The sequence below is a fragment of the Phenylobacterium sp. genome (genome assembly GCF_041691455.1).
Lineage (GTDB): Bacteria > Pseudomonadota > Alphaproteobacteria > Caulobacterales > Caulobacteraceae > Phenylobacterium.
Map to the genome: position 1 here is coordinate 326503 of NZ_JBEPUO010000001.1, position 53806 is coordinate 380308.

Genomic DNA, 53806 nt, shown 5'->3' on the forward strand with positions numbered 1-53806 from the left:
CGTCGGCGTCCACCAGCTGCGGCTTCACGCCCGGCAGGGGCTTGGCGCAGGAGCCGGGCTTCAGGGCCGTCGCGCCCGGCAGCGGGCTCATCAGGCAGGCGCCCGTCTCGGTCTGCCACCAGGTGTCGACGATCGGGCAGCGGCCCTCGCCAACCACGCGATGGTACCAGAGCCAGGCCTCGGGATTGATCGGCTCGCCGACAGTGCCCAGCAGGCGGATCGTGCTGCGCGAGGTGCGCGTCACCGGGGCGTCGCCCTCGCGCATCAGGGCGCGGATGGCGGTCGGCGCGGTGTAGAAGATCTCGACCTTGTGCTTGTCGCAGACCTCCCAGAACCGGGAAGAGGTCGGGTAGTTGGGCACGCCCTCGAACATCAGCGAGGTCGCGCCATTGGCCAGCGGGCCATAGACCACATAGCTGTGGCCGGTCACCCAGCCCACGTCGGCGGTGCACCAGAAGACTTCGCCCGGCCGGTAGTCGAAGACCAGCTCGTGGGTGTGGGCCGCCCAGGTCAGATAGCCGCCGGTGGTGTGCAGCACGCCCTTGGGCTTTCCGGTCGAGCCGGAGGTGTAGAGGATGAACAGCGGATCCTCGGCGTTCATCGGCTCGGGGTCGCACTGGTCCGACACCGTGGCCTTCACGTCGGAATAGAAGACGTCCCGGCCCTCGGTCATCGGCACGTCGGCCCGCGTGCGGCGGACCACGATGACGTCGGTCACGCCCGGGCAGGAGGCCAGCGCCTCGTCGACGTTGTTCTTCAGCGGCACCGGCTTGCCACCGCGCAGGCCCTCGTCGGCGGTGATCACGATCCGGCTGTCGCAGTCCTGGATGCGCCCGGCGATGCTGTCCGGCGAGAAGCCGCCGAAGATCACCGAATGGATCGCCCCGATCCTCGCGCAGGCCAGCATGGCGTAGGCCGCCTGCGGGATCATCGGCAGGTAGATGGTGACCCGGTCGCCCTTCTTGACGCCCTTGGCCTTCAGCACATTGGCCATGCGGCAGACCTCAGCGTGCAGCATGCCGTAGGTGATCAGGTCGCTGGTCTGGCCGTCGTCGCTCTCCCAGATGAAGGCGGTCTGGTCGGCGCGCCCGGGCAGGTGGCGGTCGATGCAGTTGACCGAGACGTTCAGGACGCCGTCGGCGTACCAGCGCACCCGGAAATCCTTGGCGTCGAAGGAAACGTCCTTCACCGCGGTGAACGGCTTGATCCAGTCGAGACGCTTGGCCACGTCGGTCCAGTAGCCGTCGGGGTCGCTCTCGACGCGGGCGACGGCGGCCTCGTAGCCGGCGGCGTTCATCAGGGCGTTCTTCGCCCAGGCCTCGGGAACCGGAAAGACTTCGCTGTCGGACACCTTGCGCACTCCCGAAATAAGCCGTCCCGAAGGGAGTATGCGGAGAGGGCGCCCCCGCGCAACAACCTCCCGCGCCCAAGCTTGCCCGAACGGGCGGGCGCCGCCATGGTCGGGCGCATGTCTCATAAGGGTCCGCTGGTCGCGCTTTTGGCGCTCGCCCTGTCGTTGGGGGCCTGCAGCCTCGATGCGCGCAAGGGCGCCGCGGCCGACATCGCCAAGTTCCTGGCCGCCGTCCAGAAGGACGATCCGGCGGGGCTCGAGCCGGCCCTCGACCGGCCGGCCCTGCGCGCCAACCTGCGCGACCAGCTGGCCGACCTCGGCCGCGCCAACGGCATCGACGTGGGGGCGGGCCCCTCCGAATTCGCCATGGACCGGATGATCACCGCCGAAGCGATCCGCAAGGCCGAGGCCAGCGCCGGCCTGTCGGCCGCGCCCACCGCCGCCCAGCTCGCGCCCGCGCTGAAGATGCCGGACAAGGCCCACGCCTGCCTGCAGGACGCCGCCAGGGATCACTGTGCGCTGACCTTCGCCCGCCGGGGCGGCGCCTGGCGCCTGGTCGGGATGCTGGCCACCGAGCAGCACCGGCCCTAGCCCCCCGCCGCCGCAGGGCTTATGCGGAGGGCCACGCATTCACGAGGCCTCTCATGCTGCTCCACCTCTCGACCTGGCAAGAGATCGAGGATTACCTCAAGCGCTCGAAGACGGTGGTGATCCCCATCGGCTCCAACGAGCAGCACGGCCCGACCGGCCTCCTGGGCACCGACTGGCTCTGCCCCGAGATCATCGCCCACGAGGCGCAGAAGACCTCCGACCTGCTGGTCGCGCCCACCTTCAACATCGGCATGGCGCAGCACCATCTGGGTTTCCCCGGCACCATCGCGCTTCGGCCCTCGACCTTCATGGCGGCGATCGGCGACTGGTGCCGGAGCCTCGGTCTCGCCGGCTTCGAGAAGCTCTATTTCCTGAACGGCCACGGCGGCAATGTCGCCACCATCGACGCGGCCTTCTCCGAGCTCTACGCCGAGGCCACCTACAGCCAGCGCAACCGCGGCTTCGCCTGCAAGCAGAAGAACTGGTGGGAGCTGAAGGGGGTGCTGGGCATCGCCAACCGCCAGTTCCCCACCGGCCACGGCAGCCACGCCACCCCGTCGGAGATCGCGGTCACCCAGTGGGCCTATCCCGACGCCATCAAGTCGGCGAACTACGCGCCGCAGATCGCCCCGACCGGACCGATCCGCGAGGCGCTGGATTTTCGCGCCCGCTATCCCGACGGCCGCATGGGCTCCGACCCCGGCCAGGCCACGCCGGAAAAGGGCGGCGAGCTGGTGGCCGCCGCGGTGGCCGGCCTGATCGAGGACGTCGCCGCCTTCAGCGCCGAGGTCGCCCCGGCCTAGCTAGGCCGTGAACACCGCGCCGTCGCGCACGGCCACCGGCCAGGGCGTCAGGCTGAGGCCGATGCAGGGCGTGGTCGCGCCCGCGCCCTCAAGGGTGAAGAGGCCGCCGTGCCCGGCGCAGAGGATGTGGTCGCCGGCCTTGGTCAGGTAGCGGTCGTCGAACACGCCCAACGGCCAGCCGGCGTGCGGGCAGCTGTCGACATAGCCGGTCACCAGGCCGCCCTTGCGCACCAGGAAGCCCGCGAAGAGGCGGCTGTCGAGGCGGAAGCGGAAGCCCTTCGAGCCGGGGTCCGACAGCTCGTCGAGCCCGCAGAGCCTCTGGCCCGCCGCCGGGCGGGCGGGGTTGTCGCTAGAGCTGGCCAAGGGTCGCTCGGAACCCGCGGATCTCGACCTGCCCGAAGAGACCGGCCTGCTGGTAGGGATCGGCGGCGTTGAAGGCCTCGACCGCGTCCCGGGTCTCGGCCTCGATCACGAACAGCGAGCCGGCCATTCCGTCGCCCGCGTCGAGCATCGGCCCGGCCACCTTCACCATGGCCAGGTTCTCGCGGACATAGGCCAGGTGCGCCTCGCGCGTCGCCATCCGCAGGTCGAGCGCGTTGGGCTTGTCGAAGCAGATCAGGGCGAAAAGCGGCATGGGGCTATTCCTCGCGAAGCGGTCTTGAGAGCAGGCCGCGGATGGCCTCGTCGACGCCGACCTCGCCGGCCAATATGGCGGCGGTGGCCTCGCAGATCGGCACGTCGACGCCGAGCTTGCGGGCGAGCTGGCGCACCGCCGGCGCGGAGGCCACGCCCTCGGCCACCGAGAGCTTGCCGGCCAGCGCCTCGTCGAGCGTCTGGCCGCGGCCGAGCGCCAGGCCGACGCTCATGTTGCGCGACTGCGGGCTGGAGCAGGTGAGCACCAGGTCGCCCAGGCCGCAGAGGCCGGCCACGGTCTCGGCCTCGCCGCCGAGCGCCACGGCCAGCCGGGTGAGCTCGGAGAAGCCGCGGGTGATCAGGGCGGCGTGGGCGCTGCGGCCCAGGCCCCGGCCCTCGACGATGCCGCAGGCGATGGCCAGCACGTTCTTCACCGCCCCGCCGGCCTCCGCCCCGATCATGTCGGTGGCGAAGTAGGGCCGGAAGGTGGGCGTGGCGATCAGTTCGGCGAGATCGCGCGCGCAGTTCTCGTCCGGGCAGGCCAGCGTCACGGCGGTCGGCAGGCCGCGGGCCACCTCGCCGGCGAAGCTGGGCCCCGAGAGGACGGCCGGCGCGGCCTGTGGAATGGTCTCGGCCAGCACCTCGGTCATCAGCTTCAGCGAGCCTTGCTCGACGCCCTTGGCGCAGAGCAGGATCTGCAGGCCCTCGCGCACATGCGGGGCGAAGGCGGCGAGCGTGGCGCGCAGGTGCTGGGCAGGCGCGACCGCCAGGACGAGGTCGCTGGCCGCGAGGTCGGCGAAGTCTCCGGTGGCGCGGATCGAGGGGTCGAGGTCGATCCCCGGCAGGAAGCTGGTGTTCTCGTGGCTGGTGTTGACCGAAGCCACCACGTCGGCTTCGCGCGCCCAGAGCGTCGTCTCCAGTCCCGCCCGCGCGCAGACCTGGGCCAGCGCCGTTCCCCAGGCCCCGCCGCCGATAACCCCGGCTTTCGTCATGCCTTCGCGCCTTTTCGGCCGGGCGCATGCGTCGGGTTGGCGCTGGCCGCGGCCTCATCCAACGGCCAACGGGGCCGGGCGGCTGCATCGAGTCCGTCCGAAATCCCGAGCGCCAGCCGCTCCGCGCCGGCGAGTGCGATCATCGCGGCGTTGTCGGTGCAATAGGCCAGCGGCGGGGCGGTGAAAGAAAAGCCGCGCGCTTCCGCCGTCGCCTGCAGCCGCGCGCGCACGGCTCGGTTGGCCGCGACGCCGCCGGCCACCACGAACCTCAGGCCCCGGCCTTCATGGGCGACGGCGTAGGCGGCCATCGCCCGGTCGCTGCGCTCGGCAAGCTGGCCGGCGATGGCGGCCTGGACGGCGGCGGCCAGGTCGGCGCGTTCGGCGCCCGTGGTCAGGCCCTCGGCGATCCGCGCGGCGGCGGTCTTCAGGCCTGAGAACGAGAAGTCGCAGTCCTTGCGGCCGAGCAGCATGCGCGGCAGCACGAACCGCGCCGCATCGCCAGCCTCGGCCAGGGCCTCCAGCGCCGGGCCGCCGGGGTAGGGGAGGCCCAGCGTCTTGGCGATCTTGTCGAAGGCCTCGCCCGCCGCGTCGTCGATGGTCGAACCCAGGCGGCGGCAGGCGCCCACGCCGTCGACCGCCAGGAGCTGGCAATGGCCGCCGGAGACCAGCAGCAGCAGGAAGGGATAGGCGACCTCGGCCGCCAGCCGGGCGGAGACCGCGTGGCCCTCCAGGTGGTTCACCGCCACCAGCGGCAGGCCACGGGCCAGCGCGATGGCCTTGCCGAACGACAGGCCGACCATCACGCCGCCGACCAGGCCCGGCCCGGCCGTGGCCGCCACGCCGGTCAGGTCCGCGAAGCCCACGCCCGCCTCGGCCAATGCGCTCGCCGCGATGGCGTCGATGCTCTCGACATGGGCGCGCGCGGCGATCTCCGGCACCACGCCGCCGAACGGCGCATGCGCGGCGATCTGGCTGGCGATCACCGAGGACAGCACCTCGACCGCGCCGCCCGGCTTGAGCCGCACGACCGCCGCCGCGGTCTCGTCGCAGCTGGTCTCCAGGCCGAGGACAGTCTGAGTGCTTGGGGTCATCCGGTTGCCGGGGGGCGCCCGCTCCTGTAGCAGGCGCATCTTACGTCCGCTCCGAGGTAGCCCTCCGCCCGTGCCCACGCAACCGCCGGTCCCTAAAGCGCCAGAGCCTTGGACGCGCGTGCGGATCGGCGCCCGCGGCTCCAAGCTGTCGCTCGCCCAGGCCGGCCACATGCAGCGCCGCATCGCCGCCGCGCTCGGGGCCGATCCGGAAAAGCCCGACGAGGTCGAAGCCGTCGCCCCGCTGATCGTCATCACCACCACCGGCGACCGGGTGCAGGATCGCCGGCTGCTGGAGATCGGCGGCAAGGGCATGTTCACGAAGGAGATCGAGGAGGCCCTGCTCGACGGCCGCATCGACTGCGCGGTCCATTCGCTGAAGGACATGCCGGCGCTCCTGCCCGAAGGGCTTTGCATCGCCGCGATCCCCGAGCGCGAGGACCCGCGCGACGCGTTCCTCAGCCTGAAGGCCGACCGGCTGGAGGACCTGGCCCACGGCGCGGTGCTCGGCACCGCCAGCCTGCGGCGCCAGGCCCAGGCCCTGCACCGCCGCCCCGACCTCGATGTCCAGATGCTGCGCGGCAATGTCGACACCCGGCTCGCCAAGCTGCAGGCCGGCGACGCCGACGCGATCCTGCTGGCCTTCGCGGGCCTGAAGCGCCTGGGGCTCCAACACTTGCCGAGCAGCCTGATCGATCCCGTCGAATGCCCGCCGGCCCCTGGCCAGGGCGCGCTCGCCATCGAGACCCGCGTCGGCGACTGCGACGCGCCCTGGGTGCAGGCGATCCGGCACGCGCCCACCACCGTCGCCGTGGCGGCCGAACGCGGGGCGCTCACCGCCCTCGAAGGCTCCTGCAAGACCGCCATCGGCGCCCACGCCTGGTTCGAGGGCGCGCACCTGAAGCTGATCGTCGAGGCGCTGTCGACCGACGGCCGCGCCCGCTTCCGCCACGCCGGCGAGGCCGACCTCACCGAACTCGCCGATCCGGAAGCCTCGGCCCGCGACCTCGGCCTGTCGCTGGGGATCGCGGTGCGCGACGAAGCCGGCGACGCGATCTCGATCTAACGCGACATCCAGGGTTTCGACTTCGACGATGAGCGGGCCGCAGCGGCCTGTTCGCGCTGGAACTTGCCGCCACGCGGCGGCTTCGGCCGCGCGGCGATCGCCTCCTTCTTCAGGCGCAGAGCCCGCTGGATCGGGGTCTCCGGCTTTTCATCGGGCATGGTGGTTCCCCGGGTTGTTGAGGCTCTCTCGTAGATAGGCGACGTAGCTCGGCGTGCCCGCCGAATGGACGTCGTCGACGCGCCAGTGGCCCTTCACGGCGACCAAGTCCAGCCGAACGGTCTGCGGTTCGCCGAAATTGCGGAAATGCGCGGTGGCCCGGGCCCGCCCGCCGGTCCCGCCGGCGATCTGCACGTCCACGCGCGAAATCTCGAAGTCCTGGCAGTCGCAGATCGGGTCGCCGTCGAGCGGGCCGACCTCGTCGGTGGGGACGTCGGCGGCGGCGCGCCGCATGAGCCGCAGGAACGCCGGTGAGAAGGTCGTCTTGGCCTGGCGCCCGGCATAGTCGGGCCCGTCGCCGTGATAGGCCGCGTAGAGCTTCCGGACGAAGGCATTGGCGCTCGCCGCATCCTGGGCCGAGGCGGCGGGTGGGGCCAAGGCGAGGACGGCGGCAAGGACAATGGATCTGGCGCGCAAATCGGCCTCCACCTGAGGGGCGATCCCCATCGCGATACCGATTACGGTTTGCGGAAGGTTAACGCTATCTGCGCTAGAAGGTCTTCATGGCCCGTCGCCGACAACGAATCTGGATCACCCGCGCCCAGCCCGGCGCCGACTCCACCGCCGAGCGCGTGCGCGCGCTGGGGCACGAGGCGATCATCGCCCCGCTCCTGGCCGTCCGCGCCCTGCAGGACGTGCAGGTCGATCTGCTGGGGGTCGCGGCGTTGGCTTTCACCAGCGCCAATGGCGTGCGGGCCTTCTCCGACCTCAGCGCGGAGCGTTCGCTGCGGGTGTTCGCGGTGGGCGCGGCGACCGCGCAGGCCGCAAGGGCCGCTGGCTTCCGGCTGGTGCTCTCCGCCGACGGCGACGTCGACGCGCTCGCCGAAGGCATTGCGTTGCGCCGCGCCGAACTCCGCGGCGCCGTTCTGCACCCCGGCGCGGCCGAACCGGCCGGCGACCTGGCCGGCGCGCTCGAAAAGCACGGGGTCGAGGCGCGACGGCTGATCCTATACGAGACCGCCCCGGTGAAGCTGGAGGCCGAGGCCGCTAAGCTGCTCATCCAGGCCGACGCGGCCCTGCTGCATTCGCCACGCGCCGCTCAGGCCCTGGCCGCCCTGCTGAAGCTCTATCCGGCGCCGAAGCTTCGGGCGCTCGGCCTGTCGAAGGCGGTCGTCAAGCCGCTGGCGCGGGTGCCGCTGGCCGCCAAGGTCTTCCCCTCGATGCCCCTCGAAGGGGCCCTGCTCAACCTGATAGACCGGAACCCATGACGCCGACGTCGGACGCCCCGGATATCACCGCGCCGAAGGACCCCGCCGCCTATCGGCCGCGCCCGCTGCTGGGGGCGACGTTCTGGGCGATGATCGCCTTCGCGGTGCTTTGCGTCCTGGCCGGCGTCGGCATCGCCACCTTCGGTCCCCGGCTGTTCGAGCGGCCGGCCGCCAGGCCCGCGGCCGAGGCGGCCCCGGTCGCCGAAGCGCCAGTCCCGGCGCCGATCCCTGCCGCATCGCCGGCGCTCGCGCCGGCCCCGGCGCCGACCGGTCCGGACGTCGAACGGCTGAGCGCCCGGGTGGCGACGCTGGAATCGCACCAGGCCCATGCCTCCCAGGCCGCCGCCGCCGCCCTCGCCGTCTCCGCCGTGGTTGAGGCCGCCCAGGGCACCGGCCCCTTCGCCGACGAGCTGGCGAGCCTCAGGGCCGTCTCCCCGCCCTCGCCGGAGCTCGAATCGCTGGCCCGCCTCGCCCAGGCCGGCGCCCCCAGCCGCACCGCGCTCGCCGCCAGCTTCCCCGACTACGCCGCCCGCGCGGCCAGCGCCGCCCGCGATCCGGGCGACAAGGCCGGCCTCGGCGACCGCATCGTCTATGAGCTCTCCCGCATCGTCAGCCTGCGCCGGGTGGGCGATGTGCCGGGAGAGGGGGTCGACGCCCTGCTCGCCCGCGCTGAGCGGCAGGTGGAGGATGGCGACCTCGACCGGGCGCTGCGCACCCTCGACCGGCTGCCGGCCGGGGCCCGCGACGCGCTCGCGCCCTGGCGAGGCCGGGCCGAGCGGCGCGCCGAGATCGACCGCAACGCCCAGGCGCTGCGCGCCCGCACCCTGCAAGCCCTGGCCCTCGAGGCGCGAGGCGGCGCATGATCCGAGCCGGCCTCGTCGTCCTGATCGTCGCGGCGGTGGCCGTGGCCATCCTCGCCCTGACCGGCGACGCGGGCCACGCCAGCATCGTCTGGCTGGGCTGGCGGGCCGACATGACCGCCTCGGCGGCCGCGCTGATCGTGATGTTCGCGGCGCTGTTCGCGACGCTCGCCTGGCGGACGCTGCTCTGGATCCTGGCCGCGCCCAAGCGGACTGAACGCATCCGCGCCGAGAACCGCCGCCGCCAGGCCAACGAAACCCTGACCCGTGGCTTCCTCGCCGCCGCGGCCGGCGACGGCTCCGAGGCGCGGCGCCTGGCCCAGAAGGCCGCCGAACTCGCCGACGAGACCCCGGGCCTGGTCCGGGTGCTGGCCGCCCAGGCCGCCGAAGCCGCCGGCGACGTGCCCGCCGCCCAGGCCGCCTACGTCGCCATGCTGGGCTTCCCGGACATGCGGCTGGCCGGCCACAAGGGCCTGATGCAGCTGGCGCTGGCCCAGGGCGAGCGGGAGACGGCGCTGCGCCACGCCCAGGAGGCGTTCGGCGAGACCCGCAGCGCCCGCTGGGCCTGGCGCGCGCTCCTGGAGGCCCGCCTCGACAACGCCGAGTGGGCCCAGGGGCTGGAGCTGGTGAAGAACGCGCTGGACCGCAAGATCGTCCCGCCGGTCACCGCCGAGCGCGCCCGCGCCGCCCTGCTGGCCGCGCTCGCCGCCCAGCTCGAACACGCCACCGCGCCCCGCTCGCAGGGCCAGGCGCTCGACGCGGCGGTGGAAGCCGCCAAGCTGCAGCCGGGCTTCGCGCCGGGGGTGGTGATGGCCGCGCGCCTGCTGGCCGCCGACGGCAAGGTCGGCCGCGCCTCGGCGACCCTGGAGAACGCCTGGAAGGCCGCGCCGCACCCGGCGCTGTGGCTCGCCTACCGCGACCTGAAGACCGCCGAGACCCCGCGCGAGCGCGCCCAGCGGCTGATGGTGCTGGCCGCCCAGAACCCCGCCCACCGCGAGAGCCGCATCCTCGGCGTCGAGGGTGCGCTGACCGCCGGCGACGCCGGCCAGGCCGGCCAGGCGATGGCCTCCCTCGACGGCGAGCCGGTCACCGCCCGCATCGCCGGCCTGCGCGCCCGCGTGGCCTTCGCCTCCGGCCAGCCGGACGAAGCCCGCCTGTGGCTGGCCCAGGGCATGAACGCGCCGCAGGAGCCGGACTGGTCCGATCTCGATCCCGAAGGCCGCGCCTTCGCCTATCAGGTCTCCGACTGGGCCCGGCTGGTGATCACCTTCGCCGAGACCGGCGATCTCATCCACCCGCGCCACGAACGCCGCGAGCGGGGCCTGAGCGAGCTGCCGGAACTGCCGATCGCCTACGCCGACTCCGCGCCGTTCATCATCGCCGATGGCCTCGGGCCCGCGCCCTATCCGGTCGATGAGGAGGGCTATGGCGAGGACGATCTGGCGACCGTGGAGGACGAGCCGCCGCCGCCACGCCGCCGCGCCGGCCGTGGCCGCTTGGCGAGCGCGCCTAGAGCCGCTAAATAGGCCCTCCTTCGCGGCCGGGGTTTCCCGATCCGCAGCCAACAGGCCTTTGGGCCGCCTTAGCTCAGCTGGTAGAGCGGCGCATTCGTAATGCGTAGGTCAGGTGTTCGAGTCACCTAGGCGGCACCACACTTTTCAATAGGAAACTCCCGGGCGAGAGGCGCGATAGCTCGGTCGCCGCACCGGCCCAAGCTGGGTATGCCTTCCAGAAGGGACGGATTACCGGATGCAAACACTCTACTAGGGGTGGATAGCGGAAGCTCGGTAGGGCCAGCTCGCTTGATCTCGGGCGTCGCTTCCGGAAGTTAGGCGTCTCGTCTGCGATTTCGAGAGCGGGGAGCCGGCGGCCAGATCGGCTGCTGAGACGTACGTCGTCCCCGCCTCAGCCAGGAGTCAGTATCCAAAGCGACAATGCGCCCTTTTGGCCCAGCCATTCCCGCCCCACCATGCTGAATCCCGATCTCGACAGGTTGTTCTTCATGATTTCGCTGTCAGTTGTGGCGAAAGTAGGTTCGCGAATCTCCCCGGTGATCAGGTCGACAAGGCGGCCGGAGAGGTGCTTACCGCGCATGTCTTTGGCGACAACAACATACCCCAGTTCGGGCGCGTCTTCGTAGCCGGTGATCTCGATCCCAGCGCCGGCGAATTTGTTCAGCCGATACCCACGATCTGGGTTCTTCAGCGCCGCGACGCCAACTATGCGGCCGGTCCCTTCTTCATGCAGCAATACGAGTATCCGCGCGTTCTTCAGCCGAGCAGCGATTTGATCCGCCGTGCCCAGGATCGCGCCACCATCGAACACAAGCTGAGTGACCGAAAGTCGATCGTGAGGGTTGAGATCGTCGAGGGTGCCGGCCCACGGGTAGGCATCGACTTCAACCATTGATGTTGCTCGACGAAAAGGGGGCAACCCGGCGCGGGTTCGTGAGACCTCTCACTTTGACAGAGGTTTGTAATAGATCGCATCAAGCATGGCCAAGCGTCGTGCGACCGACCTAGCGTCCAACAACTATATTTGCATGCCCCGCCCTGCCCCTTCTTTGTCTATTGGCTCAGCCCCAAATCGCCATCGGCCACCGGTTAGCCTTCAACGATGATCTTGATCGCGCCCGGGTCCACTCCGAAAGCTAGTGCCAAGCGGCGCTTAGCCTCGGGGATGGTCAAGGGGCCGTCATCCGGCGCGCTGGGCGCTAGGGCGGGCGGGGGCACCGGCGGTTCGTCCTCGCCGTCACCTTCGGTCGCTACGGAATCCATCTGGTGGTCCAGAAGGACGGGGATGTTCTTCGCGAATGCCGGGTATTTGAGGCCGGCACCGGCCCCAACCATCGATACCGGCTCGTCGGCCTCCTGATTGTATAGCGAAATCCAGATGCCACGTTCGGCGGGCATGACGTGGTTGGCCCTCAAGCGGGCGGCGCGCGCCCTATCAAAGCGAGCGCGAATGTCATCCGCATCCATTAGGTGGAAATTAGCGTAGCGCCCTCCCTTTTCGTCGAGCGACGCGGCCAGGACCAGATCGGCATCTTCCAGGGTGGACCAACCGGTGTCGTTGGCGTTGCGGGGGAACGCGATCCACGTGTCCTGAGACGTGCGGATCGTGACCGTCTGGGAAACACCGTCCTTCGTAATCTTCCGAAGGCTTCCCTTACCGGCGCGCGGGATACGCTCGACCTGATGACCCTGCTTCTCCAATTCCTTGATGGCGGTTCGCCGAAGAAAGTTTCTGATTTTGACTTTTAGAGGGGCGCTCACATTCGTCATTTGATTCTCTTTGGATTTATCGCTGGAGATAGCGTGTATAATGCATGGAAACCTCGGCAAATGTCAATTGCCATGAAATGGGAAATCAAATCCTGGGTGGGAGGCTTTGCGAACCGATTCTCCAATAAGTTGCCATGATGACAGGCTTCAGCGCTCAGACAGATGCCCAGGCTGGGCTCGGCCTCTACGTGGCCGGCCGATGGGAAGGCCAAAGAGAAGGCCAAAGAGAAGGTGGCCTGACCAGGCTGAACCCCCACCTTGTGGCAGCCTAGGCCTGTCATGCAGTCAGCGGCCCGGCGACCCCATTAATCGACATTCCACTGTTCGGCGAACATAGATTTTCCGATCATCATCGTCTCAGGCCTGAATTTGAATTGGTGCGCGTGCGGAATTGACATTCTCCCAGGCCCTGGGAAGCTGAGCCTTAAGGCCCCGGGGAAAGGGCCGAACATGGGGGGGGGGGTTCTGGTGCGCGCATCCATTGTGCTTTCGCTTTGCTTTGGCTTGGCCGCCTGCGCGACGGTTGAGCCCGTGCCGGCCGCCAGGCCCTTGTCCCAGGCCAATATCGAGGCCCTTGGGCCGACCCGGGCCAGCATCACCGGCGATCAGGGCGGCGTGGGCAAGAGCTGGTACTACACCGACGTCAACGGCGCCGGCGCGGGCCTGGCGGGTGTGCTCGCCGGGGTGATCGTCAGCGCGATCGTCAACGCCGCGCCCTCCCATCGCGCCAGCCGGCAGGCCACCGAGATCGCCGAAGTGGTCACGCCGGAGCGGTTGAACGAGTCGCTCGCCGCCAAGTTCAAGGCGCTCTCCGAAGCGCCGCATGATCGGGCGGTCACCTTCAGCGACGTCGTCGTCACCCAGAAGTTGCTGACGCCGGGCGACCTCGACGACACGCTGGAGATCGCGACCACCTACACTCTGTCGGAGGATTCCAGCGTCCTGCGGGTGGTCTCGACGGTGACCTACAAGAACGCCGCGATCCCTTACAAGACGCCCTACACCTTCAAGAAGCAGGCCCCGGCCAGCGAAAGCACGGGGCCCCTCTACCGCAACGTCTTCACCTACTATTCCACGCCCCTGCCGGTGCCGGTCCTCACGCCGGAACTGAAGGAGCGGCTCGCCGCCTCGGTCCGGGACAGCATGCGCAACGAAAGCGGCGCCCTGCCGGCTGAGGGCACGGGCGAATACAAGGCCATGATGCACGACGTCGAGCTGGCCCAGGATGACAAGCTGACCGGCGGCGAGACCTCCGTCTTCCTGACCCGCGAATGGCTCAAGAACCACGGCGAGCCCCTGAAGCAGGAGATCGAGAAGGCTCACATCTTCATCGCCAAGTACGTGATCCTGGACGTCAACCGCACCGCGATCCCGTCCCTGGAGGGAACCGACGAGTTGCTCGAAACCACCTCGGACGATCGCACCGTTCGCCGCGTGGGCGTCGGGCCTCAGGCCGGTTCATACGTCTCATCGGCCGCCAATGTCGTCACCCCTGCCACCTATGGAAACGCGGTGGCGGTCGGCAAGGCCACGGAAACCTACGTCAACGGCCTGAAGCATCAGGCCAAGGGCAAATAGGCTTGCGCCTCAAGCCGGTCGCCGTCGCGTTGCTCGTCTCGGGAACGCTCCTCGGCCTTCAAGCCTGCGCCACGCCTGAGCCGATCGCCTACGGTCCCATCGGGGAGACCGTGCGCTATGGCTACAAGGACCGCGCCAATCCGGACGGAGGTCACACGGTCCTGGTGGCCCTGCCGCCCCGGTCTCCCCTGGCCGACGCGCGCGGCTTTTGGGACCGCCGGGCCGAGGAACTGTGTCCTGGCGGCGTGGCCAAGCGCATCGTCTTCCGGTCCGAGCGCAAGGAAATCATGAGCCCCGCCTCTTATATTCAGGGCCAGGCGGGCATTTCGAGCCGCGTGTCGACCGGGTACGAGCTCGAAGGCTACGTCTACTGCAAGGCCGCGGCGCCGGCCGGCTGAGGGACTGCGCCAACACGTCCCGATCGGAGCTGATCGGGCGCGGGATCCTACAGCTTCACCTTCGCCGTCTGGCCGTTCTTCAGCACCACGCGGCGCATGATCGCCACGTCGCGGCCGGGCGCGCCCGGGGTCACCGGCTTGGCCACCGTGATCACGAACCAGGCGCCGTCCGGAAGCCCCGCGAAGGTGAAGTGGCTCTGCGGATCGCAGGTCGCGCGCCGCACGAAGGCCGAATAGTCCTGGCTGCGCTCCGGCGGGGTGCGGCCGCGCACCTCGGCCGCCGGCAGAGCCGCGGCCTGGTCGGAGTTGTAGAGGATCGTCATCCGGCGCTTGACCCACGGGGTCTCGGGCGTGAGCACGACCGGGGATCCGGCGCAGGTAAAGGCTTGGCCGGCCGCGCCATAGGTGAGCTGGCCGTCGATGCCGCCCTTGCCGGGCGCCTGGGACCAGGCGAAATCGGCCGGGCGGAAGGCGGCCGACGCGGCGGCCGCCGCTGTCGAGGCCGGGGCCGGCGACGTCGGGCCGCCCGGGCTCGCACAGGCGCCGAGCAGCAGGAGAGCGCCTGTTGCGTAGGCTAAGCGTGCGTTCATCCGAAACCTCCCAATAAAGCGTGACTAGAATTGCATGCCGGCCGCGGCGGTGAAAGCGCCTGAGCGCCTCGCCGCCCGGTCAGTTACCCCTGATAAGACGCCGCCGCTCGGCGCCTTCCGTCCAATGGTTCTCCTGCGCCCGCTGCAGGCGGATCGCGGCTTTCGCGGCGGCCTGGTGGGCCTCCAGGTTGGTGGCCGGGCCGAGATCGGCGACGATCGCCTCCAGGCGCTGGGCGAGGACCCGGCCGCGCTCGGCCTGTTCGCCCAGCGACAGCGAGGCCTCCAGCGCCAGCGAGGTCGCGCCGATCGCCGGCACGATTGCGCCCGCCACCCCGACCAGGCCGGCCAGCCAGTGCGGCCCTTCATGCCCGAGCACCGCCATGCCGATGGTGGTCGCGACATAGGACACCAGGATCACCATCAGGACGACGAAGCTGACGGTTTCGACCTGATGGATGCGGTGGGAGACCCGGCCGTTGATCAGCGACTGGCCCCGGTGATAGGCCGCCTGGCCCGCGATCAGCTCGTCGACGGCCCAGCCGCCCCAGGCCCGCACGCGCTCGGGCCCGAAGGCCCCCCGGGGCAGGCCGGCCTCGAGCCGGATGCGCCTGGCCTGTGAGCTGCTGGCCAGCAGGCCCGCCCCGTGCTGGGCGGTGTTGACGCCCAGCGTCCAGGCCACCCGCTCCAGCCGCAGGTCCTCGGCCAGCCGCCGGCTCTCGCCCCACAGATGATGCCGCCGGCCGCGCTCGGCCCCCCGCCAGACGAGGAAGGCGCCGAGCGCCAGCGCCAGTTCGATCAGCACCATCACCAGCTCCGTCTGCGGCCAGAGCCCGGAGATGGTGCCGGCTATGGTCGCCAGGATGGCCACGGCGAGCAGGATGACCTGATGCGAGCGGTGCACGGCGCCCAGGTGGCTCGCATCGCCGTCGGCCGCCGCGTGCGCCTCGCTCAGGCGCGCGAAGCCGGGCTCGGCGCGCAGGTCCGCCGGCGTCGCCACCGCATCGAACGCGGCCGCTGTGCCGCCCAACGCCCGACGGAACACGGCATAGGCGCGCCAATGGCGGAAAATCCCCGGCTTGGCCGGCGGCCGGGCGCTGGAGTCCCGCGGCGGCTCGGGCTTCAGGACCAGGTCCCGCAGCGCCTCGTGGATCGCCGCGGGCGTCGCGCTGCGCACCAGCGGCCCATGGCCGACGCCCAGCTGCTCCAGGAATTCCAGGAATCCGAAATCCTCATCCAGGTGCTCGGGCCGGATCACCCGCAGCGCTTCGGGCTCGCCGGGCTTGATCCACAGGACCGGGACCGCGTGCTCCAGCGCCAGCCGCACCGCGTCCGCCGTTCCGCCGGCGCCGCGCGCATGTTCGCCCGTCCAGACCACCACCAGCAGATCCGCGGCCACGATCAGCCATCGCGTCTGGGCGAGGTAGGCGCTGCGCCCGAGCGCCTCCGTCGCCTGTCCGTCGAGCCAGGTCCCGGCCTCCATCAGCCGCGCCGTCTGGGCCTCGACCGTGTCGTCGAGGAACGGGAAGACGCCGTGTACGGGTCCCAGCCCCGCGGCGGTCCAGGCCTCGGCGGCCAGCAGGTCCGCGCCGGGGGCCAGTCCGGTGATCAGCCGCGCCTCGGCGACCCCGGCCTGGGCGAGCATGGCGAAGGCTGTCTCCAGCTCCGCGGAGACGCAGGCCGGATCGCCGAGATCCTCGGGCCGGTTGTGCCCGGCGAAGGCGACCTGGATGAATCTCAGGCGGGCCGGCGCGGGGCCGGGCGCCGCCTTCTGGCTGGTTTTGGCGCGCGGGGTTCGCGACGGCGAAGCTTCGCCGGTCATCGAGGTCTGGTCCTCAAGCGGGCGCGCGTTCATGCGGAACTGGAGCCGGACCGGCTCAGTACGGGACGTCGTCAGCCGCTTCGACGGCCTTGGGCTTCTTCTTCCTGGCGACCTTCACCGGCGCCGGATCGGCGGCGGCCGCCGCTGCGGGGTCCACGGCCGGGGCGGGCGCCGCCGCCGCATCGGTGGAGACCTTCTGCAGCGCCGACGGGGGAGCGCTGGGCAGCAGCGCGGTCATCGCGCGCGGCTGGGCCGCGGCGCTCTTCGACCGCATCAGGCTGGGCGTCGCCAGGCCGATGGCCACGACGGCGAGGGCGGCGATCGACAGGCCGACATAGAGCGCGGTCCGGCGCGGCCGCGCGCCGGCGATGACGGCCGCCTCGGGCGTCTCGATGGCGTCGTCGGCATCGGCAGCGGCGAGAGTCTCGGCCGCCTCGAAGGTGCGGGATTCCTCGGCCGGAGCTGTCTCGGCCTCCGACGCGCCTACCCGGGGCGGACGGCGCGGGAGCTTGAAGCGGCGCGCCAGCGCCAGCGCGGGGCCTTCGCCGTCGGCGGCTTCAACCGCCGGCGCCGGGGCGGGCAACGGCTGCGGCGGGCTGGCCTCGACGAGCGGCGGCTCGGGCGCCATGTCGCGCGTGGCGCTGCCGATCCGCTGGGCGAGCTGCTCGATCGCGAACTCCCAGTCGGCGAAGAAGTCGATCCACTGGCGGGTCGCGAACTCATAGGCGAAGGCGTCGTTGGGCGTGACGTCCTCGATGCGCAGCGGCACCACGATGAGCTTGCTCTGGCTGGCCAGCGCCAGCTCCTTGTTCATCTCTTCGGAGTTGTTGGAGTTGGCGGTGAACACCAGCAGCATGATCTTCGCCTGGCGGATGGCCCGCACGATGGCCACCTGGAAGTTCTCGCCGGGCTGGATGTCGCGCCCGGAGATCCAGCACTTGAAGCCGCGGCTCTCCAGCGCCTGGCACAGCGTCATCGCGACCCGGTGGTCCTGCGACGCGAAGCTGATGAAGATACTGGCGCTCATTGCCCCTGTGCCCTGAAACCCGAAAAACCGCGTTTGTTCAGTATCTGTTAAGGTCAGTGGCAAGCAAGCCGATTCTCCATTTGAGTGTGTTGAAATGGTTAACGACCTAAAGCAAAGCTTTGCGACCGGCCGCCGATGATTTTCGCGGCGGCCGGTTACTCGCGCGGCGCACGAGGCCGGACGACATCGGCGTCAAAGCGTGTCATTCCCCCGAAATGTCATGCCGCCCGAAAGGCGCGGCCAAGCGTTTAAGCCAGGCCCGGCGAGACCGGGCCAGTCGAGGTGTCACATGAAAACGTTGTCGAAGGTCTTGGCCGCCGTCGTGCTGCTCGCCGCCGCGTCCCCCGCCATCGCCCAGAAAGCCCCTGCCCGTGCGCCCGCCGCCGGCGGCGGCCTGACCACCGGCGTGACCGGCGACGTCAGGTGCCTGCTCACCATGGGCGCGCTCGCCTCGAACAAGGCGAACCAGCAGGCCGCCACGCTCGGCGTCTACTTCTTCGAAGGCCGGATCAGCGCCCGCGCGCCGGGCATGGACCTGACGTCAGCCCTGAAGACCGAGGTCGCCCGCATGGGCCCCGCGGACCTGCAGGCCGAAGCCAAGCGCTGCGCCGCCCTCGTGCAACAGGCCGCCTCGTCGCTGCAGTCGGCCCAGGCGAGCTTCTCCGGGCCCGTCAACACGCCGCCGCCCACCCCGACCTCCGCCCTGCCCGCACCGCCTCCTAAATAAGCGGAGCTCCGGACGGCTAGTTGGCCGGCGCCGCGGCGGTCAGCGCCGGGCCGATCTCGTCATGCAGCACGAGGTCGGCGAAGCCGTCGAGGTCGGTGGGCTCGCGGTTGACGATCGCCAGCCGCGCCCCGTTCCGCTTGGCGAGCAGCGGGAATCCGGCCGCCGGATGCACCACCAGCGATGAGCCCAGCACCAGGAAGACGTCGCAGTCCAAGGTCGCGGCCTCGGCGCGCGCCATGGGCTCGGCGGGCATGGCCTGGCCGAAGGAGATGGTGGCGGTTTTGACGAGCCCCCCGCAGCGCCGGCAGTAGGGGATCTCGCCCGCCTTCAGGAAGCTGTCCTTCAGCTCTTCCAGCTCGTGGCGCTCGCCGCAGTCCAGGCATTTGGCGTAGCTGGCGTTGCCGTGCAGCTCGATCACCTGGTCGGCCGGGACGCCGCTGTCCTGATGCAGGTTGTCGACGTTCTGGGTGATCACCGCGCTGACCGTGCCCCGCGCCACCAGCCGCGCCACCGCGTGGTGGCCGGCGTTGGGCTCGCGGCCGACCCAGCCGGCGCGGCCCGAGAACGCCCGCTCCCAGGCCTCGCGGCGCTTGGCCGGGTCGGAGACGAAGTCCTGGAAGTAGATCGGCTTCATCCGGCTCCACACCCCGCCCGGGCTGCGGAAGTCGGGAATGCCGGACTCGGTCGAGATGCCGGCGCCGGTGAACACCACCATGCGGCGGGCGTCGGCGATCAGCCGGCCGAGGTCGGTCCTGGTGGGTCCGGGGGACATGACCTCATCCTGGCGCAAGGCTGGCGGTTGAAGCCAGAGGGTGTCAGCCGCCGACCAGTCCGAGCAGCGCGCCTTCGATCCTCGGCAGCACCTGCAGCAGGGCGCCGATGATCAGGATCACGATGATCGGGCTGATGTCGATGCCGCCCAGGGTCGGGATGATCCGCTGCACGGGCCTGAGGAATGGCCGGGTGATCGCGTCGAGGAACCGCGAGACGTTGTAGACCAGCGGATTGCGCAGGTTGATCACCTCGAACGCCACCAGCCACGACATCACCGCGCTGGCGATGATCGCGAACCACAGCAGGTTCAGCAGCGGCCCGATAATCGCGAAAATGAAGATGATGATTGTCGCCATCGCCCGTCCCAGTGTGCTGCACGCCTGTCTAACCTCGTTTGCCGCCCTGACAAGTCGATCCGCAAACAAGGGTTTGCGTGGGCGTGGCTTGACAGAGCCCGGCTCAAAAGGGTTATTCCGCGCCTTCCTGGGGCCGTAGCTCAGATGGTAGAGCGCCTCGTTCGCAATGAGGAGGTCAGGGGTTCGATTCCCCTCGGCTCCACCAGGAACCCCTGAACACCGCACCGTTGCGCCGTCTCGCCGAACGGGGGCAATCATAGGCCATGCCGTCCCGCCCGACGAAAACCGGCCGTCTCGCGCTCAGCGTCGTCGTGCCCTGCTTCAACGAAGCCCAGGGCCTGCCGCTGTTCGTCGAGCGGATGATGGCCGCCGCGCAAGCTGTGGCCAGGGGCTCCTATGAGCTGGTGCTGGTCAACGACGGCTCCCGCGATGCGACCTGGGAGGTCATCCGCGGCCTGACCGCACGCCACCCGGCAGTGGTCGGGATCAACCTCACGCGCAACCACGGCCATCAGCTGGCGGTGACCGCGGGCCTCAGCCTTTCGCGCGGCGCGCGCGTGCTGATCATCGACGCCGACCTGCAGGACCCGCCCGAGCTCCTCCCCGACATGATGGCGCGGATGGATGAGGGCTATGACGTGGTCTACGGCCGCCGCCGCACGCGCACCGACGAGAGCCGCTTCAAGGTGGCGACCGCAGCGATGTTCTACCGGCTGCTCGGCCGGCTGTCGGAGGTGGATATCCCCGTCGACACCGGCGATTTCCGGCTGATGTCGCGGCGGATCGTCGATCGCCTCAACGCCATGCCGGAGCACGACCGCTATCTGCGCGGCATGGTCGCCTGGCTGGGCGGCGCCCAGGCCGAGCTGCTCTACGACCGCGATCCGCGCCATGCCGGCGAGACCGGCTATACGCTGCGCAAGATGTTGCGGCTGGCGGTCAACGGGGTGACCAGCTTCTCGACCGCACCGCTGAAGGCCGCCCTGGTGCTGGCGACGGTCGGCATCTTCATCGCCGCCGGCATCCTGATCTACGCCCTGATCGGCTTCTTCACCGGCAGCGTCCAACCGGGCTGGACCAGCCTGGCGCTGATCATGGTGTTCTTCGGCATCTCCCAGTTGGGCTGCCTGGCGATCATCGGGGCCTATGTCGGGCGCACCTATATGCAGCTGAAGGGCCGCCCCCTCTTCCTGATCGACGAGATCGCCACCCAGGCCCCGGCCTCTCCGGCGGGGCGCGCGCCCGCGAAACACCCCCCGGCGGCGCGCGCGAAGACGCCGCGCAGGTGGGCCGGCTGATGGACCCCGCCGAGTTCGACAAGTTCGCCGACGAATATCTGGCGACCCACGCCCAGAACCTGAAGATCAGCGGCGAGGACCCCGACTACTTCGCCCGCGCCAAGGCCGAGGTGCTGCGCAGGCGCTGGACGCAGCTTGGCCTCGCCGAGCCGGCCGCGATCCTCGATTTCGGCGCTGGGATCGGCAACGCCTGGCCGCATCTGGCCGAGGTCTTTCCGGGCGCGGCGATCACCGGCCTCGACGTCTCCGAAAAGAGCCTGGGCATCGCCGAGCGGCGGTTCCCCGGCGTGGCGACCGCGCTGCGCTACGACGGAGACCGCATTCCTCTTCCGGAGAAGAGCTTCGACCTGATCTTCTCGGCCTGCGTCTTCCACCACATCCCGGCCGACCGGCACGTCGACCTGTTCGGCCAGCTCAAGGCCCTGTTGACGCCTAACGGCCGGATGGCGATCTTTGAGCACAACCCGGTCAACCCGGTGACCCGCCACATCGTCGACACCTGCGAGTTCGACGAGAACGCTGTCCTGATCCCCGCCGCCGAGATGCGCCGCCGCCAGGCCCGCGCCGGCTTCCGGGGCGTCGAGACGGCCTACACCGGCTTCTTCCCGGGCGCGCTCGCCGCGCTCCGACCCCTGGAGCGGTGGATGACCGCGGTGCCGATCGGCGCGCAGTACTACACCTTGGCCCATGGCTGACCTGAAAGCCGCCGCCGGCCAGGCCGCGCGCTTCGGCCTGGCGGGCCTGGTCAGCACGGGGTTGGGCTTCGCGGTGATCGCCGCCCTCGACGCCGGCCTGCATGTCGCCCCGCCGCTCGCCAACGCGGCGGGCTACCTGGTGGGCGTGCCGGTGGGGTTCGCGCTGAACCGCGGCTTCGTCTTCCGCCACGGCGGGGCGCTTGGCCCCACGGGACTGAAATACCTGGCGGCGGTCGCCGCGGCGTTCGGGCTCAACCAGCTGGTCCTGCGCGCGGCGGGGGCGGTGCTGGGTCCGGGCGCCGCGCCGCATCTCGCCGCCCAGCTCGCCGGCATGGCGACCTACACGCTCGCGACGTTCCTGCTCGGCCGCTACTGGGTGTTCCGGGCCGCCTAGTCGCCGTGCAGCCGCGCCGCGGCGCGGATCGGCCGGAAGACCGCCTCCAGGAAGGCGAAGACGCCGAAGGCCATCAGGCCGAGCGCGACAAGGCTCATCAGCAGGCCGCCCATCGGCTGGCGGTGCAGGGCCTCCAGCGCGCCCCCGACCCCGTGCGCCTCCACGGCGCGGGCGTGCAGCCCGGCCCGGGCCATGAACAGTCCCACCGGCGCGAGCGCGACCCCGCGCGCGAAATAGCCGATCCGCGCGATGGTCCCGGCCCAGCGGGCGACCTCGACGTCGCAATCCAGCGTCCGGCCGAAGTGGCTCAGGACCGCGCGCACGATGTTGCCGATCCCCGCCGCCAGGATGAACAGGCCGGCGGCGATCACCAGCAGGTTGCCGAGCGGGAAGGTGAGCACCTTGTCCACCGTGCGGATCATCTCGGCGTGCTCGCTGTCCCGGGCCAGGTGGTGGACCGCGTGTAGCAGGCCGAACACCGAGACGGCGAGACCGCCATAGACCAGGCCGCTCACCGCCTGGCCGGCGCGGGCCGCCACCCCCTTGGCGGTCGCGCCCTGTCGGTCGACGTCGAAGACCGACTGCAGGGCCCGCCAGCCGGCGAAGCCATAGAGGCCCAGCCCGATCAGCCAGAGGATGACGACGCCAAGCGGCCACTCGCCCCAGGCCTCCAGCGCGCCGAGCGCCCCGGTGGCGTGCGGTGTCAGGCCGAGCGCCGCCAGCAAGGCCACGGCGCCGACGGCCAGGTAGACGCTGCCCCGCGCCACATAGCCGAGGCGCGCGACCAGCTCGGCGAGGCTGGCCCACGGCGCGGCCGGGAACCGCGCCAGCAGACGGCCGATGGGATTCGAATGGGCGGCGTTCAGCGGAGCGGTCATCTAGCAACCTTCACCGTGGCAACGCGGCCTGGCGCGCCCTGTTCCGCGCAGTCAGTGCGCGTCGTCCCAGTTGCTCGCCGCCCGGGCGTCGACCACCAGCGGCACCGAGAGCGAGACCGCCGGCTCCGGGGCCTTCTCCATGATCCGCCTGGCGACGGCGATCACCGCCTCGGACTCGGCCTCCGGCGCCTCGAAGATCAGCTCGTCGTGCACCTGCAGCAGCATCCGGGCCTTCAGCCCCGCCTCGCGCAGCGCCGCCGGCATCCGCACCATGGCGCGGCGGATCACGTCGGCCGCGGCGCCTTGGATCGGGGCGTTGATCGCCGCGCGGTCGCCGAAGGCCCGCTCGGCCGGCGACTTGCCCTGCGCGGCGGGGATGAAGACCTTGCGGCCGAAGATGGTGGTGACGAACCCTTCGGACCGCACCTGGCGCTGCATGCGGTCCATGTAGGTCCGGATGCCGGGGAACCGCTCGAAGTAGGTCTTGATGTAGGCGCCGGCCTCCTCGCGCGGGATCGACAGCTGATTGGCGAGCCCGAAGGCCGAGATGCCGTAGACGATGCCGAAGTTGATCGCCTTGGCCCGCCTGCGCGTCTCGGGGGGCATGCCCTCGACCGGCACCCCGAACATCTCCGAGGCCGTCAGCGCGTGGATGTCGATCCCCTCGGCGAAGGCCTTCTTCAGCTGCGGGATGTCGCCGATGTGGGCCAGCAGCCGCAGCTCGATCTGCGAATAGTCGGCGCTGATCAGCACATGGCCAGGCTCGGCGATGAAGGCCTTGCGGATCTTGCGGCCTTCCTCGGTGCGGACCGGGATGTTCTGCAGGTTGGGGTCCGACGAGGCGAGGCGCCCGGTGGTCGCCGCCGCCAGCGAGTAGGAAGTGTGCACCCGGCCGGTCTTCGGGTCGATCGCCGCCACCAGGTTGTCGGTGTAGGTGCCCTTCAGCTTGGAGAGCTGGCGCCAGTCCAGGAGGATGCGCGGCAGCTCGTGGCCCTGGGCCGCCAGGTCCTCCAGCATCGAGGCGTCGGTGGACGCCGCGCCCGTGGCGGTGGTCCGGCCCGAGGCCAGGCCCATCTCGTTGAACAGCAGGTCGCCGATCTGCTTGGGCGAGCCCAGGTTGAACGGCCGGCCGGCGACGCGGTGGGCCTCAAGCTCCAGCTCGCCCATCCGCACCGAGAAGTCGTTGGAGAGCTGGCGCAGCCGGTCCGGGTCGACCTTGACGCCGGCCAGCTCCATCTCGACCAGCACCTTCGGCATCGGCCGCTCGAGGGTCTCGTAGACCGTCAGCAGATGCTCACGCGACAGGCGCGGCCGCAGGTGCTCGTAGATCCGCAAGGTGACGTCGGCGTCCTCGGCCGCGTAGCAGGTCGCGGCGGTGAGCTCGACGTGCTTGAAGCTCTTCTGCGCCTTGCCGGCCCCGGCCACCGTCTTGAAGCTGATCGGCTCATGGTCAAGCAGGCGCTTGGAAAGCTCGTCCATGCCGTAGCTCTTGTGCAGCCCTCCCTCGAGCGCGAAGGCGATCAGCATGGTGTCGTCCATCGGCCCGACGCCGATCCCATGGCGCTGCAGGACGGCGAGGTCGTACTTGCCGTTCTGGGCGACCTTCAACACCGCCGGCGATTCCAGGAGCGGCTTCAGCCGCGCGATGACGTCGTCCAGGGGGATCTGGTTGAGCTCGGCCGGGGCCTCGAGCTCCAGCCCGCCCTCGTGCTCGTGGGCGTGGCCGACCGGGATGTAGCAGGCCTCGCCCGGCGCGGTCGCCAGCGAGACGCCGCAGAGGTTGGCGCTGGAGGCCGACAGCGCGTCGGTCTCGGTGTCGAAGGCTACCAGGCCCTTGGCGAAGGCCCGCGCGATCCAGCCGTCCAACGTGGCGAGGTCGCGGACGCATTCGTAGGCGTTGATGTCGATGGCGCCGTGCCTGGGCGCTTCGAGCGTCTTGCCGGCCGCGGGCGTCGGCGTCGCGGCCGGCGGGCCACCCTGCGCTTCCGCCACCCGCCGCGCGAGCGTGCGGAACTCCATCATCTCGAGGAAGGCCGCCAGGGTCTCGGCCTTGGGCTCCTCGACGCCCAGCTCGTCGATCGGCGAGGGGAGCGGGGTGTCGCAGTCGAGCTGCACCAGCTGGCGCGACAGGCGGATCTGGTCGGCGAAGTCGATCAGGGTCTGGCGGCGCTTGTCCTGCTTGATCTCCGAGGCGCGGGCCAACAGCGTGTCGAGGTCGCCGTATTCGTTGATCAGGGCCGAGGCGGTCTTGACCCCGATGCCCGGCGCGCCCGGCACATTGTCGACACTGTCGCCGCAGAGGGCCTGGACATCGACCACCTTGTCCGGCGTCACCCCGAACTTGTCGAACACCTGCTCGGCGCGGATCACCAGGTTCGGGGTCTTCATGGTGTCGAGCATCGAGACCTTGGGCCCGACCAGCTGCATCAGGTCCTTGTCGGAGGAGACGATCACCACCTCGCCCCCGGCGTCGCGCACCTTGCAGGCGTAGGCCGCGATCAGGTCGTCGGCCTCGTAGCCGGGCAGTTCGATGCAGGGCACGCCGAACGCCTTGGTCGCGTCGCGCACCAGCGGGAACTGCGGGACCAGGTCCTCGGGCGGCGGCGGCCGGTGGGCCTTGTACTGGTCGTAGAGCTTGTTGCGGAACGTGCTCTCGGAATGGTCGAAGATGACCGCCAGGTGGGTCGGCGCCTCCTCGGAGGCCTTCATGTCCACGAGCAGCTTCCACAGCATGTTGCAGAAGCCCGCCACCGCGCCCACCGGCAGGCCGTCGGACTTGCGGGTCAGCGGCGGCAGGGCATGGAAGGCCCGGAAGATGAAGCCCGAGCCGTCGATCAGATAGAGCCTGACATTGGGCCCGTCCTGCGTCGGCGCGCGGGGGATCTCGTCCAGGGTCTGCGGGGCGGCGTCGAGCGTATCGGTCATGCCGCGAAGATAGGCTCGGGAAGCGCCGAGGTCATCTCCCCCAAAGGGCCGTCATCCCCCGAACCGCTTGTTCAGGTTGCCCAGCCCGTCGGGATCGTTGGCGAAGGCCTCGGGCTTGCCGTCCTGCAGGTAGGCGGCGATCGCCTTGGCCAGCCGCGAATAGGCCGCCCGGAACGGCGCCCCGCCCGAGCTGACCCGACGCACGCCCAGCGCCTGCAGGCTGGCCGCGCCCGAAAGGCCCGGCCACAGCATGATGTTGACCGGCAGGGCGATGGCTTTCGTCAGCCGCCCGATCAGCGCGTCCTCCGCCGCCCCGGGGACGAAGATGCCGCTGGCGCCGGCGTCGGCGTAGAGGCCGGCGCGGCGCACGGTGTCGGCCTCCGCGGCGTCGCCCTCGGCCAGCCGCTTCAGATAGACGTCGATGCGCGCATTGATGAACAGCGCCACCCCGGCGCTTTCGGCCGCCTGGCGCGCGGCGGCGATCTTGCGCGCATGCAGTTCGGGATCGCGGGCCCCATCCTCAAGGTTGACGCCCACCGCGCCGGCCCCGATCACCGCCTTGACGTTGTCGGCCAGCACCCCGAGGTCGTCGGTATAGCCGCCTTCGATATCGGCGGTAACCGGCACGTTCACGACGCGAGCCACCGTCTCGACGGTGAACAGCAATTTCTCCAGCGGCAGGGTGTCGCCGTCGGGATAGCCGTGGGCCCAGGCGACCGCGGCCGAGGAGGTGGCGACCGCCTTGGCCCCGGCGTCCTCCATCACCGCGGCGCTGGCCGCGTCCCAGGCGTTGGGCAGGATCAGGATGTCGCCGCCCTTGTGCAGCGCGCCGAACGTCTCGGCCTTGGTCTTCTGGTCCATGGGTCCCTCCGGTTGGCTTCGGCTGTAGACGTAGGTAGCCCGCGCGCTGTGACAACCGCTGGCGGAAACCGGACGTCGACGGCGGAGCGGACCGGTGGCAAGCTCCCCGTCTCGGGAGGCTTGGCCGTGAGCAGTCCTTCGCGCAGAGACTGGGTCTTCGACGGCGAGATTGTCGCCGTCCTGGCCGATTGCCACATCCATCCGGGCGGCGGTCCGGCGTTTCCAGAAGCCCTGTTCGACGCCCTGGCGGACAGCGACCTGATCGTCGCGCTCGGCGACATGGGCGAAGCCGCCGGCCTCAACCAGCTCGCCGAGATCGCCCCGGTGATCGGAGTCCGCGGGGCCGACGATTCCGACGACCTGCGGACCGCCGCCCAGAGCCTGGTCATCGATATGGGCGGCGGCCTTTTCGCCGGTTGCGTCTTCGATGCAAAAGCGGCGGGCCTGGCGACCTCGTCGGACCCGTTCGTCGCCGCGCCGGATTTCGACGCGGCCGCCCGCCGCTTGTTCGGCCGGGAGGTGGGCCTGCTGCTCCACGCCAGCACCCACAAGGGGGAAATCGCGAACTGGGCGGCGGGGATCGCCTTGAACCCCGGCAGCGCGGTCCTGCCGGCGGAAGGATTTCCCGCGACCTTCCTGAGGCTCTCGGCGGTCGACGGCGTGGCGGAATACCAGCTCGTCACCGTTTCCTAGCCGCGCTTCGCGCGCGCCCGCGAAACCCTGTAGAACCCCGCCGTGACCGCCACGGCCCCCTCTCGCCAGACATTGGCCCGCCTGACCCTGACCGACTTCCGCTCCTATGCGCGGGCCGACCTCGTGCTGGATGGGCGGCCGGTCTACCTGGTCGGGCCGAACGGGGCGGGCAAGACCAACCTCCTGGAAGCCGTCAGCCTGTTCACGCCGGGCCGCGGCTTGCGCGGGTCGAGCCTGGCCGAGGTCGGCCGCCGCCTGCCGGGCGAGGCGCAGGGGCGCGCCTGGGCGGTCTCCGCGGTGGTTTCGTCCGACGGTGAGGAGACCCAGCTCGGCACCGGGGTGGAGCTGGCCGGCGCGGCGCGGCGCACGGTGCGGATTTCGGGCGAGACCCTGCCGCCCGGCCGGCTCGCCGAGCACCTGCGCCAGGTCTGGCTGACCCCGGCCCAGGATCGCCTCTTCTTGGAGGGCGCTGCCGACCGGCGGCGGTTCTTCGACCGGCTGGTGTTCGCCGCCATCCCGCGCCACGCGGCCCACGCCCAGGCCTATGAGCGGGCCCAGCGCGAGCGGATGCGCCTCCTGACCGATGAGGGCGTCCCGGACGCCGCCTGGCTCGATGCGCTGGAAGCCCGGCTGGCCGAGGCGGGCGCCCTGATGGCCGAGGCGCGGGCCACGACGCTCGCCGCCCTGCAGGCCGAGATCGACGGCCGGGGCGAGCGGCCCTTCCCCCAGGCTCGGCTGTCGCTCACCGGCGAGTGGGAGCAGATGGCCGCCGCGGGCGCCGAGATCGCCGACATCGAGGCCAGGCTGGCCCGCGCGCTTGCCGAGGCGCGGCCCCGCGACGCCGCCGCCGGTCGGGCGCTGACCGGCCCGCACCGCGGGGACCTGGCCGTGATCCACGTCGAAAAGGACCGCCCGGCGGCCGAGTGCTCGACCGGCGAACAGAAGGCGCTGATCCTGAATCTGGTGCTGGCCCAGGCGGCCCGGTTGGCCCGCGCCGAGGGTTCGCCCCGCCCGATCCTGCTGCTCGACGAGGTCGCCGCCCACCTCGACAGCCGTAGGCGGGGCGCCCTGTTCGACGAGATCGAGGCGCTCGGCCTGCAGGCCTTCCTCACCGGCACCGACGAGCAGCTGTTCGAGACCCTGAAGGGCCGCGCTCAGGGCGTCCGGGTCGAAGGCGCCGCGCTGGCGCCGCTCGCCGGCTGAAGGCCGGGCGCCCCGGGACAATCGCGGCCCTCGCAGAACACGCGCCCCGCGTCGGCCCAGGTGCGGATGATCGCCTCCGCGCCGATCCGCTGGGCGCCATAGGCCAGGATCGCGGCGTTGGTCCGCAAGGCCGCGCCGAGCGGGCTGCGCCAGGACCGGGTGGCTTCCGTCAGCTCGGCGTCGGTGAGGCGCACGGTCAGGAGCGCGGCTTGCAGCTCCACGATCTGCGCCCGGGCTTCCCGGCTGGCCCTTCCCATCACGTCGATGACCGCGTCGGCCTCGTCGCGGGTGACCCCGACCGGCGGCGGCTGGCCCGCGGCGCCCTGCTTCTGCAGGGATGCTAGGTCCATCTGGCCGGTGTCCATCGCCGCGACCAGGGCCCGCGCCAAAACCAGCGACTCCGGCGAGCGCGGTGGCACGCCGGCAAAGGGCTGCGCGCCTGTCCCTGACGGCGAGACAGCGACCTCGCTCTCCGACGCCGGGATCCCGACCATCACCGCGACGGTCTTGCCGGTCTGCGGCCCCGCCATCCCGAGGCGGTAGTAGGGCGCCAGCGAGCGCGCCGCCGTGCCCAGGCCGAGCCCCGTGGGCCGCTCTGCATCGACCCGGCATTGGGCCACCGCGCCCTGGGCCACGACCACGCAGACGAGGCGGACCTCGCCCGGCAGGTTCAGCGCCTTGGCCAGGTCCGGCCGCGCCAGCCAGACCTGCGGCAAGGTCGGCGTGTGGGCCCACTCCGGTTGGGGAATGTCGACCGACGTGGCCGGCAGAACGGGCAGCGCGGTCGACAGGCAGGTGTGGGTCGAGCAGAAGTCGGCTTGAGCAATCCGCAAGGCGCGCCGCCGGAACTCGCCGGCCAGGATCGCCTGCGGCCCGCCGGTCTGCGCGTTCAGGGCGACGCCGGCGGGGCTGCGCTGGAATCTCAGCAGGGTTTCCAGCTGGGTCGCGTCGAAGACGCCCGCATAGAGGGCCGCTTGGCGGTCCACGGCCTCCTCGACGCGTTTCGGATAGCTCGCGCGCAAGGCCGCGGCGATGGCTCCGCGGGCCTCCGGCGAAAGGTCCGGCTTGTCGATGTCGTCCATGTCCCGGGCGAGATAGTCGAAGTAGGCGTTAGGGGCGTCGGCCATTTTGGTGGCCTGCATAAGCTCCTGCGCCAGCGCCAGGGCGCGCGAGGAGGTGGGCGGCGGCGGCTGGAAAGGCGGCGCGCCGGGCGGCAGGACGAAGCGGATCGGTATCCTCACCCTGCCGCCGGCGATCGGTTGGCCGTTCACGGTCATCGGGCGCATCAGGAAGCCGCCAGCTAGCGACAGCGCCGCCTGGCCGAAGCCCAGCCCCTGCGGCGCCTCCGACACGACCGCGCAGTCCTGTAGCCGTCCGGCCTCGTCGATGCCGCAGGCGATGATCGCGCGCCCGGGCATGGTCAGCTTCACCGCGGTCGGCGGATAGGCGTTGGCGAAGGCCTCGCCGGTCGGCTTGGCGAGCCAGTCCGGGTTTGTGATCACTGTAGGCGCGGCGGCCCATCCGCGACCCGCTCCGGCCAGCGCCAAAAGGCTCGCCGCGAGGACTATTTCCAGCCGTCTCATGCCTGCTCCCCAGCCAGGCCGCCACTCTACCGCGCCCAGGCCCCGCGCCAAGCCGCTGAAACGCCGCAAAAGGATGCAGAATCAGCGCGAAACCCTATATTAGAAGGGATCTCCGCCAGGGCTCCGCGCGCCGCGCCCGCCTGGTGGGAAAAGAGCGCCGCGGGCGCATCTTCAGCGCCCCGCAACTGGACGAAAAATGAGCGAAGAGAACGACGATCCCCACGGCCCCAATTCTTCTCATGGCCCCGAGTCTTCTCATGGCCCCGAGTCTTCTCATGGCCAGGGCCCGACGCCTGAAAACAACGGCCAGGACGACTATGGCGCGGAGAGCATCAAGGTCCTGAAGGGCCTGGACGCCGTGCGCAAGCGGCCGGGCATGTACATCGGCGACACCGACGACGGCTCGGGCCTGCACCACATGGTCTACGAGGTGGTCGACAACGCCATCGACGAGACCCTGGCCGGCTGGGCGACGCGGGTGGAGGTGATCCTCAACGCCGACGGCTCGGTCACCGTCACCGACGACGGCCGCGGCATCCCGGTCGACATCCACGAGGGTGAGGGCATCTCGGCGGCCGAGGTCATCATGACCCAGCTGCACGCCGGCGGGAAATTCGACCAGAACTCTTACAAGGTTTCCGGCGGGCTGCACGGCGTCGGCGTCTCGGTGGTCAACGCGCTCTCCGAATTCCTCAAGCTGAAGATCTATCGCGGCGGCAAGTCCTACGAGATGGAGTTCCGCCACGGCGATTCCGTCTCGCCGCTGGTCGAGACCGGCGACGCCCCGATGCGCGAGAACGGCCAGCCGCTGTCGGGCACCGAGGTCACCTTCCTGCCGTCGCTGCAGACCTTCGCCTTCATCGAGTTCGACCTGCACACGCTCGAGCATCGCCTGCGCGAGCTCGCCTTCCTGAACTCCGGCGTGACCATCTGGCTGCGGGACCTGCGCGGGGCCGAGCCCTTCGAGGAGGTCATGCACTACGAAGGCGGCGTCGAGGCCTTCGTGCGCCACCTGGACAAGGCCAAGACCCCGCTGCTCAAGGCCCCGATCGTCATCCGCGGCAAGCGCGAGAACGTCGAGATCGACCTCTCGCTCTGGTGGAACGACGGCTACCACGAGAACGTGCTCTGCTTCACGAACAACATCCCGCAGCGCGACGGCGGCACCCACCTGGCGGCGTTCCGCTCGGCGCTCACCCGGATCATCACCGGCTATGCGGAAAGCTCCGGCGCGGCCAAGCGCGAGAAGGTCTCGGTCGGCGGCGAAGACGCCCGCGAAGGCCTGACCTGCGTGCTCTCGGTCAAGGTGCCCGATCCCAAGTTCTCGTCGCAGACCAAGGACAAGCTGGTCTCCTCCGAAGTCCGTCCGGCCGTCGAAGGCCTGGTCGGCGAGGGGCTCGGCTCCTGGTTCGAGGAGCACCCCAACGAAGCCCGCCTGATCGTGCAGAAGATCGCCGAGGCCGCCGCAGCCCGCGAGGCGGCCCGCAAGGCCCGCGAGCTTACCCGGCGCAAGTCGGCGCTCGATATCTCATCCCTGCCCGGCAAGCTCGCCGACTGCGCGGAGAAGGACCCGGCCAAGTCGGAGATCTTCATCGTCGAGGGCGATTCCGCCGGCGGCTCGGCCAAGCAGGCCCGCAACCGCGACAACCAGGCGATCCTGCCGCTCAGGGGCAAGATTCTCAACGTCGAGCGCGCCCGGTTCGACAAGATGCTGGGGTCCGAGCAGATCGGCACCCTGATCACCGCGCTGGGCGCCGGGATCGGCAGCGAGGACTTCGATATCGAGAAGATCCGCTACCACAAGATCGTCCTGATGACCGACGCCGACGTCGACGGCGCCCACATCCGCACCCTGCTGCTCACCTTCTTCTATCGGCAGATGAAGGAGGTGATCGACCGCGGCTACCTCTATATCGCCCAGCCGCCGCTCTATAAGGCGTCGAAGGGCAAGTCGGTCCGCTACCTGAAGGACGACGCGGAGCTCGAGATCTACCTGATCGACGAGGGCGTCGATGGGGCCACGCTCGACCTGTCCAACGGCGAGCGGATCACCGGCGCCGACCTCCTGGCCATGGTCCAGACCGCGCGCGGCGCCAAGGCCAACGTCGAGCGGCTCGCCGCGCGCGCGCCGGCCTTCGCGATCGAGCAGTCGGCGCTGGCCGGCCTGCTGGCGCCCGGCGGCGATCCGGCGAAGGCCGCCGCGCGGCTCGACCTCTACGCCGAGGAAGGCGACGGCGCCTGGACCGGCGTCGCCGGCGAGGCCAACAGCTTCGTCTTCTCCCGCGTGAAGCGCGGCGTCTCCGAGCGCATCGTGCTGGACGAACTGCTGCTGCACGCCGCCGACGCCAGGCGCCTGGCGGAACGCTCCAAGGAGCTGGCCGAGATCTTCTCCGGTCGGGCGACCTACACCCGTCGGGACAAGGCGACCGTGGTCCGTGGGCCCATCGACCTGGTCAACGCGGTGATGGACAACGGCCGCAAGGGCCTCGCCATCCAGCGCTACAAGGGCCTCGGCGAAATGAACGCCGACCAGCTCTGGGAGACCACGCTCGACGCCGACGCCCGCACCCTCTTGCAGGTCAAGGTCACCCACGCCGACGACGCCGACGACATGTTCACCCGCCTGATGGGCGACCTGGTCGAGCCGCGCCGCGAGTTCATCCAGGAAAACGCCCTCGACGCCGAGGTCGACGTCTAGGGGCCAGCTGAATGGCCGTCCTCGTCCTCGGCGGATACGGCCTCATAGGCTCGGCGATCGTCGAGCGGCTGGCCGCCGACGGCCTCGAAGTTATCGGCCTTGGCCGCGATACGGCTATGGCCGAACGGCGCTGGCCAATAGTTGCGTGGCGACAAGCCGACCTCTCGCGGCTGACAACGCCTCAGGCCTGGCGTCCGATTCTGAAGGGCGTCGAGGTTGTGGTGAACGCTGCTGGGGCGCTTCAGCAAGGCCTTAGCGACGACCTGACGGCGGTCCAAGATCGGTCGATGAAGGCGCTCTATGACGCCGCCAAGCCGGCCGCCGTGCGCCGCATTGTCCAGATTTCGGCGGTTGGCGCGACACTGGACTCCCCGCTGAGGTTCTTCAGCACCAAGGCGCGAGCCGACGCCGCTCTGTGCGCGAGCGGCCTTGAGCATGTCATCCTTCGGCCCGCGCTGGTGATCTCGCCCGGGGCCTATGGCGGGACGGCGTTGCTGCGCGGCCTTGCGGCGTTTCCAGTGGTGCTTCCCCTCGTCCTGTCGCGCAGTCCCGTGCGGACGGTGTGGATCGGCGATGTGGCCGACGCCGTGGCGGCCGCCGTCGCCGGGCGCATAGACGCCGGCGCCAGCGTGGAGCTCGCGGAAGCGCCGACGCGGTCGCTCGCGGAAACGGTCCAACTCCTGCGCGGTTGGCTGGGCCTGCCTCCCGCTCCGGTCGTGGCGCTTCCGGATTTTGTCGCAGGCCTCACCGCGATCGGCGCAGATGTGCTGGGCTGGCTGGGGTGGCGTTCGCCGCTGCGCTCCACCGCTATGGCGGTCATGAAGCAGGGCGTGCTGGGCGGCGGAGGCGCGGAACATTACCTGGGCCACACCCTCAAGACCTTGCCCGAGATGCTGGCGGCGATGCCCGCGGGAGCCCAGGAGAGATGGTTCGCCCGCCTCTGGCTGCTCAAGCCGCTGATCCTCGGCGGGCTCGCCGCCTTCTGGCTGGCCTCGGGGATGATAGGCTTGGCTCATCACGCAGAGGCCGCGGCTGTCCTGACCCGACGCTCCGTGCCGGAGGATCTCGCCCGCCTGGCGGTGCTGACCGGCGCCTTGGCGGACGTTGGTCTGGGCGCCGCGCTTCTGTTTCGCCCGTTGGCCAGGTGGGCGCTGAGGGGTATGGCCGTCCTCAGCCTCCTCTATGTCGCCGGCGGGTCGATGCTGGCGCCCGACCTTTGGCTCGATCCGCTCGGACCGCTTGTGAAGGTCCTGCCGGCGCTTGTGCTGACCTTCGTCGCTCTGGCCATTCTGGACGAACGTTGATGCTCTGGATCGACGGGCTTCGCTGGCTGCATGTGATCGGGGCGACCGTGCTTCTGGGGACGGGGGCCGGCATCGCGTTCTTCATGGTGATGGCCGTGCGGACGCGGCGGCCGGAACTGATCGCCCATGTCGCCGATACCGTCATCCTGGGCGATCTCCTGTTCACCGCCACGGCTGTCGTGCTCCAGCCGGTCACCGGCGCGCTGTTGGCGCACGCCTTGGGCTGGCCGGTCACCCGCGGATGGATCGCGCTGTCTCTGGCGCTCTATGTGGTCACCGGCGCCTTCTGGCTGCCGGTCGTCTGGATTCAGGTCCAGCTGCGCGACTTGGCGCGGGCGTCGGCGCTGCGAAACGAGCCGCTGCCGCGGCGTTTCGATCAACTCTTCCGTATCTGGTTCGCGTTCGGTTTCCCGGCCTTCGCCTCGGTGCTGGCGATCGTCTGGCTGATGCTGACACGTCCGGCGATCGCCTGGCCCTGAGGTCGCGCTCAGGAGCCATGATGGCTTTTTGGTCACGGATCGCCGCCGGATACTATTTATGCGTGTCCGCGCAAGACGGTTTTGTGTCGGCGTGGTTACGGTCCCCCTGAGCGTTCGCCGCCGAATCGGCGTCCGCAATCGAGAAGGGGCCCTCCTATGACCGTTGCCAATTCACGCCGTACGGCGCTCGTCGCGACCTCCGCCGTGGCCGCCGCGCTGCTTGCGGGCGCCTTCGCCGTTCCGGCGTTCGCCGCGGACGCGCCCGCGTCCGTCTCGGTCGTCGGCGAGGTCATCGTCACCGCCCAGAAGCGGTCCGAGAACATCAATGACGTGCCCGAGTCGCTGACCGCCATCAGCGGCGACAAGCTGGACGTGATCCGCTCTTCGGGCGGCGACATCCGCGTGCTCTCCGCGCGGGTCCCCAGCCTGGTCCTGGAGTCGAGTTTCGGCCGCACCTTCCCGCGCCCCTACATCCGCGGTCTCGGCAACACCGACTTCGACCTCAACGCCTCCCAGCCGGTCAGCTTCGTCTATGACGAGGTGGTCCTGGAGAACCCGATCCTGAAGGGCCTGCCGCTGTTCGACATCGACCAGGTGGAAGTGCTGCGCGGGCCGCAGGGCACGCTCTTCGGACGCAACACCCCGGCCGGCGTGCTGAAGTTCGATTCCGTCAAGCCCAGCCAGACCTTCGGCGGCTATGCGCAGGCCTCCTACGCCACCTACGGCACGGTCAATCTGGAAGCGGCGGTCGGCGGACCGATCGTCGCCGACATGCTCTCGGGCCGCGTCTCGGCGCTCTACCAGCACCGCAACGACTGGATCGACAACACCTTCACCCGCCAGAACAACGCCACCGGCGGCTACGACGAATACGCCCTTCGCGGCCAGCTGCTGTTCACCCCCAACGACCGGTTCAGCGCCCTCCTCGGCGCCCACTACATGCATCTGGACGGCACGCCGCAGATCTTCCGCGCCAACATCATCCAGCCGGGGACCGACAAGCTGGTCGACGGCTTCGACCCGGAGAAGATCGCCCAGGACGCTCAGGGCCGCTCGCTGCAGAAGGTGGAGATCAGCGGCGCCAACCTGAAGATGACCTATGACCTGGGCGGGCCCGCCCTGACCTCGATCACCGCCTACGAGCACGCCAAGGTGCTGAGCCGCGGGGATATCGACGGCGGCTTCGGCGCGGTCTTCGCCCCGCCGTCGGGCCCCGGGATCATCCCGTTCCCGTCGGAAAGCGCCGACGGCCTGCCCTACCACGCCCAGTGGAGCGAGGAGCTGCGGGTCGCCGGAACCCACGACGCGCTCACCTATACCGTGGGCGCCTTCTACTTCTTCGAAGACGTCAAGATCGACAGCTTCGACTTCAACACCCTGGCCGGCGGCGCCCAGGACGGCTTCGCCTACCAACACCAGAAGACCACCTCCTGGGCGCTGTTCGGCAACGCCGACTATGCGATGACCGACGCCTGGAAGCTGGGCGGCGGCCTTCGCTATTCCAATGACAAGAAGGACTTCCTGGCCCAGCGGCTGATCTCGCCCTTCGGCGCCCCGGCCACCGCCGTCGAGCGGGCCAGCCCTTCGAGCGACGAGGTGAGCTTCAACCTCAACACCACCTACGCCATCGACAAGGACATCAACCTCTACGCCCGCCTGGCCAAGGGCTACCGCGCCCCGTCGATCCAGGGCCGGCTGCTGTTCGGCGACACCATCTCGGTCGCCTCCAAGGAGACCAACATGTCCTACGAAGCGGGCGCGAAGGGGAACTTCTTCGACCGCCGGCTGCGTCTCGACGCCGACGTCTTCTACTACCGGGTCTCGAACCTGCAGCTCACCGCGGTGGGCGGCGGCGCCAACTTCAACCGGCTGATCAACGCCAAGCACGCCGACGGCTACGGCTTCGAGATCAACGGCGAGGCGACGCCCGTCGACCGGCTGAACCTGACCGCCGGCCTTTCCTACAACCACACCGAGATCAAGGACCCGAACCTGGCGACCCAGCCCTGCGGCGCGCCCTGCACGGTCATCGACCCGCCCGGCGCGCTCCCCGGAACCGTGAACATCAACGGCAACCCGCTGCCGAACGCCCCGGAGTGGGTGGCCAATGCGACCGCGGGCTATTCGATCCCGCTGGCCAGCGGCGAGCTCTTCGCCTTCACCGACTGGGCCTACCGCTCGAAGGTCAATTTCCTGCTCTACGAGAGCAAGGAGTTCCAGGGCCGCTACCTGCTGGAAGGCGGCTTGCGCGTCGGCTATCGCGCGCCCGGCGAGGCCTGGGAGGTGGCGCTGTTCGGCCGCAACATCACCAACCACATCTCGCTCGAAGGGGCGATCGACTTCGACAACCTGACCGGCTTCGTCAACGATCCCCGGACCTGGGGCGTCGAGATGAAGGCGAAGTTCTAGGGCCTATTCCGCCGCCAGGCCGATGTCGCCCACCAGGGTGCGGAGCGCCGCGGCGTGGGCGGCGAAGGCCTTGCGGCCCGCGCCGCTCAGCGCCAGCCAGGTGCGCTGGCGATGGTCGGAGGTGGCCTTGCGGACCGCGACGTAGCCCGCCTCCTCCAGCACCTTGATGTGCTTGGAGAGCACGGATTCGCTGACGTCGAGCAGCTCGCGCACCGTGGCGAAGTCGACCGTCTCGGCGGCCGCCAGCATCGCGCAGATCTGCAGCCGCAGCGGCGCGTGGATGACGGGGTCGAGCGCGGTCGGCATCAGGCCTCCACGCCCAGGTCGCGCCGATAGGCCTTTTCCCACAGGCGCCCCTTGATCGTCACCAGCCCGGCGATGACCGCCCCGCCGAGGGCGCAGATCCCGTGGACACCGGTCGTGCGGCTCACCCACACGCAGGCCAGGAACACCGCGACGAAGGTCACCGCGCCGCCGACCGCCACCCACCGCGTGCGGCCGGCGCGGTAGCCCGGGATCCACAGGCCGGTGTGCCGGCGATAGGCCGCGACCAGCAGGCCCATCGCCACCACGGCCAGCGCCTCGTACCCGAACACCCAGCCCGTGGGCAGCTCCTGCACCGCCAGCAGCCCCCCGGCCAGCACGCCGAGCGTCGGGTGATACCAGCCCGGCGCCTTCGCGCGCTCGGCCATCTGCCGGTTGGCGCTGGCGATCGCTTCAAGCGCATCCAGCCGCTCGCGTTCATTGATGTAGGACATCACGCACTCCTCACTTTCCAACACGGAAAGTAACGTCACTTTCCATGTCGTCAAGTGAATATCTTCCCCCGGTACGGGGGAAATGTCGCCAATGCCGAAGGCGGGCGACAATGGGGGAAGTAGTCTTCGACCTCCCCCATCGACCCTCCAGCCAAGAGGCTGTCGGGCCACTTCCCCCGTATCGGGGGAAGCTACGAGCGCGTGAGTTCGTCCAGGATCGTGAGTATGACGCCATTCATCTCGCGGAAGACGTCATCGGCCGAAACGCGCATCACACGCACGCCCTGGCTCTTCAGGAATGAATCGCGACGCGCGTCTCTTTGGGGATTGTCGCCCATGCTGTGCGCCTCGCCATCGACCTCGATCGCGAATCGTTTCGAAGGGCAATAGAAGTCGAGGATGTAGGGCGCAAAAGGATGCTGTCGTCGAAACTTGAAGCCGTCGAGCTTCTCGCCCTTCAGTTGTTCCCACAGCAGCCGTTCTGGAGGGGTCATATCCCGCCGTAGCTCTTGGGCGCGCTCGACCAACAAGGCGGGACGTTCATCGTCCAGCTCAGAAAATCCCTGAACCACCGCCAGCACCGCCTCGCCGTAGCGGGCGAGCTTGCCTTCACCGACGCCGTTGATGCGTTCGAGCGCGGCGCGGGATCCGGGCTTCACGCCGGCGATCTCGGCCAGCGTGCGGTCGTGGAAGATCACATAGGGCGGCACGTGCTGGCTCTTGGCCTGGCCGGAGCGCCAGGCGCGCAAGGCCTCGAACAGCGGCTGGTCAGCGGGCGACAGCGCCAGAGTGTCGCGCCCTTTGCGGGTCTTGCGGGCCGTCCGGGCGGGCGCTTCGGCGCGGGTCTGGATCGTCACCCGCCGCTCGCCCTTGAAGACCGCGCGCACCGCCTCGGCGTCGCCCACGCCCACCAGCGGGCGGCCGTCGTTGGGGTCCTCACGCAGCAGGCCCTCGAACAAGAGTTGCTCGACCAGGTCGCGCCAGGCGTTGGCTGACAGCTCCTGGCCGATGCCCCAGGTGGAGAGCGACGCCTCGTGGTCGCTGACGTCCTTGGTCTTGCCGAGCAGGTGGTCGACCAGCCGCCCGCGCCCGAACCGCCCGGCCAGGCGGTGGGCGGCCGACAGCGCCTTCTGGGCGGCCTCGGTGGCGTCGCTGGTGTCGATCCGGCCGGTGCAGACGTCGCACTGCCCGCAGACCTCGACCCCCTCTTCGCCGAAGTAGCGGCGCACCGTGGCCGCGCGGCAGCCGGTCCCGTCCAGCATGGCGTAGAGCTGGCGGACCTTCACCACCTGAGCCTGCTTGACGACGGGCTCCATCTCCCGCTCGCCGATGCGGCGCAGCGCCCAGCTCATGTCGGCCGCGCCATAGAGGGTGATGCCCTCGGCCAGGTCGCCGTCGCGGCCGGCGCGGCCGATCTCCTGCCAATAGGCCTCGATGGAGGCCGGCGGATCGGCGTGGATCACGAAGCGGACGTCGGGCTTGTCGACCCCCATGCCGAAGGCGATGGTCGCCACCATCACCGCCGCGTCGGCCTGCAGGAACTGCTCCAGCCGTTCGGTGCGGACCTGGCGGTCGAGGCCGGCGTGGTAGGCCAGGGCCGGGACGCCCGCGTCGCGCAGCGCCTGGGCGAGCTTCTCCGTCCCGTCGCGGGAGCCGGCGTAGACCACGCCAGAACGGTCGGGCCGGGCGGTGACCAGCTCCACCACCCGCTTGTGCGCCGCCCCGCGCTTGCGCTCGGCCGACAGCACCAGTTCGTGCCGCGCGAAACTGGCGACGAACTCCGGCGAGTCCTCCAGGCGCAGCTCGGCGCGGATGTCGTCCCGGGTCCGGGCGTCGGCCGTCGCCGTCACCGCCAAGCGGGGCACGTTGGGGAAGAGGTCGGCGAGCCGGCCCAGCATCCGGTACTCGGGCCGGAAGTCGTGGCCCCACTGGCTGACGCAGTGGGCCTCGTCGATGGCGATCAGCGCCAGCGGGATGCGGCCGAGCCGCTCCAGCATCCAAGGCTGTATCAACCCCTCGGGCGAGGTGTAGAGGATGTCGAGCTCGCCGGCCTCGATCCGCCGCCAGGTCTCGGCCTTCTCCTCCGGGTCGACGTTGGAATCGAGCCGCGCCGCGGCCACGCCCGACTGCTGCAGGCCCGCGACCTGGTCGGCCATCAGCGCGATCAGCGGCGAGACCACCAGGCCCAAGCCCGGCCGGATCAGCGCCGGGATCTGGTAGCAGACGCTCTTGCCGCCCCCGGTCGGCAGCACCGCCATGGCGCTCCGCCCGGCGAGAACCTCGGCGATGACGTCGCCTTGCATGCCGCGGAATTCCGCATGGCCAAACGTCCGCCGCAGGATTTCCCGGGCTTCGTGAAGGGGGTCGGGCGCGAGCTCGGCGACGGCGGCGGTCATGCCGCTCTTATGGGGGCGACTCAGTCCCGGCGCCAGCGCGTGATCTCAGCGCAGAGCCTGGAGCTGGGTGCGGTCCTGGATGCCGCGGACCGCCTTGAGCAGGCGCAGCGCCGAGGCGCCCGAAAGCGTATGCGGCTCGAAGGATTTCCGCTGCGAGAGGGTGTCGAGGATGGCCTCGTCCGCCGGCGTCATCCGCCGGGCGCACATGTTCCAGTCGCCGAAGCTGCGCGCCTCGACGGGCCCGGTTTGCAGGACGCTGGGTTCTGCATGCCGCGGGTCGTTGGAAATCCGGCCGTAGGTGGTCAGCACCGCGGTCGCCGGGCCTTCCAGCGCCTGTAGGAAATAGCCTTGGTGGATCAGCAGCAGCCCGGTCACCGAAGCCTCGCGGTTGTTGCGGATCGAGGCGCGGATGATCTTGCCCACCTCGTCGTCGATGTCCGCCGGATCGATCGCCTGACGGCTCGCGTAGATCAGCCGATGCAGGGTTTTCCGGCCGGAAATCTCAGTCATCGTCACGCTCCGCAACTGCAGGCGCAGATTGAGCGTAAGATGTTGAAACTCGTCTAATTTTTCGCGCTAAGTTGTGGCGTCTAGCCGACTTATGCTGGCCTTCTTCGCCCAGTGGCCGCCCATCACATTGGTGAAGATCTTCGGGCGGTCGGCCAGGGCGTCGGTCTCCAGCCACAGGCGCTTCAGGTGCCGGATCTTGCCCACCGCGCGGTCGTCCACATAGGCGCTGCGGCCGTGCAAGACGTGGTAATTGTTGATGAACTGCATGTCGCCGGGCTGGAAATCCATCAGCACCGAATAGTCGCCGCCCTCGGCCTGCTCCTGCATCCAAGTCAGCGCCTTGACGGCCTTCTTGGTCAGGCGAGGGGCGTCGGCGTGGCGTTGCGAGGCCAGGATGTAGGGGCGGATCAGGCGGATGAAGAGGCGCTCGCCGTGGCGTGTGAACACCGGCATCAGGTACCAGCCGCGCTTTCCGGGCGCCTGTTCGCCCCGATAGTCGAAGGGCTGGGGCTTGTAGAGCTCGGCCGCCAGGTCCGGCCGCTCGCGCACCAGGCGGTTATGCAGGGCGACCGAGTTGCAGACCGCCGAAAGCCCACCGGAGATCCCGGTCTGCAGGCACATCAGCCCGACCAGGTCGGAGCCGTCGCAGTGGAAGTCGAGGCCGACCAGCCCGATCTCGTTGCCGCGCGAGGTCGGGTCGTTCGCAGCCTTGCCGTGGTCGGTGACGTCGCCCAGCAGGTGGCCCTTGGCGTTCTGCGGCCAGGGCCGGCCCAGGTGCGCCCCGATCCCCCAATAGGCCATGCCCATCTCGTCGTTCGACCACCGCTCGCGCGGCAAGCCGCGGACCAGCACGAAGCCGCGCCCGTCCATCAGCTCGCGCTCGATGGCCTTCAGCCGCGGGCCAAGGGTCGGCAGCGGGAACTCCGCCTTGCCGATCTTCATGAAGTCGTCGGAGATCGAAAAGGCGTGCGCCACCGCCGCCTCCAGCTCGTCGATCTCGGCGGCGGAGAGGTGCTCGGTCCATTTCGTCGGATCGGCCACGTCGCTGGCCGTCCATTCGCAGGCGGTCTCCAGGACCTGCGGCGCGAACCGGGCGATGTCGTTCATGCGCGCCTCTCCTATTCCGCGGCCATGCGGGCCGGCGCGGCCTGCGCCCCGCGCAGCAGCCGGCCAGGCAGGGCGTCGGTGGGCTCGCCGTCGCGGTAGGTGACCTGTCCCGCGACGATGGTCGCCGTATAGCCCTCGGCCCGCTGGATCAGCCGCCGGCCGCCGGTCGGCAGGTCGTGGGCGACGCTCGGCGCCTTCAGCTTCAGGCGGCCGTAGTCGATGACGTTGAGGTCGGCGCGGTAGCCGGGCGCGATCAGGCCGCGGTCGAACAGCCCGACCGTCTCGGCCGTGTCGCGGCACTGGGCCTTGACCATGTGCTCGAGGCTGAGTTTCGGGCCCCGTGTGCGGTCCCGCGTCCAGTGGACGATGTTGGTGGTCGGGAAGCTGCCGTCGCAGATCATCCCCACATGCGCCCCGCCGTCCGACAGGCCGGGCACTACGCAGTCGTGCTGCAGCATCTGGTAGGCCGGATCGAGCGTGTTCTGGGCGTAGTTGAGGAGCGGCAGGTAAAGCATGCCGCGCCCACCGCCCCCTTCTTCGGTTTGGGGGCCGCCGTCCAGCATGTGGTCGAGCGCGACGGCGCGCGGATCGGCCCCTCGGGCCTCGGCGATGGCGGCGATGGAGGTCTCCGTCGTCGGCTCGTAGTCGGGGCTGTCGACGCCCATCGGGAAGATGCGCTCCCAGGCCCGGGCGGGCGACAGGCCGGGCGCGCGGCCGCTGTCGGGCTCGTCGGCCAGCAGGCGGGCGCGGAACTCCGGATCGCGCAGCCGCGCGATGCGCTCGCCAAAGGGTAAATTCGAGATCTCGCGATAGGTCGGATAGGTGCTGAAGGGGTTGGCGGTCAGCTCGAAGCCGAACAGCACGCCCACCGGCCGGGTCGCCACCTGGGCGCGGATCTGCAAGCCCGCGGCCTTGGCGGCCGACATCTGCTCCAGCATGAAACGCCATTGTTCCGGATCGCGAGGGCTCTGCAGCAGCGAGAACGAGAGTGGCCGGCCCGAGGCCTCGACGATCCGCCGCAGCATGGCGAATTCCTCGGCCGGGTCGTTGAAGTCGGAGACCACCTGCAAGACGCCCTTGCCGGCCCCGCCGTTGGCCGCCGCCATGCCCATGGCGATGCCGGTCAGCTCGTCCTCGCCGGCCGTCAGAGTGGCGATGGGCGAGCCGTCCGAGGACCGGTGATTGAGAGTCCGCGACGTGCCGAAGCCGATGGCGCCGGCCTCCATCGCCCGCTTGGCGATCGCCGCCATGGCGTGGATGTCGGCCTCGGTGGCCGGCTCGCGGTTGACCCCGCGCTCGCCCATGACGAACACCCGCAGCGCCGCGTGCGGCAGCTGGCTGCCGATGTCGACGTCGAAACGCCGCTTCGACAGGCTCTCCAGATAGTCCGGATAGCTCTCCCAGTTCCACGGCAGGCCCTCGGTCAGCACCGGGAAGGGGATGTCCTCGACCCCTTCCATCAGCCGGATCAGCCGGTCGTGGTCGTCGGGCCTGCAGGGCGCGAAGCCCACGCCGCAATTGCCCATGACGACGGTGGTCACCCCGTGCCAGGAGGAGGGCTGCATGCGCTCGTCCCAGGTGGCCTGGCCGTCATAGTGGGTGTGGATGTCGACGAAGCCCGGCGTCACCACCTGGCCGCGGGCGTCGATCTCCTCGGCGCCCGAACCGGCGATCTTGCCGACCGCGGCGATTTGCCCGTCCTTCACCGCCACGTCGGCCTCGAGGGCGGCTGAGCCCGTCCCGTCGACGACGCGGCCGCCCCGGATCACCAGGTCGTAGGCCTTTTCCATGGCGGGCTCCCTTGCGGCGCGGCGCGGCGTTCGCCGTCTGTCCGATGCAATTTGCCCCCTGACGTTGGGTATCGGTCAAGCGCCATCGCGTCAGGCCGGCCGGCGCTTACGAAGGATTCAGCACCTTTGTTCCCGGTGAATTAAGCCCAATAAGCTAAGCCATGAGCTCGCGCGAGATTGGTTGAGGGACCCATCGTGACGCTCAAGGCTACCTTGGCTGCGGCCATTGCGGCGCTCGTGGCCGGATCCGTGCTGCTCCTCGTGGGGCATGCCGGCCGGTCCGAGCCGAAGTCGCAGATCGACCAGATCGACGTCGGGCGCAGCTAGCCTTTGACGCCGCGCCGCGCCGTGGCCGGCGGGCCCGCGCACCCGGCCAACGGGGCCGACCCCGGAAGCGCGACCTCAGCCGCGAACGTATATTTCACATCGCTGTCGTCGTCCGAGCAGGGGCTGGCGTAGAGCTTGACCGTCATCGGCTGACCGTCCGGCAGGGTCGCGGTCCAGGAGGCCTCGCTCGGCTGGATGACCGCGCCCGGCGCCGTGGCGACGATGGTCGGCTGGCCCTCGCGGGTCAGCGTCAGCTGCACGCCACGGATCGTCAGGCCCCAGGACGGGTTCAGGCCCCGCGCATCCAGCGGCTGGTTGAAGTTCATCGCCACGTCCGGCGGCGGGCCCAGGCTCTTCGGCTCCTCCGCCTTGCCGCAGGCCGACAGCGCGAGGGCGGCAATCAGGATCAACCGGCGCATGCGCGAGTCCTTTGGGTTTGAGCGACGCAGGTTAGACTTAAACGCGATGAATCGGGCGCCCTTCTGCTTTTACGAGTTCTTTGCCGGCGGCGGCATGGCGAGATTGGGGCTGGGCGAGGCCTGGGACTGCGCCTTCGCCAACGATTTCGATCCGGGCAAGGCGGCCACCTACCGCGCCAATTTCCCCGACGCCGCGGCGCATTTCCACCAGGGCGACGTCTGGAAGCTCACGACCGCCGACCTGCCGGGCCGGGCCGATCTCGCCTGGGCCTCCAGCCCCTGCCAGGACTTCAGCCTGGCGGGCGCGCGGGCCGGCCTGGCGGGCGGCCGCTCCTCGGCCTTCTTCGGCTTCTGGCGGCTGATCGCGGGCCTGGACGCCGAGGGCCGCGCGCCGCGCGCCATCGTCATCGAGAACGTCGGCGGCCTTCTCACCTCGCACGGCGGGCGCGACTTCGCGGCCCTGGGCGAGGCGCTGGCGGGCCAGGGCTACAGTTTCGGCGCGCTCGAGGTCGACGCCGCGGCCTTCCTGCCGCAGTCGCGCCCCAGGGTCTTCGTGATCGCCACCCGCACGCCGCCCCCCGCCGGCCTGGTGGGCGCGAGCCCGTTCCACACCCGCGCCGTCCGGGCGGCCGCGGCCGGGCTGCCGAAGGCGCTGGCGGCCCGTTGGATCTGGTGGCGGACGCCGCGCCCCGCACCCCGCAACACCGACCTCGCCGCCCTGCTGGAGCCCGACAACGCGGTCGTCTGGCATAGTCCTGAGCGGACGGCGCGCTGGCTGGCGCTGATGGCGCCCCTGCACCGCTCGCGGCTGGAGGCGATCCGGGCCCGGGGCGAGCGGGCGGTGGGTGCGGTCTACCGGCGCATGCGGGTCGAGGCCGGCCAGCGCGTGCAGCGGGCCGAAGCGCGCTTCGACGGCCTGGCGGGCTGCCTGCGCACCCCGCGCGGCGGCTCCTCGCGGCAGGTGATCGTGGTGGTGGAGAACGGCCGGGTTCGGACCCGACTTCTGAGCCCCCGCGAGGCGGCGCGGCTGATGGGCCTGCCGGAGAGCTACAGCCTGCCCAAGGCCGCGACCACGGCCCTGCACGTGGCCGGCGACGGCGTGGCCGTGCCGGTCGTGCGCTGGCTGGCGCAGGAGATCCTGGAGCCGTTGCTGGGCGGCTCCGCCGCGATGGCCGCCGAGTAGCTGGCCGAGTAGCTCGCCCCCTTCCAATCCGTCCCGGAAGCCTTAGGTTCGCGCTCACAAGGGCAGCTAACCCCGCGCGAAAGGTCCGCTTCATGGACGCCACCCCCGACAAGGTCTACGACGCCGCCCGCTATCAGCGCGCCGGCCGGGGCAAGATCTTCGATTCCATCCTCGACACCATCGGCGACACCCCGCTCGTCCGCCTGCCGCGGCTGACCGCGGCGCTGAAGCCCAAGGGCGAGGTGGTCGCCAAGCTCGAGTTCTTCAACCCGATCGGCTCGGTCAAGGACCGCATCGGCGTGGCCATGGTCGAGTACCTGGAGGCCAAGGGCGTCCTGAAGCCCGGCGGCATGATCGTCGAGCCGACCAGCGGCAACACCGGCATCGCGCTGGCCTTCGTGGCCGCCGCCAAGGGCTACAGGCTGACCCTGGTCATGCCCGAGAGCATGTCCATGGAGCGGCGCAAGATGCTGCTGATCCTGGGCGCCAAGCTGGAGCTGACCCCGGCCGAGCGCGGCATGGCCGGCGCCGTGGCGCGCGCCAAGGAGATCGTCGAGGCGACCCCGGGCGCGGTGATGCCGCAGCAGTTCGACAATGTCGCCAATCCGCTGATCCACCGGGTCTCCACCGCCGAGGAAATCTGGAACGACACCGACGGCCGCGTGGACGCGGTGATCTCCGGCGTCGGAACCGGCGGCACCATCACCGGCGTCGGCCAGGTGCTGAAGGCCAGGAAACCCTCCGTGCGGATGATCGCCGTCGAGCCGGAAACCTCCGCCATCCTCTCCGGCGGTCCGCCCGGCCCGCACAAGATCCAGGGCATCGGCGCGGGCTTCGTCCCCTCGATCCTCGACCGCGGGGTGATCGACGAGGTGGTGCAGGTCTCCAACGACGACAGCTTCGCCATGGCCCGCCGGGTGGCCGCCGAGGAGGGCATCCCGGTCGGCATCTCCTCCGGCGCGGCCCTGACGGCGGCCTTCGACGTCGCCAGCCGCGACGACATGAAGGGCAAGCTGATCGTCACCATCATCCCGAGCTTCGCCGAACGCTACGTCTCCACCGCGCTCTTCGAAGGGCTGTGACCGACGTCTACCCGCCGGAGAAACGCTCGGCGGTGATGCGCCGGGTGAAGGGCAAGGACACCTCGCCCGAGCTCAAGGTCCGCAAGGCCCTGACGGCGCTGGGCGCCCGCTATCGGCTGCAGCGCGCCGACCTGCCGGGCAAGCCCGACATCGTGATGCCGGGCCGCCGCCTGGCGCTCTTCATCCACGGCTGCTTCTGGCACGGCCACGACTGCGCCCGCGGGGCCCGTGTGCCCAAGCAGAACCGCGACTACTGGGTCGGCAAGGTCGCCCGCAACCGCGCCCGCGACGAACGCAGCCGCGAGGCGCTTGCGGAACTCGGCTGGCATGTGGAAACAATCTGGGAATGCGACCTTAGGGATGCCTGCGCGTTGGAGTTGCGTCTCCGAGCCTTGCTGGCCGCCGAAAGGAGCCCCTCATGATGGCTGAACCGCCGTCCGCCCACATCGTCTCCGAAGCCGACAACGGCGCGGCCCTCCGGCTGGCTCGGGGCGAGGCGGTCACCGTCATCCTGGAGGAGCGCCCGACCACCGGTTTCCGCTGGAAGATCGCCCGCGCGCCGGTCTGCTGCGACATCAGCGACGACGCCTTCGAGGCCCCCGCCGCCGACGCGCCGCCGGGCGCGCCCGGCCGGCACAGCTGGCGGCTGAAGGCGACGAAACCCGGGTCCGGCCCGTTCGAGGTGCGCCTCGCGCCGCTCCCCGGCCGCGGCGGGAAGGTCGCCCGCAGCTTCACGGTCAACCTCACCGCCTCGGACTGAGGCGGCTCAGGCGCCGATCAGGCGGATCGTCCAGAAGTCGTCGGAGAGGTTCTCGTCCAGCAGGTAGCTGTAGGGCATACTGAAATAGCCCTGCATCCCCCAGCCAGTTCCCCAGGAGTTGCGCACGAAGAACCGCTGCTGGGCGTCGTCGTAGCCCACGGCCAGCACCGCGTGGCCGCCCAGCACCTTCTCGTTGGCCTTGGGCATCGGCACGATACCGCTCTTGGCGACATCGGCGCCTTCGAAGCTCTCATAGACCGTGAAGCCGAAGACGAACGGGAAGCCCGAGGCCAGGCACCCTTTCATCTGCTGCAGGGTCCGCGTCACCCGCGAATAGGAAACCGCGCGGGCGTGCAGCGCGTCCTTGAAGGCCTTGGCGGTCGGCTTCTGGGTGAACTTGCTGATGTTGTAGGGCCAGTCGGGCTCCGGGCAGACGCCGAGCGTCGCCACCGCCTTGATGCCGTCGCGGATCTGGGCGCCGGCGTCGGTCCCGACCGTGCCTTCGATCACCCGCTCGTTGTAGTAGATGAACAGGCGCGACGGCGCGAAGTCGGGCGCCATGCCCTGCTTCTTGCGCTCGAACTGGACAGCCCCGCCGATCGCGTTTCCGGTGCAACTGCCGAGCTGGCCCTGGTCGTAGACCGGCGGGCAGTTGGGTCGCAGGTCGGCCTTCACCGGCAGGACCGCCGCGCCCAGCATCGGGGCGGCGTAGAGGTGATCGCGGGCGTCCGGCAGGTCCGGCACCCAGCCGTATTTCGGGATCGTCCGTACGAAAAGCTCACCGTCGGCCATGGCCTCGCCTCCCTTTGCGTCCGGCGGAGACGTCGCAATGCAAAGCTGTGACTTACGCCCGCCCCGGACATCCCACAGTTGCATCGAACGATGTTATTGGCAAACCCTCTCGCCTGCGATGCGAACTGGGCGTCCGTCCGAGGCTTTTCCATGCTATTGACAAAAGAACTTTGAATTGCAAAGTATGTCCGGTGAGGCGCGCGGGCCGCCTCGGGGAGGATTTTGCATGGGCTGGGCACACGCAGCCGCGGTGGCCTTGATCGTCGCGGCGATAGCGGGCGGAGCCTCGGCGCAGGATCGCGGGCCGCCCGATCCGGCGGCGCTGCTGAAGGCCCAGAAGGCGGCCATGACGGCGCTCGACTGGACCCACGGCCGTTGGCAGGGCCCGGCCTGGAGCACCAACGCCGCCGGCCGTCACGAGATCATCCAGACCGAGCGGGTGGGGACCATGCTCGACGGCTCCCTGGTCGCCATAGAGGGCAAGAGCTTCGAGACCGACGGCAAGCCGGCGGCCTTCAACGCCTTCGGGATCATGTCCTACGATCCGGACCGCAAGGCCTTCGCCTTCCATTCCTACGCCCAGGGCCGCGCCGGGGAGTTCCCGCTGGAGGTCACGCCCGCCGGCTACGTCTGGACCATCGCCGCGGGGCCGTCGAAGATCCGCTACACCGCCACCCACACCGCCGACACCTGGCGCGAAGTGGGCGAGTTCGTCCGCCCCGACGGCGGCGTGACCCAGATCTTCGAGATGAACCTCCGGCGCGTCGGCGACACCGACTGGCCTATGGCCGGCCAGGCGAAGGGCCCGCAGAAGTAGAGGCTCAGGCCGCGACCGTCTCCTCCACCACGATCTCCGTCTTCACCGAATTGGCGATGAAACAGACCTGGTGGGCGGCGTGGTGCATGTGGTCGCGCTCGGCGGGCGTCGGCTGGCGGCCCTGGTAGCTGATCTGCGGATGCAGGGTGACCTTCGAGACCCACATCTCGCCGTCGTCGCGCTTGGTCATCACGCCCTCGGCGGCATCACGGTAGCGGGTGACCAGGAAGCCGGCCTCGCGGGCCACGTGCAGGAAGCTCAGCATGTGGCAGGTGTTGATGGCGCCCACGAGCATCTCCTCGGGATCGGCCGCGCCCGGGACCGACCACTTGTTGCCGACCACGTGCGGCGAGGCGGTGCCGGGGACTTCCAGGCCGGAGCCGAACACCAGCGAATGCCCGCGGCTGTAGCGGCCGTTCGGGAAATCGCCGCCGTCTTCCAGGCTCCACTCCGAGGTCGCGCGGTAGCTGGCCATCGGCCTTGTCTCCCTCTCAGAACGACTCCGCCGGCAGCGCCATCATCGTCTCCGCGCCGGTCTTCAGCTTGGCCAGGCGCCCCGTGGTCTCGGGCAGGACGCGGGCTATGTAGTAGCGGCCCACGGTGAGCTTCTCCTGGTAGAGCGGATCGCTCGCCCCGCCGGCGATCTTGGCGAGCGCGGTCTTGGCCATCAGGCTCCACATGTAGGCAAGCGCCACCAGGCCGAAAAGGTGCAGGTAGTCGGTGGAGGCGGCGCCGGCGTTGTCCGGGTTGGCGAGCCCGTTCTGCATCAGCCACAGGGTGGCCTCCTGCAGCTCGGCCTTGCCCTTGGCGAGGCCCGTGGTGAACGGCTTCAGGTCGGCGTCGGCCTCATTGGCCTCCACGAAGGCGTCGAGCTCGGCGAAGAAGCTCATCACGCCCCGCCCGCCGTCGGCGGCGAGCTTGCGGCCGACGAGGTCCAGCGCCTGGATGCCGTTGGTCCCCTCGTAGATCAGCGCGATGCGGCAATCGCGCAGGTACTGGCTGACCGGGAAATGCTCGGTGAAGCCCGACCCGCCGTGAACCTGCATGGCGTCGGAACAGACCTGGAAACCCCGGTCGGTGAGGAAGCCCTTCAGCACCGGGGTCATCAGCGCCATGTAGTCGTGGCCCTTCAGGCGCACGGCCTCGTCGGGGCTCGCCTCGGCGAGGTCGCCGTGCAGCGCGGTCCAGAACAGGAAGGCCCGGCCGCCCTCGATGATCGACTTGGCGTCCATCAGCATCCGGCGGATGTCCGGGTGGACGATGATCGGGTCGGCGGGACCGTCGGGGTTCTTGGGGCCCGTCAGGGAGCGGCCCTGCAGCCGGTCCTTGGCGAAGGCGGCGGCGGCCTGGTAGGCGGCCTCGGCCTGGGCGATCCCCTGCATGCCGACCCCCAGCCGGGCCTCGTTCATCATCACGAACATGATGGAGAGGCCCCGGTTCTCCTCGCCGATCAGCCAGCCGGTCGCCTCCTCGTGGCTGATCACGCAGGTGGCGTTGCCGTGGATGCCCATCTTCTCTTCCAGGCCCAGGCACTTCACCGAATTGCGCTCGCCGGGATTGCCGTCCTTGTCCGGAATGAACTTCGGCACGATGAACAGGCTGATGCCGCGGGTGCCCATCGGCGCGCCTTCGATCCGCGCCAGCACCAGGTGGACGATATTCTCCGTCAGGTCGTGCTCGCCGCTGGAAATCCAGATTTTTTGCCCCGAGATCCGGTAGGTCCCGTCGGCCTGCGGGACCGCCTTGGTGCGCAGCAGGCCGAGGTCCGTGCCGCACTGCGGCTCGGTCAGGTTCATGGTGCCGCCCCACTGGAAGGAGGCGAGTTTCGGCAGGTAGAGGTCCTTCTGCTCCTGGCTGCCGCCCACCTTGATCGCCGAATAGGCGCCGTGGGTCAGGCCGGGGTACATTGAGAACGCCATGTTCGCGGCCGAGCTCATCTCGGAGAAGGCGAGGTTCACCACGTGCGGCAGGCCCTGGCCGCCATAGGCCGGGTCGGCCCCCAGCGCCGGCCAGCCGCCCTCGACCAGCTTGGCGTAGGCCGCCTTGAAGCCCTTCGGCGTCGTGACCGTGAAGTCGGGGGACCAGTGGCAGCCCTCCTTGTCGCCGACGCTGTTCAGGGGCGCCAGCACCTCGCCGGTGAAGCGGCCCGCCTCCTCCAGGATCTGGTCGACGGTGTCCATGGACGCATCGGCGAAGGCCGGCAGGTTGGCGTAGCGCTCGAGTTCCAGGAGGTCGCGCAACAGGAAGGCGTAGTCGCGCACGGGCGGCTGGTAGGTCATGAGGTACTCCGGTCGCGAAGGCCCGGCGCGCGGGACTAGACCGCCGTACTACTTCGCGTCCGCATGTTCCACGCCGTCGAGCCTTCGACGCAACATCTGATCGTAGTCGGCGGCGCGCGGCAGCAGGTCGGGGCGGGTTTCGGCGAGGCGCTGCTCCATGGCCTCGCAGCCGGCTTTGAGGATGCGGATCTGGTCGTCGACGTCGATCTTCTGCTGTTCCAGCGCCACGATGCGTTCCTGGAACTTCCGCAGGCTCTTGGCCGCCTGCTGGGCGCCGCCGTCGTCGACTTCGTAGAGGTCGAGGATCTCGCCGATCTCGGCCAGCGCCAGCCCGACGCGCTTGCCCTGCAGGATCAGCTGCAGCCGGGCGCGGTCCTTGTAGGAATAGACCCGGTTTAACCCGTCGCGGGCGGGGCTGAGCAGGCCCTTGTCTTCATAGAAACGCAGCGCGCGCGGCGTGCATTTGAACTCCAGGCACAGCTGCCGGATCGTGAAGCTCCGGTTTGGGCGGCGTAGCTCCGTGGGCATGAGGAGTCCTCCCTGGATGCGATGTCTGCCCGGAAGGGTAAGGCTAACCTTCCGTTTACGTCAAGGTGATCGTTGATCACTCTACGTAACCCTAGCGCGGCGGCGGAGCCCGGCCGGTCGGCGCTTCGTCGCGCGGGAACGCCACGTCCTCGCCGGGACCCAGGCGGCCGTAGACGATCCATTGGAAGCCGCGCAGGGCCGGCGGGTGAACGCGGAAGATCGTCAGGCCGGCCTTCCTGTAGAGGCCGCGCACGAAGTCGCGGTCGTAGATCACCGCGTGGCTCGGGTCCTCGAGGCTGATGTACAGCGAGTGCTGGTAGTCGTGCATCATCGGCGCTTCGGCCTTGTCGAACATGAACCAGGTGGCGCGTAGCACCCCGCCCGGTTCGAGCACACGCCGGCACTCGTCGAAATAGAACCCCACGTCGCGCTCGACGATGTGGGTGAACACGGAGTGGGCGTTGACCAGCGAGAAGGTCTCCCGCGTCGGGATCGGCGCCTGGCGCCCCCGCGGATTGAACTTCGGATTGTGCGCGTTCATCCGCGCGAACCGGTAGTTCCGGTCCCAGGCGGTCAGGTGTTTCCGGCACCACTTGATCGACGGCGCATAGAGGTCGACGCCGAGGTAGCGCTCGGGCCGCGCCTCAGCCTGCAGCATCATCTGGCGCGCCACCCGTCCGCAGCCGCAGCCGAAGTCCAGCACGCTGCGATAATTCTCCGCTGGAACGTCGTCACCGAAGGTCAGCTTGCCGTGCGGGTTCTCGAACTCCGCGGTGCCCTCGTGGCCGACCGAGCGCCGCAGGTCGAGCGGCGGCATCGGCGGCTCGCCGGGCTGCGGGGCGGTGTCGCCCATCTCAGGCGCTGACCAGCTCGCCGGCCAGCGCGCGCTCGATCAGCGCGATCGTCCGTTCCACGCCGAAGATCGCCACGAAGGAGCCGAAGCGCGGGCCCTGGCTCTGGCCCAGCAGCACCTCGTAGAGCGCGGAGAACCAGCCGCGCAGGGGCTCGAAGCCGGCGTCCTTGCCCACCTCGAAGACCTCGTTCTGGATCGCCTCGGCGTCCGCTCCGGGCGGGAGTGACTTCAGCCGCGCGACCAGGGCCTCCATCGCGGCCCGCTCCCGCGCGTCCGGCGCCCGGAAGGTCTTCGCGGGCTTCACGAAGTCCTCGTAGTAGTTGATCGCATAGCCCGCGAGCTGGTCGAGCACCGGCTCGGTCTTCGGGCTGGCGCCGGGGATATAGCGCTCCAGGAATCCCCAGAGGATGTCCTTGGTCGAGGCGTCGGCCGCCGAGACCAGGTTCAGGAGCAGCGAGAAGCTAACCGGCGACCCGCGCTCCGGCGGCGCGCCGCGGTGGACGTGCCAGGCGGGGTTGTCGATGGCCGGCGCGTTGGCGCCGTCCGCCCGGGCGCGATTGTAGGCGTCGAGCTGCTGCAGATATTCGTCCGTCGCCTTGGGGATGACGTCAAAATAGAGCCGCTTCGCCGACTTCGGCGACTGGTACATGTAGTAGGCGAGGCTCTCCGGCGTGCCGTAGCGCAGCCACTCTTCCATGGTCAGGCCATTGCCCTTGGACTTGGAGATCTTCTGGTTGTTCTCGTCCATGAACAGCTCGAAGTGGAAGGCCTCCGGCGGCTCGCCGCCCAGCGCCTTCACGATCCGGTTCGAGACCCGGACACTGTCCACCAGGTCCTTGCCGGACATTTCGTAGTCGACCGAAAGCGCCGTCCAGCGGGCCGCCCAGTCAGGGCGCCACTGCAGCTTCACGTGCCCGCCGGTCACCGGGGTTTCGGTGATCGTCCCGTCCTCGTCGGCGAAGGTGATCGTGCCCTTCTCGACGTTGCGCTCGAGCGTCGCGGCCTGCAGCACCCGGCCGCTCTTGGGGCTGATCGGCAGGAAGGGCGAATAGGTGGCGCGCCGTTCCTCGCCCAGCGTCGGCAGCATGATCGCCTGCACGGCGTCGAAGCGTTCCAGGATGCGCAGCAGCACCGCGTCCAGCCGGCCGGACTTGTAGGTCTCGGTGGAGGACATGAAGGTGTAGTCGAAGCCGAAGCCGTCGAGGAAGGCGCGCAGGCGCGCGTTGTTGTGCGCGCCAAAGCTCTCGTGCTCGCCGAAGGGGTCGCGCACCGAGGTGACCGGCTTGTCGCGGTCCTCTTCCAGCATCGCCTTGTTGGGCACGTTGTCCGGGATCTTCCGGAAGCCGTCCATGTCGTCGGAGAAGACGATCAGCTGGGTCGGGATGGCGTCCTCGGTCAGCGCCCGGAACGCCGTCCTGACCATG

General features: G+C 70.0%; 54 protein-coding genes, 2 tRNA genes and 2 pseudogenes (2 of these 58 running past the window's edge). 26 read left to right on the forward strand and 32 right to left on the reverse strand.

Annotation, left to right across the window (positions count from 1 at the left end; all coding sequences use genetic code 11):
- Nucleotides 1–1297, reverse strand: a pseudogene (acs, locus tag ACESMY_RS01735) (acetate--CoA ligase) (its annotated part extends 581 nt beyond the left edge of the window); the annotation flags it as partial.
- A 171-nt stretch (nt 1298–1468) separates the two neighbouring features.
- Here acs and ACESMY_RS01740 point away from each other — a divergent pair.
- Nucleotides 1469–1942: a hypothetical protein gene (locus ACESMY_RS01740; RefSeq protein WP_372781548.1), complete on the forward strand. Its 474-nt coding sequence runs from the start codon at nt 1469–1471 to the stop codon at nt 1940–1942.
- A gap of 53 nt (nt 1943–1995) precedes the next feature.
- Nucleotides 1996–2745 (forward strand): creatininase family protein, encoded by a 750-nt coding sequence (locus ACESMY_RS01745; RefSeq protein ID WP_372781550.1) that lies wholly within the window; start codon nt 1996–1998, stop codon nt 2743–2745.
- Here the strand turns inward: ACESMY_RS01745 and ACESMY_RS01750 are convergent, their stop codons facing one another.
- The 4 genes from ACESMY_RS01750 to tsaD are packed head-to-tail and all read right to left on the reverse strand — an operon-like array spanning nt 2746 to nt 5461.
- A complete protein-coding gene (locus tag ACESMY_RS01750) occupies nt 2746–3108 on the reverse strand; it encodes a Rieske (2Fe-2S) protein (RefSeq protein ID WP_372781552.1) in 363 nt (120 codons plus the stop codon).
- A complete protein-coding gene (locus ACESMY_RS01755) occupies nt 3095–3379 on the reverse strand; it encodes a YciI family protein (protein ID WP_372781554.1) in 285 nt (94 codons plus the stop codon). Before ACESMY_RS01755 ends, ACESMY_RS01750 begins: the two co-directional genes overlap by 14 nt.
- 4 nt (nt 3380–3383) lie before the next feature.
- Nucleotides 3384–4370 carry an NAD(P)H-dependent glycerol-3-phosphate dehydrogenase gene (locus ACESMY_RS01760; RefSeq protein ID WP_372781556.1) on the reverse strand — a complete coding sequence of 329 codons (987 nt, stop codon included), beginning with the start codon at nt 4368–4370 and terminating at the stop codon, nt 3384–3386.
- Complete coding sequence (gene tsaD / locus ACESMY_RS01765) at nt 4367–5461, reverse strand: tRNA (adenosine(37)-N6)-threonylcarbamoyltransferase complex transferase subunit TsaD (protein ID WP_372782278.1); 1095 nt, start codon at nt 5459–5461, stop codon at nt 4367–4369. Before tsaD ends, ACESMY_RS01760 begins: the two co-directional genes overlap by 4 nt.
- Nucleotides 5462–5579: 118 nt before the next feature.
- On the opposite strand from tsaD, the gene hemC reads away from it, so the two are divergent.
- Nucleotides 5580–6524 carry a hydroxymethylbilane synthase gene (gene hemC, locus ACESMY_RS01770; protein ID WP_372781558.1) on the forward strand — a complete coding sequence of 315 codons (945 nt, stop codon included), beginning with the start codon at nt 5580–5582 and terminating at the stop codon, nt 6522–6524.
- Here the strand turns inward: hemC and ACESMY_RS01775 are convergent.
- Together ACESMY_RS01775 and ACESMY_RS01780 are read right to left on the reverse strand one after the other, a co-directional pair.
- The gene (locus ACESMY_RS01775) at nt 6521–6682 is read right to left on the reverse strand and encodes a hypothetical protein (protein WP_372781560.1); all 162 of its coding nucleotides are present in this window, start codon (nt 6680–6682) and stop codon (nt 6521–6523) included. The two genes, hemC and ACESMY_RS01775, sit on opposite strands and share 4 nt — an antisense overlap.
- The gene (locus ACESMY_RS01780) at nt 6672–7157 is read right to left on the reverse strand and encodes a DUF3828 domain-containing protein (RefSeq protein ID WP_372781562.1); all 486 of its coding nucleotides are present in this window, start codon (nt 7155–7157) and stop codon (nt 6672–6674) included. Before ACESMY_RS01780 ends, ACESMY_RS01775 begins: the two co-directional genes overlap by 11 nt.
- A gap of 86 nt (nt 7158–7243) precedes the next feature.
- Between ACESMY_RS01780 and ACESMY_RS01785 the strand changes: the two genes are divergently transcribed.
- The 4 genes from ACESMY_RS01785 to ACESMY_RS01800 all read left to right on the forward strand — a co-directional run bounded on the left by ACESMY_RS01785 (nt 7244) and on the right by ACESMY_RS01800 (nt 10460).
- A complete protein-coding gene (locus tag ACESMY_RS01785; RefSeq protein WP_372781564.1) occupies nt 7244–7948 on the forward strand; it encodes a uroporphyrinogen-III synthase in 705 nt (234 codons plus the stop codon).
- Complete coding sequence (locus ACESMY_RS01790) at nt 7945–8811, forward strand: COG4223 family protein (protein ID WP_372781566.1); 867 nt, start codon at nt 7945–7947, stop codon at nt 8809–8811. Before ACESMY_RS01785 ends, ACESMY_RS01790 begins: the two co-directional genes overlap by 4 nt.
- Entirely contained in the window at nt 8808–10334 is a 1527-nt protein-coding gene (locus tag ACESMY_RS01795) for a heme biosynthesis protein HemY (protein WP_372781568.1), read from the forward strand. The genes ACESMY_RS01790 and ACESMY_RS01795 overlap by 4 nt, the downstream gene beginning before the upstream one ends.
- A gap of 50 nt (nt 10335–10384) precedes the next feature.
- Nucleotides 10385–10460 (forward strand) — tRNA-Thr (locus tag ACESMY_RS01800).
- A 253-nt stretch (nt 10461–10713) separates the two neighbouring features.
- On the opposite strand, the gene ACESMY_RS01805 is transcribed toward ACESMY_RS01800, so the two are convergent.
- Nucleotides 10714–11214, reverse strand: coding sequence for a hypothetical protein (locus tag ACESMY_RS01805; RefSeq protein WP_372781570.1), 501 nt, complete (start codon nt 11212–11214; stop codon nt 10714–10716).
- Nucleotides 11215–11411: 197 nt separating this feature from the next.
- The gene (locus tag ACESMY_RS01810; protein ID WP_372781572.1) at nt 11412–12092 is read right to left on the reverse strand and encodes a hypothetical protein; all 681 of its coding nucleotides are present in this window, start codon (nt 12090–12092) and stop codon (nt 11412–11414) included.
- Nucleotides 12093–12560: 468 nt separating this feature from the next.
- Between ACESMY_RS01810 and ACESMY_RS01815 the strand changes: the two genes are divergently transcribed.
- Together ACESMY_RS01815 and ACESMY_RS01820 are read left to right on the forward strand one after the other, a co-directional pair.
- The gene (locus ACESMY_RS01815; RefSeq protein ID WP_372781574.1) at nt 12561–13670 is read left to right on the forward strand and encodes a hypothetical protein; all 1110 of its coding nucleotides are present in this window, start codon (nt 12561–12563) and stop codon (nt 13668–13670) included.
- 2 nt (nt 13671–13672) lie between these two features.
- Nucleotides 13673–14068, forward strand: coding sequence for a hypothetical protein (locus tag ACESMY_RS01820; protein WP_372781576.1), 396 nt, complete (start codon nt 13673–13675; stop codon nt 14066–14068).
- A 47-nt stretch (nt 14069–14115) separates the two neighbouring features.
- On the opposite strand, the gene ACESMY_RS01825 is transcribed toward ACESMY_RS01820, so the two are convergent.
- The 3 genes from ACESMY_RS01825 to ACESMY_RS01835 all read right to left on the reverse strand — a co-directional run bounded on the left by ACESMY_RS01825 (nt 14116) and on the right by ACESMY_RS01835 (nt 17504).
- Entirely contained in the window at nt 14116–14658 is a 543-nt protein-coding gene (locus ACESMY_RS01825) for a hypothetical protein (protein WP_372781578.1), read from the reverse strand.
- Nucleotides 14659–14737: 79 nt separating this feature from the next.
- Nucleotides 14738–16510 (reverse strand): hypothetical protein, encoded by a 1773-nt coding sequence (locus ACESMY_RS01830; RefSeq protein ID WP_372781580.1) that lies wholly within the window; start codon nt 16508–16510, stop codon nt 14738–14740.
- A 22-nt stretch (nt 16511–16532) separates the two neighbouring features.
- Entirely contained in the window at nt 16533–17504 is a 972-nt protein-coding gene (locus ACESMY_RS01835; RefSeq protein WP_372781582.1) for a toll/interleukin-1 receptor domain-containing protein, read from the reverse strand.
- A 289-nt stretch (nt 17505–17793) separates the two neighbouring features.
- On the opposite strand from ACESMY_RS01835, the gene ACESMY_RS01840 reads away from it, so the two are divergent.
- The gene (locus ACESMY_RS01840) at nt 17794–18231 is read left to right on the forward strand and encodes a hypothetical protein (RefSeq protein ID WP_372781584.1); all 438 of its coding nucleotides are present in this window, start codon (nt 17794–17796) and stop codon (nt 18229–18231) included.
- 16 nt (nt 18232–18247) lie between these two features.
- Here the strand turns inward: ACESMY_RS01840 and ACESMY_RS01845 are convergent, their stop codons facing one another.
- Together ACESMY_RS01845 and ACESMY_RS01850 are read right to left on the reverse strand one after the other, a co-directional pair.
- Nucleotides 18248–19003 (reverse strand): NAD-dependent deacetylase, encoded by a 756-nt coding sequence (locus ACESMY_RS01845; RefSeq protein ID WP_372781586.1) that lies wholly within the window; start codon nt 19001–19003, stop codon nt 18248–18250.
- Nucleotides 19004–19046: 43 nt separating this feature from the next.
- A complete protein-coding gene (locus tag ACESMY_RS01850; protein WP_372781588.1) occupies nt 19047–19361 on the reverse strand; it encodes a YggT family protein in 315 nt (104 codons plus the stop codon).
- A 129-nt stretch (nt 19362–19490) separates the two neighbouring features.
- Between ACESMY_RS01850 and ACESMY_RS01855 the strand changes: the two genes are divergently transcribed.
- From ACESMY_RS01855 to ACESMY_RS01870, 4 genes are all read left to right on the forward strand, one after another.
- Nucleotides 19491–19566: transfer RNA gene (locus ACESMY_RS01855), tRNA-Ala, on the forward strand.
- Nucleotides 19567–19624: 58 nt separating this feature from the next.
- Nucleotides 19625–20659, forward strand: a complete 1035-nt coding sequence (locus ACESMY_RS01860) for a glycosyltransferase family 2 protein (RefSeq protein ID WP_372781590.1) — start codon at nt 19625–19627, stop codon at nt 20657–20659.
- Complete coding sequence (locus ACESMY_RS01865) at nt 20659–21354, forward strand: trans-aconitate 2-methyltransferase (protein ID WP_372781592.1); 696 nt, start codon at nt 20659–20661, stop codon at nt 21352–21354. The genes ACESMY_RS01860 and ACESMY_RS01865 overlap by 1 nt, the downstream gene beginning before the upstream one ends.
- Nucleotides 21347–21748 (forward strand): GtrA family protein, encoded by a 402-nt coding sequence (locus ACESMY_RS01870; protein WP_372781594.1) that lies wholly within the window; start codon nt 21347–21349, stop codon nt 21746–21748. Before ACESMY_RS01865 ends, ACESMY_RS01870 begins: the two co-directional genes overlap by 8 nt.
- On the opposite strand, the gene ACESMY_RS01875 is transcribed toward ACESMY_RS01870, so the two are convergent.
- Genes ACESMY_RS01875 through ACESMY_RS01885 form a run of 3 tightly spaced genes read right to left on the reverse strand, consistent with a single transcriptional unit; the run spans nt 21745 to nt 26412 of the window.
- A complete protein-coding gene (locus ACESMY_RS01875) occupies nt 21745–22626 on the reverse strand; it encodes a DUF1206 domain-containing protein (protein ID WP_372781596.1) in 882 nt (293 codons plus the stop codon). The genes ACESMY_RS01870 and ACESMY_RS01875 overlap by 4 nt on opposite strands.
- 51 nt (nt 22627–22677) lie before the next feature.
- On the reverse strand, nt 22678–25551 hold the full coding sequence (gene polA, locus ACESMY_RS01880) for a DNA polymerase I (RefSeq protein WP_372781598.1): 2874 nt from the start codon (nt 25549–25551) through the stop codon (nt 22678–22680).
- A 51-nt stretch (nt 25552–25602) separates the two neighbouring features.
- Nucleotides 25603–26412: an isocitrate lyase/phosphoenolpyruvate mutase family protein gene (locus tag ACESMY_RS01885; protein WP_372781600.1), complete on the reverse strand. Its 810-nt coding sequence runs from the start codon at nt 26410–26412 to the stop codon at nt 25603–25605.
- Nucleotides 26413–26538: 126 nt separating this feature from the next.
- Here ACESMY_RS01885 and ACESMY_RS01890 point away from each other — a divergent pair, with 126 nt between their 5' ends.
- Both ACESMY_RS01890 and recF read left to right on the forward strand, forming a co-directional pair.
- Nucleotides 26539–27105, forward strand: a complete 567-nt coding sequence (locus tag ACESMY_RS01890) for a metallophosphoesterase family protein (protein WP_372781602.1) — start codon at nt 26539–26541, stop codon at nt 27103–27105.
- Nucleotides 27106–27177: 72 nt separating this feature from the next.
- Nucleotides 27178–28308 (forward strand): DNA replication/repair protein RecF, encoded by a 1131-nt coding sequence (recF, locus tag ACESMY_RS01895; RefSeq protein WP_372782280.1) that lies wholly within the window; start codon nt 27178–27180, stop codon nt 28306–28308.
- Here recF and ACESMY_RS01900 read toward each other — a convergent pair.
- A complete protein-coding gene (locus tag ACESMY_RS01900) occupies nt 28260–29891 on the reverse strand; it encodes a TonB family protein (RefSeq protein ID WP_372781604.1) in 1632 nt (543 codons plus the stop codon). The genes recF and ACESMY_RS01900 overlap by 49 nt on opposite strands.
- Nucleotides 29892–30087: 196 nt before the next feature.
- Here ACESMY_RS01900 and gyrB point away from each other — a divergent pair, with 196 nt between their 5' ends.
- The 4 genes from gyrB (at nt 30088) to ACESMY_RS01920 (ending at nt 36781) form a co-directional block, all read left to right on the forward strand.
- Nucleotides 30088–32589 (forward strand): DNA topoisomerase (ATP-hydrolyzing) subunit B, encoded by a 2502-nt coding sequence (gene gyrB, locus ACESMY_RS01905; protein WP_372781606.1) that lies wholly within the window; start codon nt 30088–30090, stop codon nt 32587–32589.
- Nucleotides 32590–32600: 11 nt separating this feature from the next.
- Nucleotides 32601–33893 (forward strand): SDR family oxidoreductase, encoded by a 1293-nt coding sequence (locus ACESMY_RS01910; RefSeq protein WP_372781607.1) that lies wholly within the window; start codon nt 32601–32603, stop codon nt 33891–33893.
- Complete coding sequence (locus tag ACESMY_RS01915) at nt 33893–34372, forward strand: DUF2269 family protein (protein WP_372781609.1); 480 nt, start codon at nt 33893–33895, stop codon at nt 34370–34372. The genes ACESMY_RS01910 and ACESMY_RS01915 overlap by 1 nt, the downstream gene beginning before the upstream one ends.
- A gap of 156 nt (nt 34373–34528) precedes the next feature.
- The gene (locus ACESMY_RS01920) at nt 34529–36781 is read left to right on the forward strand and encodes a TonB-dependent receptor (protein ID WP_372781611.1); all 2253 of its coding nucleotides are present in this window, start codon (nt 34529–34531) and stop codon (nt 36779–36781) included.
- A gap of 3 nt (nt 36782–36784) precedes the next feature.
- Here the strand turns inward: ACESMY_RS01920 and ACESMY_RS01925 are convergent, their stop codons facing one another.
- The 7 genes and pseudogenes from ACESMY_RS01925 to ACESMY_RS01955 form a co-directional block, all read right to left on the reverse strand.
- A complete protein-coding gene (locus ACESMY_RS01925) occupies nt 36785–37087 on the reverse strand; it encodes a transcriptional regulator (protein ID WP_372781613.1) in 303 nt (100 codons plus the stop codon).
- A complete protein-coding gene (locus ACESMY_RS01930; protein ID WP_372781615.1) occupies nt 37087–37539 on the reverse strand; it encodes a hypothetical protein in 453 nt (150 codons plus the stop codon). Before ACESMY_RS01930 ends, ACESMY_RS01925 begins: the two co-directional genes overlap by 1 nt.
- Nucleotides 37540–37730: 191 nt before the next feature.
- On the reverse strand, nt 37731–38033 hold the full coding sequence (locus ACESMY_RS01935; protein WP_372782282.1) for an endonuclease domain-containing protein: 303 nt from the start codon (nt 38031–38033) through the stop codon (nt 37731–37733).
- A gap of 69 nt (nt 38034–38102) precedes the next feature.
- A pseudogene (gene recQ, locus ACESMY_RS01940) lies at nt 38103–39935 on the reverse strand (DNA helicase RecQ); the annotation flags it as partial.
- A gap of 45 nt (nt 39936–39980) precedes the next feature.
- Entirely contained in the window at nt 39981–40445 is a 465-nt protein-coding gene (locus ACESMY_RS01945) for a BLUF domain-containing protein (RefSeq protein WP_372781617.1), read from the reverse strand.
- A 66-nt stretch (nt 40446–40511) separates the two neighbouring features.
- Nucleotides 40512–41552, reverse strand: a complete 1041-nt coding sequence (locus tag ACESMY_RS01950; protein ID WP_372781619.1) for a TauD/TfdA family dioxygenase — start codon at nt 41550–41552, stop codon at nt 40512–40514.
- An 11-nt stretch (nt 41553–41563) separates the two neighbouring features.
- Nucleotides 41564–43342, reverse strand: a complete 1779-nt coding sequence (locus ACESMY_RS01955) for an amidohydrolase family protein (protein WP_372781621.1) — start codon at nt 43340–43342, stop codon at nt 41564–41566.
- Between the two features lie 177 nt (nt 43343–43519).
- On the opposite strand from ACESMY_RS01955, the gene ACESMY_RS01960 reads away from it, so the two are divergent.
- The gene (locus tag ACESMY_RS01960; protein ID WP_372781623.1) at nt 43520–43669 is read left to right on the forward strand and encodes a hypothetical protein; all 150 of its coding nucleotides are present in this window, start codon (nt 43520–43522) and stop codon (nt 43667–43669) included.
- On the opposite strand, the gene ACESMY_RS01965 is transcribed toward ACESMY_RS01960, so the two are convergent.
- Nucleotides 43666–44088 carry a hypothetical protein gene (locus ACESMY_RS01965; RefSeq protein WP_372781625.1) on the reverse strand — a complete coding sequence of 141 codons (423 nt, stop codon included), beginning with the start codon at nt 44086–44088 and terminating at the stop codon, nt 43666–43668. The two genes, ACESMY_RS01960 and ACESMY_RS01965, sit on opposite strands and share 4 nt — an antisense overlap.
- Before the next feature lie 46 nt (nt 44089–44134).
- On the opposite strand from ACESMY_RS01965, the gene ACESMY_RS01970 reads away from it, so the two are divergent.
- The 4 genes from ACESMY_RS01970 (at nt 44135) to ACESMY_RS01985 (ending at nt 47113) form a co-directional block, all read left to right on the forward strand.
- Complete coding sequence (locus tag ACESMY_RS01970; protein WP_372781627.1) at nt 44135–45271, forward strand: DNA cytosine methyltransferase; 1137 nt, start codon at nt 44135–44137, stop codon at nt 45269–45271.
- A gap of 92 nt (nt 45272–45363) precedes the next feature.
- Nucleotides 45364–46353, forward strand: coding sequence for a cysteine synthase A (gene cysK, locus ACESMY_RS01975; RefSeq protein ID WP_372781629.1), 990 nt, complete (start codon nt 45364–45366; stop codon nt 46351–46353).
- Complete coding sequence (locus ACESMY_RS01980; RefSeq protein ID WP_372781631.1) at nt 46350–46775, forward strand: very short patch repair endonuclease; 426 nt, start codon at nt 46350–46352, stop codon at nt 46773–46775. The genes cysK and ACESMY_RS01980 overlap by 4 nt, the downstream gene beginning before the upstream one ends.
- Complete coding sequence (locus tag ACESMY_RS01985; protein ID WP_372781633.1) at nt 46775–47113, forward strand: protease inhibitor I42 family protein; 339 nt, start codon at nt 46775–46777, stop codon at nt 47111–47113. The genes ACESMY_RS01980 and ACESMY_RS01985 overlap by 1 nt, the downstream gene beginning before the upstream one ends.
- Nucleotides 47114–47119: 6 nt before the next feature.
- Here ACESMY_RS01985 and ACESMY_RS01990 read toward each other — a convergent pair whose 3' ends face one another.
- The gene (locus ACESMY_RS01990; protein ID WP_372781635.1) at nt 47120–47905 is read right to left on the reverse strand and encodes a C1 family peptidase; all 786 of its coding nucleotides are present in this window, start codon (nt 47903–47905) and stop codon (nt 47120–47122) included.
- A 226-nt stretch (nt 47906–48131) separates the two neighbouring features.
- Here ACESMY_RS01990 and ACESMY_RS01995 point away from each other — a divergent pair, with 226 nt between their 5' ends.
- The gene (locus tag ACESMY_RS01995; RefSeq protein WP_372781637.1) at nt 48132–48722 is read left to right on the forward strand and encodes a DUF1579 domain-containing protein; all 591 of its coding nucleotides are present in this window, start codon (nt 48132–48134) and stop codon (nt 48720–48722) included.
- Between the two features lie 4 nt (nt 48723–48726).
- On the opposite strand, the gene ACESMY_RS02000 is transcribed toward ACESMY_RS01995, so the two are convergent.
- The 5 genes from ACESMY_RS02000 to ACESMY_RS02020 form a co-directional block, all read right to left on the reverse strand.
- Nucleotides 48727–49197, reverse strand: a complete 471-nt coding sequence (locus tag ACESMY_RS02000) for an OsmC family protein (protein WP_372781639.1) — start codon at nt 49195–49197, stop codon at nt 48727–48729.
- 16 nt (nt 49198–49213) lie between these two features.
- Nucleotides 49214–51001: an acyl-CoA dehydrogenase C-terminal domain-containing protein gene (locus ACESMY_RS02005; RefSeq protein ID WP_372781641.1), complete on the reverse strand. Its 1788-nt coding sequence runs from the start codon at nt 50999–51001 to the stop codon at nt 49214–49216.
- Nucleotides 51002–51049: 48 nt separating this feature from the next.
- Entirely contained in the window at nt 51050–51529 is a 480-nt protein-coding gene (locus tag ACESMY_RS02010) for a MerR family DNA-binding transcriptional regulator (RefSeq protein WP_372781643.1), read from the reverse strand.
- A gap of 91 nt (nt 51530–51620) precedes the next feature.
- Nucleotides 51621–52382: a class I SAM-dependent methyltransferase gene (locus ACESMY_RS02015; RefSeq protein ID WP_372781645.1), complete on the reverse strand. Its 762-nt coding sequence runs from the start codon at nt 52380–52382 to the stop codon at nt 51621–51623.
- A gap of 1 nt (nt 52383) precedes the next feature.
- Nucleotides 52384–53806, reverse strand: partial view of a lysine--tRNA ligase gene (locus ACESMY_RS02020; protein WP_372781647.1) — the 3' portion only. Its footprint extends 260 nt past the window's final position; 1423 of the gene's 1683 nt are visible here — the last part of the coding sequence; its start codon lies off the right edge, out of view; it ends in the stop codon at nt 52384–52386.

Coding starts and splice junctions, on each gene's coding strand:
- ACESMY_RS01970 (WP_372781627.1), top strand. CDS start 44,135: ATGAATCGGGCGCCCTTCTGCTTTTACGAGTTCTTTGCCGGCGGCGGC.
- ACESMY_RS01935 (WP_372782282.1), bottom strand. CDS start 38,033: ATGACCCCTCCAGAACGGCTGCTGTGGGAACAACTGAAGGGCGAGAAG.
- ACESMY_RS01965 (WP_372781625.1), bottom strand. CDS start 44,088: ATGCGCCGGTTGATCCTGATTGCCGCCCTCGCGCTGTCGGCCTGCGGC.
- ACESMY_RS02000 (WP_372781639.1), bottom strand. CDS start 49,197: ATGGCCAGCTACCGCGCGACCTCGGAGTGGAGCCTGGAAGACGGCGGC.
- ACESMY_RS01845 (WP_372781586.1), bottom strand. CDS start 19,003: ATGTCCCCCGGACCCACCAGGACCGACCTCGGCCGGCTGATCGCCGAC.
- ACESMY_RS02010 (WP_372781643.1), bottom strand. CDS start 51,529: ATGCCCACGGAGCTACGCCGCCCAAACCGGAGCTTCACGATCCGGCAG.
- ACESMY_RS01900 (WP_372781604.1), bottom strand. CDS start 29,891: ATGAGACGGCTGGAAATAGTCCTCGCGGCGAGCCTTTTGGCGCTGGCC.
- ACESMY_RS01830 (WP_372781580.1), bottom strand. CDS start 16,510: ATGAACGCGCGCCCGCTTGAGGACCAGACCTCGATGACCGGCGAAGCT.
- ACESMY_RS01795 (WP_372781568.1), top strand. CDS start 8,808: ATGATCCGAGCCGGCCTCGTCGTCCTGATCGTCGCGGCGGTGGCCGTG.
- ACESMY_RS01785 (WP_372781564.1), top strand. CDS start 7,244: ATGGCCCGTCGCCGACAACGAATCTGGATCACCCGCGCCCAGCCCGGC.
- ACESMY_RS01790 (WP_372781566.1), top strand. CDS start 7,945: ATGACGCCGACGTCGGACGCCCCGGATATCACCGCGCCGAAGGACCCC.
- ACESMY_RS01920 (WP_372781611.1), top strand. CDS start 34,529: ATGACCGTTGCCAATTCACGCCGTACGGCGCTCGTCGCGACCTCCGCC.
- cysK (WP_372781629.1), top strand. CDS start 45,364: ATGGACGCCACCCCCGACAAGGTCTACGACGCCGCCCGCTATCAGCGC.
- ACESMY_RS01870 (WP_372781594.1), top strand. CDS start 21,347: ATGGCTGACCTGAAAGCCGCCGCCGGCCAGGCCGCGCGCTTCGGCCTG.
- ACESMY_RS01810 (WP_372781572.1), bottom strand. CDS start 12,092: ATGACGAATGTGAGCGCCCCTCTAAAAGTCAAAATCAGAAACTTTCTT.
- ACESMY_RS01755 (WP_372781554.1), bottom strand. CDS start 3,379: ATGCCGCTTTTCGCCCTGATCTGCTTCGACAAGCCCAACGCGCTCGAC.
- ACESMY_RS01885 (WP_372781600.1), bottom strand. CDS start 26,412: ATGGACCAGAAGACCAAGGCCGAGACGTTCGGCGCGCTGCACAAGGGC.
- ACESMY_RS01995 (WP_372781637.1), top strand. CDS start 48,132: ATGGGCTGGGCACACGCAGCCGCGGTGGCCTTGATCGTCGCGGCGATA.
- ACESMY_RS01875 (WP_372781596.1), bottom strand. CDS start 22,626: ATGACCGCTCCGCTGAACGCCGCCCATTCGAATCCCATCGGCCGTCTG.
- ACESMY_RS01955 (WP_372781621.1), bottom strand. CDS start 43,342: ATGGAAAAGGCCTACGACCTGGTGATCCGGGGCGGCCGCGTCGTCGAC.
- ACESMY_RS01850 (WP_372781588.1), bottom strand. CDS start 19,361: ATGGCGACAATCATCATCTTCATTTTCGCGATTATCGGGCCGCTGCTG.
- ACESMY_RS01860 (WP_372781590.1), top strand. CDS start 19,625: ATGCCGTCCCGCCCGACGAAAACCGGCCGTCTCGCGCTCAGCGTCGTC.
- ACESMY_RS01760 (WP_372781556.1), bottom strand. CDS start 4,370: ATGACGAAAGCCGGGGTTATCGGCGGCGGGGCCTGGGGAACGGCGCTG.
- ACESMY_RS02005 (WP_372781641.1), bottom strand. CDS start 51,001: ATGACCTACCAGCCGCCCGTGCGCGACTACGCCTTCCTGTTGCGCGAC.
- ACESMY_RS01825 (WP_372781578.1), bottom strand. CDS start 14,658: ATGAACGCACGCTTAGCCTACGCAACAGGCGCTCTCCTGCTGCTCGGC.
- ACESMY_RS01990 (WP_372781635.1), bottom strand. CDS start 47,905: ATGGCCGACGGTGAGCTTTTCGTACGGACGATCCCGAAATACGGCTGG.
- ACESMY_RS01910 (WP_372781607.1), top strand. CDS start 32,601: ATGGCCGTCCTCGTCCTCGGCGGATACGGCCTCATAGGCTCGGCGATC.
- ACESMY_RS01950 (WP_372781619.1), bottom strand. CDS start 41,552: ATGAACGACATCGCCCGGTTCGCGCCGCAGGTCCTGGAGACCGCCTGC.
- ACESMY_RS01835 (WP_372781582.1), bottom strand. CDS start 17,504: ATGAGCGCCAGTATCTTCATCAGCTTCGCGTCGCAGGACCACCGGGTC.
- ACESMY_RS02015 (WP_372781645.1), bottom strand. CDS start 52,382: ATGGGCGACACCGCCCCGCAGCCCGGCGAGCCGCCGATGCCGCCGCTC.
- ACESMY_RS01775 (WP_372781560.1), bottom strand. CDS start 6,682: ATGCCCGATGAAAAGCCGGAGACCCCGATCCAGCGGGCTCTGCGCCTG.
- ACESMY_RS01745 (WP_372781550.1), top strand. CDS start 1,996: ATGCTGCTCCACCTCTCGACCTGGCAAGAGATCGAGGATTACCTCAAG.
- gyrB (WP_372781606.1), top strand. CDS start 30,088: ATGAGCGAAGAGAACGACGATCCCCACGGCCCCAATTCTTCTCATGGC.
- ACESMY_RS01925 (WP_372781613.1), bottom strand. CDS start 37,087: ATGCCGACCGCGCTCGACCCCGTCATCCACGCGCCGCTGCGGCTGCAG.
- tsaD (WP_372782278.1), bottom strand. CDS start 5,461: ATGACCCCAAGCACTCAGACTGTCCTCGGCCTGGAGACCAGCTGCGAC.
- ACESMY_RS01915 (WP_372781609.1), top strand. CDS start 33,893: ATGCTCTGGATCGACGGGCTTCGCTGGCTGCATGTGATCGGGGCGACC.
- ACESMY_RS01930 (WP_372781615.1), bottom strand. CDS start 37,539: ATGTCCTACATCAATGAACGCGAGCGGCTGGATGCGCTTGAAGCGATC.
- ACESMY_RS01840 (WP_372781584.1), top strand. CDS start 17,794: ATGAAAACGTTGTCGAAGGTCTTGGCCGCCGTCGTGCTGCTCGCCGCC.
- ACESMY_RS01985 (WP_372781633.1), top strand. CDS start 46,775: ATGGCTGAACCGCCGTCCGCCCACATCGTCTCCGAAGCCGACAACGGC.
- ACESMY_RS01945 (WP_372781617.1), bottom strand. CDS start 40,445: ATGACTGAGATTTCCGGCCGGAAAACCCTGCATCGGCTGATCTACGCG.
- ACESMY_RS01865 (WP_372781592.1), top strand. CDS start 20,659: ATGGACCCCGCCGAGTTCGACAAGTTCGCCGACGAATATCTGGCGACC.
- ACESMY_RS01805 (WP_372781570.1), bottom strand. CDS start 11,214: ATGGTTGAAGTCGATGCCTACCCGTGGGCCGGCACCCTCGACGATCTC.
- ACESMY_RS01740 (WP_372781548.1), top strand. CDS start 1,469: ATGTCTCATAAGGGTCCGCTGGTCGCGCTTTTGGCGCTCGCCCTGTCG.
- polA (WP_372781598.1), bottom strand. CDS start 25,551: ATGACCGATACGCTCGACGCCGCCCCGCAGACCCTGGACGAGATCCCC.